This window comes from Arthrobacter sp. P4_F11 (genome assembly GCF_056401395.1).
Window position 1 is genome coordinate 55,289 of record NZ_JBFUJK010000018.1, and the last position, 43,003, is coordinate 98,291.

The window sequence follows — 43,003 nt, forward strand, 5'->3', positions numbered from 1 at the left end:
GGGGCGAGAGCAGCACAGCCCCCTCGATTTCCGAGGCGACGGGCTCGGTGGCGCCGTACATCAGGGCCAGCTCGGTGCCGAAGGACCAGCCGACCAGCCACCGGTTTGGCAGGCCGCGGTCCACGGCGAACTGCACCGCGGCCTCGACGTCGAGACGCTCGCCGACGCCTTCCTCGAAGGCTCCCCCGCTGGTTCCCCGCGGCGATGAGGTGCCGCGTGTGTTGAAGCGCAGGACGGCGATTCCCGCGAGGGCGGGCAGCCGGTAGGAGGCCTTGCGGTAGACGTGCGAATCCATGAAGCCGCCGTGCGTCGGCAGCGGGTGCAGCGTGATGAGTGTTGCCTTGATTCCGCCGGTTTCCGGGACGGCGAGCTCGCCCACCAGCCGGTGCCCGTCCGACGTGCGGAGTTCGACGTTCTCGCGGCGGGCCGGCAGGACCGTGGAGGCGCGGATGGCAGTGGGAGCAGAGGGCTGGGTGAAGACGTACGACGCGGGATCAAAGCTCATGCTGACCAGCTTAGCGATACCGGTAGCTCCGCGAAGTCCAGCAGTTGCTGTGCCAGTGGCGCCGCTCGGCGAGACCCGCGGCAGCGCCAAAGAGGTGGTCCTCGGACCAGACCACCAGGTGGGCGATTCCCGGCAGCACGGCGGTGGAGCAGCCCGGGCAGATGTAGGTCTTCTCGGCGCGGCCCGCGGTGATGGGGCGGACCATCCATTCGCCGTCCGGTGCGCTCTCCCGGCGGGCGAAACCCGAGCGGGCGCGCTCCAGATCAAGTTCCGGTGCCGGTCCGTGCTTGGCTCCGGCGGCTTTGCTCTTTCCGGGCGCTGTGCCCTTGCCGGAGCCTGTCTTCGCAGAACCGGCGCGGCGGGGTCGGTTGGAACGGGGCATGCCTCCATTCTGCCCCAGTCCGGCTGCCGCCCGTTGTCGCCCCGCCAAGCCGCCGCCCGCGCAGGCGGTAGAGTTGACCGGGTGCGTTTAGTCATAGCCCGCTGCTCCGTTGATTACGTCGGCCGCCTCAAAGCCCACCTGCCGCTGGCCACCAGGCTGCTGCTGGTCAAGGCCGACGGTTCGGTCCTGGTCCATTCCGACGGCGGGTCCTACAAGCCGCTGAACTGGATGAGCCCTCCTGCGTCCCTGCGGGTCTCCACACCCGATGAGGTCGACGTCGAAGTCGGCGTCGTCGAACAGTGGACGGTCCAGTCGGCCAAGACCGATGACCGGCTCATCATCAACATCCACGAGCAGCTTCACGATACCTCCCACGAACTGGGCCAGGACCCCGGCCTGATCAAGGACGGCGTCGAAGCGGACCTGCAGCGGCTCCTGGCCGCCCAGATCGAACTGCTGGGCACCGGGTTCTCGCTGATCCGCCGGGAGTACTTCACCGCGATCGGCCCCGTGGACATCCTTGCCCGGGACGCGGATGGCGCCACCGTGGCCATTGAGCTCAAGCGCCGGGGGGACATCGACGGCGTCGAGCAGCTCACCCGGTACCTGGAACTGCTGAACCGGGACCCGCTGCTGGCCCCGGTCCGGGGAATCTTCGCAGCCCAGCAGATCAAACCGCAGGCCAAGGTCCTCGCCAAGGACCGCGGAATCGACTGCGTGACCCTGGACTACGACGCCATGCGCGGCGTTGACGACAGCGAATCCCGGCTCTTTTAAGCACCCTGCGGCAGGCTTTCCGTGGCGGCGATTCGCGTTAAGACGTTCTTTGCACAATTTTTATGCAATTCTTCCGTTCGCCCGTTGACCTGACGCAAGTGTCATGAAATTCTTATACGAGTCTTTGTGTAGGTGTTTTTCATGCTCGCAAGACATGTTGCGAGCGTGAAGCTCCTGCCGCCACGGTCCGTGAATCCGGTTCCGTTGCCATAGGTTCTTCTCGCAGAGTGACCAAGTCCGGTGCGAAGTGCGCCGGATTTATTCAAGATCCACAATGAGGAGAAACAAATGGCTCAGGGAACCGTCAAGTGGTTCAACGCAGAAAAGGGCTTCGGCTTCATCACCCCGGATGACTCCGATGGCGATGTCTTCGTTCACTACTCCGAGATCCAGACCGGTGGCTTCAAGACCCTCGACGAGAACCAGCGTGTTCAGTTCGAGATCGGCCAGGGCGCCAAGGGCCCCCAGGCCACCGGCGTAACGCTGGTCTAGTCTGCCGCCGGGAAGTGCTTTAGGGCATTTCCGGCACCAGGAATGATCCCCGGCATTAGTGCCGGGGATCATTTTTTTGTGCATTCTTGGGCGCGGTGTTTCAGGTCGTCCGCAGTGGCCCGGTGCATTCTTCAGCCGAATTCCGCACTAACGCCGGGCACTAACCCGCAGGGCCCTGCCTAACGCACCAAAGTGCGCAGCAGCCGGGCACTTTGCCGGACGGACAACCCGGGAAGGTACGCGCGGCTCAGGGCCCGGCCCATCGCCGGCAATTGCAACGGATCCTGGTAGTAGAGGTACAGCGTGCGGTAGTCCGGCTTGAAACGCGACTTGAAGGTTGCCAGCGAGCGGAAGCCGTAGACGGGTTCCAGGGCCCTGCCCACCACGTCCAGGATCCCGGCCAGCCCCTCCGGCCCGGCGTCGCTGCCGCCGGAATCGCTGCCGGCGTCGCTGTTCCCGGAGTCGCTGCCCGAGTCGCTGGCGCCGGCAATGTCTCCGTCACGGTCCTTCGCCAGCGGCGATCCGGACAAGGAGATCACCTCAACCGTGCGCTTGAGTTCCAGCACGGCGGACGCAATGAGGAACTCCATGACACCAGGGAACGCGTCGCCGCGCCGGCGCATGAAGTCCAGGGTCCAGCTCACGAGCTGTCCGTGCTCGTACACCGGCAGCCAGCTCGTAACGCCCTGCACGCGTCCGGAGGCGTCCACCGCCAGGCAGCACAGCACCCCGTCGTCGTCGAGCTCGTCGATGCTGCCGAGCGTGAAGCCCATCTCCGGCACGTGCTTTTGCGCCGCCCATTCTTCGGAGACCTCGCTGAGCTGGGTCCGCAGCGGGGCAGGGAATTCGCTGTAGCGCCCCCATACGGCCTGGACACCGGTCTTCGCCGCACGGTTCAGGGCGGTGCGGACGTTTTGCCATTCCTTGCCCTTGAACTCGAGTTCGCGCACGGCGAGCCTGGTTTCCTGGGCCACGGCCACGCGGCGGAATCCGCGGGCCCGGAGCATCGGCCAGAGTTCGGCGGTGCAGGAGTAGAAACACGGGATCAGGGCGTGTTCGGCGCAGTAGCGCATGAAACCCGCTGCGGTCTCCTCGCGGAGGGCAGCGGATCCGAACGGGCCCGCCAGCGTCAGGGCCACGTTGCCGTGCTGCTGATAGGCCACGCCGCCGCGCCGGTCCGGCGTAAACCAGTATTTGTTCGGTTCCCAGAGCGCCATCCAGGACAGTGAGTCCCCGCCTTGGCGGATCAGGTCTCGGGCCGTGTCCCGGTCCCCGAAGCCGACGTCGGTACTGTGTCCGGTACCGTGCAGCCGCCGCCGCAGCACCAGCCAGACCGCCGCCAGGGCCACGCCCCAGAAGATGATGCCGGCATAGGCGAACAGAAATGACTCGACGGCGTTGCGGTTCTGGAACAACCGGCTGTAGGCGCCCGGAATGGGCAGCGGCAGGTACTGCCGGGCGAGTTCCGCCCCGAGGCCCAGCACTCCCCCGTCGCGGTCCATTCCGCCGGCGGCGAGCCAGGCCACCGAATAGGCCCCGGCGAGCACCAGCCACGTGCCCCCGACTACGATGCCCAGGATCCGCCTGGCCCGCGGAGCAGTCTCCACCCTGAACTGCCGGCGGTTAAGCCAGAGCAGCACAACGAGCAGCAACGGAACGGCCACGAGCGGCAGGACGCGGACGAAGCCGGAGCCCATCACGGCCGTGTGCGGCTGGCTGGCGTAATGCGGAATCCGGGCGAACAGGGCCAGGTACACGGCGGCCAGGGCTGTCACGCCGAGCTGGACGATGATCGCGATCCGCAGGGCCAGGCGGCGGCCCTGCCGCATGCCGTCCGCACAGATCAGCAGCAGGACCACCGGGACGACCGCCAGCGCGAGGCCCAGCGGACCGGCGAGTCCGGCGCGGCCGGCCTCCAGGCAGCTGACGTCCACCGTGCCGCCGCAGTTTTCCTCCAGCTGGCCCAGTGTGGGCAGCGGGTTCAGCACGACGTCGCGCAACAGGGCCAGGGGCCCGGTGGGGCTGCTGACGGCGGCAGTGAGGATCGGCCCCACCGCGAAGATCGCGACCGTGAGCGCCAGCAGGTTGCGTGTCTCGCGTCCGGTTGAACGGTGCCGGTGCAGGGTCCCCCGGTCGCCCTGGATCCACCAGCCCGCGGCCAGGCCGGCAAGGGCACCGGCGAGCCCAACCACTGTCTCCGGATGCCCGACGTAGAGCACCAGCAGCAGGGACGCGGACAGGCCGGCGGTCCGCAGCCTGCGTTGCCACAGCGTGGGAAGCAGGCCGCTGGCGGCCAGGGCCACGGCCAGGACGGCGGCGTAGGGGCCGATCAGCCGGGCGTTGACCATGAGCCCCAGCCAGCCGTCGCCGATGTACCGGGCCAGCTGGGTGACCAGCAGGAACACCGTCACCGCAGCGAACTGGCCTACAAAGAAGAATACGGCCGTCCGCCGGGTCCCCAGATGCCGTTCAGCGAGTCCCAGCAGCAGGAGGATCATCAGTGATGCGGTCAGGTAGGCCAGCAGGTTGGTGGCGAAGAACAGCGAGGTGAACAAGGACCACCAATGCCCCGCCTTCAGCCCCGAAGCGTTGACGGACGCTACGGGCAACAGGGCGTCGGGCGGGCCCGACAGGAAGCTGCCCGTCACGGCCCCGACACCGAGGAAGGCTGCGAGGACCGCCAGCGTGAAGGGCACGGCACGGAAGTGCGCCAGCGTCCGGCGCAGGCCCTGGCGCCAGACACCCTGCAGCGGCGGGATCTCCGGCCCCGGACCCGCCGCAGTCCGGTTACTGCCGGTCTTGGACTGGCTCATGGCGTGATCCCCCAGCGTCGGGCCAGGAAGTCCAGGCCGCCGGGAAGGCCGCCGGATGCCACGTCCCAGGAGTGCCCCGCGTTGGCGATCCGGTGTGTTTCGACGCTGAACCCGGCCCGGCGTGCCGCCTCGGAGAGCGCGTCCATGTGGCCGGTGAACTGCGGGTCGCGGTCTCCGGCGGCGAAATACACGCCGTGGCCGTCGAAGCGGTGTTCTGCCATGACGCGCAGCGGGGTCAGCTGGTCGAAGGCCGCGGCGTCGGCGCCGAAGGAGGCCTCAATGGTCTTGGCCCGCACCTTCGCGAGGGCCGGCTCCTCCTCGCTGGAGAAGGCCAGCGCGGCGCTGTAGACGTCGGGATGCCTCGTGACCATTTGCATGGCGCACGTGCCGCCGAAGGAGAAGCCGCCTGCGGCCCACTGGCGGGGATCCGGGTCGACGTCGAGCGTGCGTTTGATCCAGTCCGGCACGTCCCGCGCCAGGAAGGTGTCCGCCTGGGCAATCCGGCTGTCCATGCACAGCGTGTTTCCCGACGCCGAGCCGTTGGGATCGACCACCACCGTTACGGGCGCCACACCGGCGTGCTCCGCGGCGAACCGGTCGAGCCGGCTCCGGAGTGCGCCGCCGGTCAGCCAGTCGGCAGGACCGCCCGGCTGGCCGGAAAACAGGACCAGCACCGGCAGCGCAGGCCGGGGGGACCCCAGGTAGGCCGGAGGGAGATAGACGTAAGCGTCCCGGCTCTGGAAGCCGGAGACGGTGCCCGGGATGACCGCCTTGCGGATGACGCCGTGGGGAAGGTGGGCGGGCGCCTGCCAGTGGGCGAGCCCGGTGGCGGCAGGGGCGCCGGCGGCGCGCGTCAGGCCGGCCTCGAGCGGCTGGATCCGGGCTGCGGCCGCTCCGGTGAGGTCGCCGACAGTGTGGTTCAGGCCGAAGTAGATGTTGATCTGGACGGCGGACAGCGCGACGACGGCCAGGAAAGCCGCCGTGGCTGCTGCGCTTGAACGCCCGCGACGGCTACGGCTCGGATTAGTGCCGGTCGGATTGGTGCCGGTCCGTCCGCGGCCCCAGAGCCCAAGCAGGCGCATGAGCCACAGCAGCAGGGCGAGGACGCCGGAAACGGACCAGGCGAGGGTCTCTCCCGGCAGTTCGGCAGGGAAGACGGTGACGGCGTAGAGCAGGAACCAGTGCACGGCAGCGACGAGCGCCGCGGCGAGCAGGGTCATGGCAGCCGCGACGGCCACGGCCGCGCCGGGCTCGCGGCGGCCGGTGCGCCCAAATCCCGTGCGCGCAAAACCCGTGTGCCGGAGGGCAACGTGGGTCAGGAGGTAGGCCAGGCCCGCCGCGGCGGCTGCCCACACGAGCCACACCACCGGGCCGTCGACCAGGCTCAGGCCATCGAGGTAGTCCACCGGGGCTAGCGCCAGGTGCCGACGCCGATGACGGGTCCGGCCTCAAGCCAGGATGACAACCCTGTGTAGGCATCGAAGCGCATGGCCAGGAGGACCTGCTGGCCCTCGTAGCGGAGTTCCACGATAACGGCGTCGGGCTGGACCTTGAGGAGCTCGGATTCGGTCGGCTTGCGCCGGCCAAGCAGCTCCAGTGAGCTGCGCCGGAAGGTGTGCTTGGGGCGGACGCTGAGTGAGACCAGGCGGAACCATTCGAGGTCGTTGTCCTGATAACGACAAACCCCCATCTGCCAGCTGTTTCCAGCCGTGCAAATGGAGGCGTCCACCGTACCCAGGGCGCGCCGCAGATTGAAGCGGCGCACCCCCGAAAGGCACAGTGCAAATACCAGCAACGCAAACGCAGTTGCCAGGACGATGAACGGCAAACCAATATCGTTCATCAAGGTCGTGCTAGCGGATCCCCGCAGTAGCCGCTTCGCCCATTTGGGCGTTGTCAGCAACAATGACCACCCTGTTGTTGTCGACAGAGAAGAATCCCCCGTCAACGACTACAGCGATGCGGTCACCGGATACCGGCTCGATTGCCAGCTCACCTTCGGCCAGAATCGCCAGCAGGGGCGAGTGGCCGGGCAGGATTCCGATTTCACCATCGCTGGTGCGGGCCTTGACCATCTTGGCCGCTCCGGACCACACAAAGTGGTCCGCTGCGACAATCTCAACCTCAAGCTCAGCCATATTACTTGGTCTGTTCCTGGATCTTGGCCCACTGGCGCTCGACGTCGTCCAGGCCGCCGACGTTGAAGAACGCCTGCTCTGCAACGTGGTCAAGGTCGCCGTCGCAGATAGCGGTGAAGCCTTCAACAGTGTCCTTGATGGACACGGTAGAGCCCTCGACGCCGGTGAACTGCTTGGCGGTGTAGGTGTTCTGCGAGAGGAACTGCTGGATGCGGCGTGCACGCGACACGACGATCTTGTCTTCTTCAGAGAGTTCGTCAACGCCCAGGATGGCGATGATGTCCTGAAGTTCCTTGTTCTTCTGCAGGATCTGCTTGACGCGGACGGCCGTGTTGTAGTGGTCGTGGCCGATGTACTGCGGATCCAGAATGCGGGAGGTCGACGTCAGCGGGTCAACGGCCGGGTACAGACCACGGGAAGCGATTTCACGGGAAAGTTCCGTGGTCGCGTCGAGGTGTGCGAAGGTCGTGGCCGGAGCCGGGTCGGTGTAGTCATCTGCGGGAACGTAGATGGCCTGCATCGAGGTGATGGAGTGGCCCTTGGTGGACGTGATGCGCTCCTGGAGGAGGCCCATCTCGTCAGCCAGGTTGGGCTGGTAGCCCACGGCCGACGGCATGCGGCCGAGGAGGGTGGACACCTCGGAGCCTGCCTGGGTGAAGCGGAAGATGTTGTCGATGAAGAGCAGCACGTCCTGGTTCTGCACATCGCGGAAGTACTCCGCCATGGTCAGTGCGGACAGTGCAACGCGCAGACGCGTTCCCGGCGGCTCGTCCATCTGGCCGAACACAAGGGCGGTGTCCTTGAGGACGCCGGCCTCTTCCATTTCGACCCAGAGGTCGTTACCTTCACGGGTACGCTCGCCGACACCGGCGAACACCGAGGTGCCGCCGAAGTTGCGGGCTACACGGGTGATCATTTCCTGGATCAGCACGGTCTTGCCGACGCCGGCACCACCGAACAGGCCGATCTTGCCACCCTTGATGTACGGGGTGAGGAGGTCGATCACCTTGATGCCGGTTTCCAGCATTTCGGTGGAGCCTTCCAGTGTCGCGAAGGCCGGAGCCTTGCGGTGGATAGGCCAGCGTTCGCTGATCTGGAGTTCGGACTCGGCAACGTCGAGGGGCTGGCCCAGCACGTTGAAGATGTGGCCCTTGACGCCGTCGCCCACGGGCACGGAGATCGGGGCACCGGTGTCCACCACGTTGGTACCGCGGACAAGTCCGTCGGTGGCCTGGAGGGAGATGGCACGGATCAGGTTGTCACCCAGGTGCAGGGCAACCTCGAACGTGATGGTTCGGGTCTCACCGTTGAGAGTGATCTCGGTGGTGAGTGCGTTGTAAATCGAGGGGATTGCGTCAGCCGGGAATTCGACGTCGACAACCGGGCCAATAACACGTGCAATACGACCGGTAGCACCGGACGTTGCGGCTACGTGATCGGTAGCAGTGGCAGTCATCTCTCTCACTTCACTCAGTAGATGGCGTGGGGTTAAGTTTATCTTTTGGTGCAGGTACAGCTGGATCCGGGCTCGTGCCGGCTAGGACGCGGACAACGCGTCGGCACCGGCAACGATTTCGGAAAGCTCCTGCGTAATTTCAGCCTGACGGGCAGTGTTGCGCAGACGCGTGTACTTCTTGATGAGATCCGTCGCGTTGTCGCCGGCGGACTTCATCGCACGCTGGCGGGCTGCGAGCTCGGAAGCTGCTGCCTGCAACATGGCGGCGAAGATACGTGATTCGATGTAGCGCGGCAGCAGGGCATCGAGAACCTGCTCCGTTTCCGGCTCGAATTCGTAGAGGGGCAGCAGGTCCGATTCGGACGCGGCTTTCTCTTCGACAACCTCGAGCGGCAGCAGACGGACAACCGTCGGCTCCTGGGTCACCATCGACTTGAAGCGGGTGTAGACGACGTGGATTTCGTCGACGCCGCCCTCTTCGTAGGCGTTGGCGAATTCGGCCAGCAGTGCTTCACTGACTTCGCGCGCGGTCGCAAACTCCGGTGCATCCGTGTTGCCGGTCCATACGCGGGCGTATTCACGGTTCCGGAAGTCGAAGTACGCCTGCGCCTTGCGGCCGACCAGGAGCGTCTTGACTTCCTTGCCTTCCCCGTGGAGCAGCTCGTTGAGGCCTTCGGCCTGCTTGAGGACACTCGCCGAGTAAGATCCCGCGAGGCCACGGTCCGAGGTGATGACCAGGACGGCGGCCCGGCGGATCTGCGCCGGCTCGGTGACCAGGGGGTGGTCGATTTCGCTCTGGCTTGCGACAGCAGAAACGGCACGCGTGATCGCGTTCGCGTAAGGCAGTGAAGCTGCTACGCGTGCGCGGGCCTTGCCGATGCGCGAGGTAGCGATCAGTTCCATCGCCTTGAAGATCTTGCGCATCGACGTCGTCGAGCTGATCTTCTGGCGGTAGACCCGGATCTGGGCTCCCATACTTATCCTTTCCTAAGATCCCGATGGCCGGGACTGCCGGAACCCGTGCGGGTCCCGGCAGTCCCTGCCAGCGAAACTAGCGCTTCTGCTTGACGATTTTTTCCTGGTCGACCTGATCCTCGCCGATGGGGGCGTGCTCCTCGTGCCCCGCACCGACCAGGAGGTTGTCTCCCTCGCCGAAGAAGCCCTTCTTGAAGTCCACGATTGCGGTCTTCAGTGCTTCAGCGGTGTCATCGTCCATGACGTTGGTCTGGGCCAGCGTCGTCAGGATGGAGGACTTGTGCTTGAGGTGCTCCAGGAACTCGGTCTCGAAGCGGTTGATGTCTTCAACCGGAACCTCGTCCAGGTGGCCGTTGGTGCCGGCCCAGATGGAGACGACCTGGTTCTCGACCGGGAACGGCGAGTACTGGCCCTGCTTGAGCAGTTCCATCAGGCGTGCACCGCGGGTCAGCTGCTGGCGCGATGCGGCGTCCAGGTCCGAGGCAAACATGGCGAAGGCCTGCATGTCGCGGTACTGGGCCAGTTCCAGCTTCAAGGTACCGGAGACCTTCTTCATGGACTTGACCTGGGCGGCGCCACCAACACGGGAGACGGACACACCGACGTCGACAGCGGGGCGCTGGTTGGCGTTGAAGAGGTCCGACTGCAGGAAGATCTGGCCATCGGTGATGGAGATCACGTTGGTCGGGATGTAGGCGGAAACGTCGTTCGCCTTGGTCTCGATCAGCGGCAGACCGGTCATCGAGCCTGCACCGAGCTCGTCGGAGAGCTTGGCACAACGCTCCAGCAGACGGGAGTGCAAGTAGAAGACGTCGCCCGGGTAGGCTTCGCGTCCCGGCGGGCGGCGGAGCAGCAGCGACACTGCACGGTAGGCCTCGGCCTGCTTCGACAGGTCATCGAACACGATGAGGACGTGCTTGCCGCCGTACATCCAGTGCTGGCCGATGGCCGAGCCGGCGTACGGTGCCAGGTACTTGAAGCCTGCGGGGTCGGACGCCGGGGAAGCCACGATCGTGGTGTATTCCAGGGCGCCGTTGTCCTCGAGGGTCTGGCGGACGGCTGCGATCGTGGATGCCTTCTGGCCGATCGCCACGTAGATGCAGCGCACCTGCTTCGTCACGTCGCCGGAAGCCCAGTTGGCCTTCTGGTTGATGATCGTGTCGATGGCAATGGCGGACTTGCCGGTCTGGCGGTCACCGATGATCAGCTGGCGCTGGCCGCGGCCGATCGGGATCATGGCGTCGATAGCCTTGAGCCCGGTCTGCATCGGCTCGTGGACCGACTTACGCTGGGTCACGCCGGGTGCCTGGAGTTCCAGGGCACGGGTGGTCTCGGCCTTGATCTCGCCGAGGTCATCGATGGGCTGGCCCAGCGGGTCAACCACGCGGCCGAGGAAGGCGTCGCCAACCGGCACGGACAGAACCTGCCCGGTGCGGTGGACTTCCTGGCCTTCTTCGATTCCGGTGAAGTCACCGAGGATGATGACGCCGATCTCGCGGACGTCGAGGTTCTGGGCCAGGCCCAGCGTGCCGTCTTCGAAGCGAAGCAGCTCGTTCGCCATGACCGAGGGAAGGCCCTCAACACGGGCGATGCCGTCACCTGCGGTTGTTACACGGCCGACCTCTACGCGCTCTGCGTTTCCGGGTTCGTAGGACGCCGCGAACTCGTTCAACGCATTACGGACGTCGTCGGCGTTGATGGTCAATTCGGCCATCTGCAGTCCCTGCTCTCCTGTTTTCGTGATCATCGTTGCTCACGATGACCGGGGTTTCTTGTCGTTAGGTTGTGCTTGTCCGGCTAGCCGGCAAGCTGACGCTGGAGCTGGCCCAGGCGGCCGGCGACCGAAGCGTCAACCACTTCGTCACCTACCTGGATCCGGATGCCACCGATCAGTGCCGGGTCAACGTTCATGTTGATCTTGAGCTCGCGCCCGTAAAGGGCGTTCAGCCCCGCCTGCAGGCGGCTGATCTGCGTCTCCGTCAGCGGACGGGTGACGTCGACCGTTGCAATCCAGCGCTGCTGGCGCTTGGCGGCAAGCTCGGCGAAACGGCGGACCAGCCTGGTGACCTTAAGCCCGCGCGGAGCCGTGACGGCCTGCCCGATCAGGACTTTCGCTTCCTCGCTCGCACCGGGTACGAGCTTGTCGGCGAGGGACACCTTGGCGGCCGGGCTGGCCTGCGGCTCGGACAGAGCACGCTGGACCTCGTGGCTGGACTCGACGGCCTGGTTGAAGGAGAACAGATCGTTCTCCAGCGATTCCAGTCCGCTGAGCCCGGAGGCAGAGACGGCCGACTTGTTCTCGGCAACAGCGATGACCACCGAAGCGGCAAGAGTCTCGAGTGCATCGCCGATATCCCGTGCCGATGCCCAGCGGGAGCTGGCCAGTCCGGCTGCGATTTCAACAGCGTCAGCGGATACTTTCCCGCCGAAGAGCTGCTTGACCAGCGCCGACTTTTCGTCACCGCTGCGGGACGGGTCAGTCAAAGCACGGCGCAAGCCGGCTGAGCTGTCCACGGTTCCCAGGATTCCGAAGAGTTCCTTTGCCAACTGCAGCGACGCGGTGGGAAGCTTGGCCTCCAGTGCCGCCAGCGCAGCGGCCAGCGATTCGCTCGATACACCTGCCATTACTTAGCTACACCCGCGTTCTGGTTCTCCAGATCTGCCAGGAAGCGGTCCACCACTCGGGCCGACCGTGCATCGTCGCTCAGTGCCTCGCCGACGATGCGGCTCGCCAGAGTCGTGGCCAGCGTGCCGACCTCCGCGCGGAGCGACACAACGGCCGCCTGGCGCTCGGATTCGATCTGCGTGTGGGCCTGCGCTGTGATGCGGGCAGACTCGGCAGCCGCCTTCTCCTTCAGCTCTGCAAGGATCTGGGCACCTTCGGCGCGTGCTTCCTCGCGGATGCGGTTGGCTTCGGTGCGGGCTTCCGTGAGCTGCTGCTTGTACTCTTCGAGTGCTGCGGAGGCCTCGGCCTGGGCCTTTTCGGCCTTGGCGATGCCACCCTCGATGGCTTCGGCCCGCTCTGCGAAGGTCTTCTCGAACATCGGGACAACGTACTTGACCACGATGAACATGAGGAGCGCAAAGCCGGCGAAGACGACAAGCATTTCCCAAGGATTGGGAACGAGGGGGTTAGTACCGCCTTCGGTGGCGGCTGAGATGATCGCTTGATTCATATTTCACCCGTCCTTATCTACTCGGTTCTGGATGTTCGGTTGTTCTGTTTACTTGAGAACGAACGCGAAGACCAGGCCGAGGATGGCGAGGGCTTCAGTCAGCGCGAGGCCGAGGAATGCGATCGGCTGCAGGACGCGCTGGGCTTCCGGCTGACGTGCCACGCCGTTGATGTAGGCAGCGAACACGAGACCCACACCGATACCACCGCCGATGGCGGAGAGGCCGTAGCCGACGAGGTTGAGGGAGCCGTTGATGGAGCCTTCCATTTTTTTGTTCCTTTCAAGATGCCACCCATGTGGCAGGTTGTTTGGTTTGCTTCATCCCCTAGAGGGGAAGACTATGTTGTGCCGTCTGGCCTTCTGCCGTCTGGCGCTGGGCCTAGTGGCTGTCGGCGTGGAGCGCGCCTTCGATGTAGATCGCGGTCAGCAGTGTGAAAACGTAGGCCTGCAGCACCATGATCAGCGCTTCGAGCATGTACATGGCGATCGCACCGCCAAGGACGAGTACGGACGCGCCCTTGAGGAGGACGTTTTCCTGCATCACGAGGAATTCGATGCCCGCACCGGAGATCATCACGATCAAGTGGCCGGCCAGCATGGTGGCGAACAGACGGAGGCTGTGCGTGACCGGGCGGACCAGGAAGTTGGAGATGATCTCGATCGGGACGACGATCGGGAGGATGTAGAACGGGACACCGGAAGGAACTGTTGCCAGCTTGAAGTACTTCAGGCCGTTCCTCTTGATGCCGATGGCGATCCAGGTGACGTAAACGATCGCCGCCATCACGTAGGCTCCGCCGACATGGGAGAAGGTCGGAAGCTGGATCAGCGGGATTGCACCGTAGATGTTGTTCACGAGGATGAAGAAGAACAGGCTGAACAGCAGCGGGACATACTTCATGAAGTCCCGGCCGCCGATAATGTCCTTGGCGATGCCGTTGCGGACGAAGCTGTAGGCAGCCTCGCCTGCGAACTGCAGCTTGCCGGGAACCAGCTGCTGCTTCCGCGCAGCGATCACAAAAAATGTAGCGATAATGACAACCGACAGGATTACCAGCAGCATCTGCTTGGAAAATCCTTCGGCCGCACCCCAGGGGATGATAGCCGGCAGGTGAAGTTCTTCAATTCCAGGAGGCGTGAAGGTTCCTGAATCTTGGGCCGGGAGCGCAAGCGCGATCAACGCGTTTCCTCTCTGCAGTGTCCATCATTGGGCGTTGGGCGGGGACCGGCGACATTGGTGCCCGCCTCTCCCCCTGTAAAATTATTTGGCATTACTGTTCCTCGTCCTGGGACGGGCCACGTGCAGCATCGCCGTCACCAGCAGAAGTTCTGTTACTGGTGAGGCCGTGCATATGAGAAAGATAGAACCCTCCCGCAGCTCCAAGCAGAGCGCCTGCGAGCACAATCCAGCGGGTTCCCCACAGATTATCCAGTCCCCACCCTATCAAACTCCAGACGATGATTCCGCCAACAATGTAGCTGAAGACGGCGATTCCGGCGTTGTATCCGCCGTCGCTTCCGTCGGTCGATACACCGGGGGCACCGGGCGTGGTTTTGGGTGATTTGGCTGGCTGGTTTTCTGGTCCGGTACGTGGTCCGCCAACTGGCCTGCGGCCGGATTTGCGGCTAAACATCGGTGCCGCCTTTTCGCGTTTCGGGATCGTTGTAAATCTGAAGCCTGGCCTTGCTGAAACCGTAAATTTCGGCTGCCTGCCAGAACACGACGGTGACGACGGCGCCGATCAGGAACCAGCGGTCGTGCAGCCAGGCCGGGGCGCCGATGACGAAGAGGACCACGGCGAAGCCGACAACCTTGACGAAGTACGTCGCGACGAACACTCCGATCGCTCCGGAGGGGTTGTTGCGGCCGACGAAGTGGCCCCCCGCGAGGCTGATGGCAAAGAAGGCCATCACCAGCGCGCCCCCGAACAGGGCGGACCAGAACCCCACGGCGCCGTTAAAGATGAAGGCGGCTGTGCCGGTCAAGACCAGTGCTGCGGCCGAAGCCGCGGAACTGATGGCCAGCAGCCTGAGCCACAGGGATTTTGTGGGGCCGGAGACGCCAACGGGTCCGTTGCCGGAAGCGGGTTCCGGTTCGGCGTTGGAGGTCATCAGATCCCAATCGTCGCTGGCGTATTGCTGGTCAAGGCAGGCGGCGAAGTACCGCCCCTGAATTCTACATTAGATAGAAATTATTCGGAAAAGCGCGTCGGAGCCGGTTCCCAGGGCATGCCGGTCAGGCTATTCGGGAGCGCGGGCCATCTGCCGCGGCCCGCGCTGGCGCAGGTACGGCCAGGCAGTCGCCACGGCCATGATTGCCGCGGCGGCCAGATCGATGGCGAGGACTATGTGCCAGGGGAAGATCGCGAAAGCGAGGCCGCCGAAGGCAAGGATGCAGGTCCACAAGTACATCAGCACCACGGCGCCGCGGTGCGAGTAGCCGATGTCCAGGAGTTTGTGGTGCAGGTGTCCGCGGTCCGCCGACCACGGCGACCGGCCCAGCGCTGTCCGCCGCACCACCGCCAGGCACAGGTCCAGCAGCGGCAGGAACAGCACCGCGAACGGCAACAGGATCGGGATGATCGTGGGGATGCCGTTGGCCCGGTCGTAGAGGCCCGAGCTGATCTGGCCGGTCGAGACGACGCCGGCCGAGGCCATCAGCAGGCCAATCAGCATGGCCCCGGAATCGCCCATGAAGATTTTGGAGGGGAACCAGTTGTGCGGCAGGAAGCCGACGCAGCTGCCGACCACGACGGCGGTCAGCAGGGTGGCTAGGTCCGAACGGTCCAGCAGGACGGCCGTGCGGTGGACCCAGTAGGCCGTGAGGAAGAACGCCGCTCCGCCGATGATCGCCACGCCCGCGGCGAGCCCGTCCAGTCCGTCGATGAAATTGAACGCATTCATGGTGGTGACGATCAGCCCGGCCGTCAGCACAATGCTCACGGCCTCGTTCTGGATCACGATCGGTTCGGGGATGAACGGGATGATTGTCATCCGGACCCCCCACGTGGCCACGACCAGTGCCGCGGCGCTTTGGCCGATCAGCTTGACCCACCACCGCAGATCCAGCAGGTCATCCGCCACGCCGACAACGACGATCACGGCGGCCCCGGCCAGGATTCCCCATGGCGCCGTGTTGTTCCGGAAGATGTCCTTGACGAAGAACGAATTGCTCGCCGTGACCAGGGCAACCAGCACGCCCGCGAAGATGCCGAGGCCGCCGAGCCGGGAGATCGGGGTGGAATGCATGTCGCGGCTGCGGATCGGGGAATACAGCTCCAGCTTGTTGCCCGCGAGCCGGGCGCCCCATGTCGCCGCGTAGGTCACGATCGCTGCCGTCAGCATCATGAGCAGGTACATGATCACGGGACGACCACCAGCCATACGCCGTTAGTGCCGTCAGCACGGTCAGCACAGGCACCGCACGCCGGCACGTCCCGCAGCACCGGACGCGCCGGTGAGCTGCGGAAATGGGGTGGATTCGATTGCGGTGGAACTGTCTTTCGAAAAATGAAACTTCTCCGTCGCCGTGCGCAGGGCAGGCAGTGCGTAGTGCCTGACAGGGCTGTATTACAGTGGACTCTAGTCAAGATACTAATGCCAACGGCCACCTGTCTTCGCGTCACACGGCCCTCTGCCGGCGGGAAAACCACTGACGGTCGTGCTGAAAGGACCCCGCGATGACCCCCTCGGTTGCAGTCGCTGCCGTGACGTTTGACCGTCCCAGGGAGCTGGCGGTCCTGATGGACGCCATCAACAACCAGACCGCTCCAGTGCAGTCCATTTGCCTCGTCGACAGCGGCACCGTGCCGTCGACGGACGTTGCCGGCCAGCACGCCAACGTGGACTATGTCCGGTCCGAGGCGAACCTTGGCGGCGCCGGCGGATTCTCGTTGGCCATCCTCAAGGCCGTGGCCAGCGGGGCTGACTGGATCTGGATGATGGACGACGACGCCGAACCGGCAGATCCCGGCTGCCTTGCCACGTTGCTCCGTGAGGCCCAGGAACGTGATCTGGACGCCGTCGTGCCCCTCGTGGTGGCCCCCGGCCACCCGGACCAGCTGTCCTTTTTCTTCCGGCTGGGCGGCAAGGTCACGCATGAGCGCGCTGAGGTGGAAAAGGTCGGATTCCTGCCCGACGACGGACACTTCTTCAACGGCGCCCTGATCCGTTCCGATGTCTTCTTCAAAGTCGGCCTGCCGGACATGCGCCTTTTCATCCGTGGCGACGAGGTGGACTTCACGCTCAGGCTCAGGAAGGCCGGGATCCGCTTCGGCACGGTGACCACCGCGGCCATCACGCACCCGCATGCCTTCGCTGAAACCAAGCACGTCTTCGGTGCGCGGTGGCACGTGATCGTTCCGGATTCCGCCTTCAAGCGCTACTTCTACTACCGGAACCGCGGGTACATGATCCGCCGCCACTTCCGGGTCAAGTCCTTCATCGCGGATGTGGGCGGCTACCTCGGCTACTTCCTGCGCAGCGGCGACTTCCGCGGGCTCGCTGACTGGTTCCGCGCTTTTTCGGCCGGTCTCCGCGGCAAGGGCTTCGGCCCGCTGGAGGACCAGAAGTTCTGACGTGCTCCCCCGCTGGCAGTCCCGCCGGCAGCCTAGGGCTGCCGGCGCAGGCGCAGGCGCCGGCGGAGCAGCAGGCCCAGCAGCACCCAGGGTTCGCCGAACACCCGGTAGGCCACCCGGTGCGGGTGGAGCATGAGCCGCCAGGCCCATTCGAGTCCGAGCCGGCCGATCCAGCGCGGCGCCAGTTTCTGCACACCGGCAATCTGTTCGATGGCGCCGCCGACGGCGCAATAGACCGCAGGCGGAAGCGCGGCAAGCCGGCGGGCCATGACCTGCTCCTGCAGCGGCATCCCGAGGCCCAGCAGCACAAGTTGCGGGCGCAGCCGGTTCAGCCATTCGACCGCGGCTTCCTCAACTTCCTTGTTCCAGCCTTCGCCGGGCATGCCGTCGACCCGCGCCGCGGGGACGATCTCCCGCAGCTTGGCCACGGCGCCGGCGTTGGCCACGGCGCCTGCACCGATGATCGCAATGCGCTCCAGTCCCGCGACATTGCCGAGCGCGGGAATCCAGTCGGTCGACCCCAGCCGGTAGTCCATCACCGGTTCCCTGCCGTCGGCCTCTTCGCTGGTCTTCGCCCAGAGCCAGAGCACCGGTGCGCCGTCGATCAGGACCACGTCGCTGCGCTCGTAGAACGAGCGGAAGGCAGGATCGGAGTGCAGCAGCGTCACGCTGTGCAGGTTGTGCCCCACCACGATCCGGGTACGGCCCTCGGCCATGAAGGCGCTGAGGACCGCAGTCAGCTCGGACACCGTCACGGGGGTCGCTTCGACGTCGAGGAAAGGGACGCGCTGACGCTCCAGCGTCATGCGGAACCGGGCTCCGGCGCAGCGCCCGCCGCAGCGGCGGACTCTGCAGCGGCGGACTCTGCAGCGGCGGGCTCCGCAGCGGGCTCCGGAGCACCGGCGGCGTTGCCGTCGATGTCCAGGACGCCGGGCACCACGCCGCGCAGGCGGTCGAGGCTGATGGCTCCCTGCCGGACGACGCGCAAGGGCAGCGCCGTCGCGTCGACGATGGTCGAGGCGAGGGCGTCGGCGCCGTCGGCGGGCCGGGGTCCGCCCTCCAGGTAGACCTCCACGGATTCCGCCAGCTGGGCTTCGGCGTCCGCGGCGGTCTGCGCCGCGGCGTGCCCGGTGCGGTTCGCGGAGGACACCGCGAGGGGTCCGGTAAGCGTCAGCAGGTCCTGGGCGATCTCGTCGGCCGGGATCCGCAGGGCGACCGTGCCCTTGGTCTCGCCGAGATCCCAGTCCAACGACGGCTGGGCATGCAGGATCAGGGTCAGGCCGCCGGGCCAGAACGCCTCGGCCAGCCGCCGCGCCTCGGCCGGAACGTCCGTGGCCAGGCCATCGAGGGCGTTCAGCCTCGGGATCAGCACGGGCGGCGGCATCTTCCGGCTCCGGCCCTTGGAGGCGAGCAGCAGGGTCACGGCAAGGGGTGAAAAGGCGTCGGCGGCAATCCCGTAGACCGTGTCCGTGGGAAAGACCACGCACTTGTTCTCCCGGATGGCCCGCTGGGCGTGCTCAAGTCCCGCAGCGCGCTGCCCGGCCGCCGTGCAATCGTAGCTAGTCGTCACTGGCCTATTCTTTCATCACTTGTCACACGATTATTCGCAGGCGTCGGCCCTGACGGTGCCAGGACGGCGCTGGTGGCGCGGTCCTTGCCGTTGAGGTCACGGTGCGTTGTCACCTCGGCGAACACCGCGGCGCGGTTGAGCATCGCGGCGATCCATTTCGACTGGACCTCGGCGTGCTCCATCACGAAGTAGCCGCCGGGGACCAGCAGGCGGGCAGCCGAGGCGGCCGCCGCCGTCGGAAGTTCCATCCCGTCCGCTCCCCCGCCGTAGAGCGCCTCGGGCGGGTCGTGCAGCGCCACTTCGGGTTCGTTCGGGATCGCTTCGGCGGGGATGTAGGGCGGGTTGGAGACGACGACGTCGAACGTGCCGTTGTGTTCGGCCAGCGCGTCGCGCAGGTCGCCACGGAGGAGGTGGACGCCCAGGGGAGCCAAGTTTTTCGCCGCCCACGCGTGCGCGAATTCGCTGAACTCGACCGCGTGGACTTCCGCGCCGGGAACCTCATGGGCGATCGAGCCTGCAATGGCACCGGACCCGGTGCCCAGGTCAACGACCTTGGGGCGCGCCAGGCCGTGCAGCCGTTTCCTATCGCTGAGCCAGTCCAGGACCAGCTGCACCACGGATTCGGTCTCCGGCCGCGGGATGAACACACCGGGACCGACGGCGAGTTCGAGGTAGCGGAAGTGCGCTACGCCCGTGATGTGCTGCAGCGGGATCCGCTGCGCCCGTTCGGCGACGAGGTCGGCGTAGCCTTCCGGCGCCGGCGAGTCCCCGAGCATCAGCGCGCGCAACCGGCCCAGTCCGACGCCGAGCAGGTGCCCGGCCAGGAGCTCGGCGTCCACGCGCGGGCTGGGCACGCCGGCCTCCGCGAGGACCGCCGTCGCCTCGCTGACGGCCTCCGCGAGGCTCGGACCATCACCTGCAGTCATCACCAGTGACCCGCGCCTATTCGCCGATGGCGTCGAGCCGGGACTGCTCGTCCAATTCAATGGCCGACTGGATCACCGGTTCCAGGTCGCCGTTCATGACCTGGTCCAGGTTGTAGGCCTTGTAACCGGTGCGGTGGTCCGCAATCCGGTTTTCCGGGTAGTTATAGGTACGGATGCGCTCGGAGCGGTCCATGGTGCGGATCTGCGACTTGCGCTGCGCCGAGTTTTCGGCGTCGATCAGCTCCTGCTGGTGCGCCAGGATGCGGGCACGCAGCACGCGCATGCCGGCCTCACGGTTCTGCAGCTGCGACTTCTCGTTCTGCATGGCGACGACGATTCCGGTGGGAAGGTGCGTGATGCGCACCGCGGAGTCGGTGGTGTTGACCGACTGCCCGCCGGGACCGGAGGAGCGGTAGACGTCGATCTTGAGATCGTTCTGGTTGATCTCGAGCTCCTCGGGCTCGTCCACTTCGGGCAGCACCAGCACGCCGGCGGCCGAAGTGTGGATGCGGCCCTGGGATTCGGTGACGGGGACACGCTGGACCCGGTGCACGCCGCCTTCGAACTTGAGCCGGGCGTACACGCCTTCGGCCGGATCGTTCGAGCTGCCCTTGACGGCCATCTGGACGTCCTTGTACCCGCCGAGGTCCGATTCGGTGGCAGAGATGATCTCGGTCTTCCAGCCGCGGGATTCCGCGTAACGGCTGTACATCCGCAGCAGGTCCGCGGCGAACAGGGCTGCCTCGTCGCCGCCTTCGCCGCCCTTGACCTCGAGGATCACGTTGCGGGAGTCGTCCGGGTCGCGCGGGATCAGCAGCCGGCGCAGCTTGGCCGCCGCCAGCTCCAGTGCGGCCTCCAGCTCGGGCACCTCGGCCGCAAACTCGGGGTCCTCGTCCGCCATTTCCTTGGCAGCGGCCAGGTCATCGCGGATGCCTTCCCAGCGGTGGTAGGCCTCCACAATGCCGTTCAACTGGGCGGAACGCCGCCCCAGCTTCCGGGCCAGGCGCTGGTCAGCGTAGACAGCAGGATCCCCCAGCTGAGCCTGGATAGAGTCATGCTCATCCAACAGGCCCTGTACGGACTCAAACATTTTCAAACCTCTTTCGACTTGAAACCAAGTCTAGTTACGACAACAAAAACTGGACCGCGGCTGGCGACTTAACGACGAAGCCGCACGGATTTTTCCGCCCCGGGAGTGGCTTCGGGCCTGCCGACGCCGGGTGGCTTGCGATCGTAGATCGTAAGCCACCCGGCGGAGGGGCGGGGGCGGAAAATCCGTGCGGCGTTAGCGCGCGGGACCGCCAGAATCTAGCGGTTGGAGCAGCTATTTGTCGTTATCGGACTTCGCACCAAGCGTCGTCTTCTGCACCTGCATGAGGAACTCGACGTTGCTCTGGGTCTCCCGGATCTTGTTGGTCAGCAGCTCAAGGCTCTGCTGCGTTTCGAGTCCGGACAGGACGCGGCGCAGCTTCCACATGATCTTGACTTCCTCGGGGGAAAGCAGGTTTTCCTCGCGGCGGGTACCGGACGCGTTGACGTCCACGGCCGGGAAGATGCGCTTGTCCGCGAGCTGGCGGGACAGGCGCAGTTCCATGTTGCCGGTGCCCTTGAACTCTTCGAAGATGACCTCGTCCATCTTGGAACCGGTCTCGACGAGCGCGGTGGCCAGGATGGTCAGCGAGCCGCCGTTTTCGATGTTGCGGGCTGCACCGAAGAAGCGCTTCGGCGGGTACAGCGCGGCGGAGTCCACACCACCGGACAGGATGCGGCCGGAGGCCGGTGCTGCCAGGTTGTAGGCGCGGCCCAGGCGGGTCATGGAGTCCAGAAGCACCACAACGTCCATGCCCATTTCCACGAGGCGCTTGGCACGCTCGATGGAAAGCTCGGCCACGGTGGTGTGGTCGTCGGCGGGACGGTCGAAGGTGGAGGCAATGACCTCACCCTTGACGGTGCGCTGCATGTCCGTGACTTCTTCGGGACGTTCGTCAACGAGCACCATCATGAGGTGGACCTCAGGATTGTTGGTGGTGATGGCGTTGGCGATGGACTGCAGGATGAGCGTCTTGCCGGCCTTCGGCGGCGAAACGATCAGACCGCGCTGGCCCTTGCCGATCGGGGCCACGAGGTCGATGACGCGCGGGCCGATCTTCTTCGGGTCCGTCTCGAGGCGCAGGCGCTCGGAGGGGTACAGCGGGACGAGCTTCGCGAATTCGACGCGGTCCTTGAGCTCTTCCGGCGTCTTGCCGTTCACCGAGGTGACGCGGACCAGGGCGTTGAACTTCTGGCGGGCGGACTGCTGCTGGCTCCCCTGCTGGGCTTCGCCTTCGCGCGGTGCACGGATGGCGCCGACGACGGCGTCGCCCTTGCGCAGGTTGTACTTTTTGACCTGGGCGAGCGAGACGTAGACGTCGTTCGGGCCCGGCAGGTAACCGGACGTGCGGATGAACGCGTAGTTCTCGAGCACGTCGAGGATACCGGCGACCGGCAGCAGGACATCGTCCTCGGTGACCTCGACGTCGTCGACGTCGGGTCCCTGCTGACGTCCGCGGCGGCGGTCGTTGCGGTCGCGGAAGCGATCGTTGCGCGAGGAGTTGTCGCGGCTGTCCTGCTGGCCCTGGCGGTCACCGCGGTCGTTGCGGTCACGACGGTTGCGGCGGTTCCGGCGGCTTCCGCCGTCAGAATCATCGCTGTCGCGGGTGTTTTCGCGGGTGCCGGCCGAGTCGTCGCGGCCGCCACGGGTGCGGGTGTCACGGCGCTGGCCGTCTTCGCTGCCGGGCTCGCGCTGTTCGGTGCGCTGTTCACGCTGTTCGGTGCGCTGATCGCGCTGTTCACGCTGCTCGGTGCGCTGTTCAGCGGCGGGCTGTTCGGCCGGGGCCTCGACGGCGTTCTGGCCGGCATCCGTAGTCTGGGCTGCGGCTTCGCCGCGGCGGCGGTTGCGGGTGCGCGGCTGCCTCGTGCGGTCGCCGGATTCCGTTCCGGAAACGGCGGCGCCGGATTCTGCAGTGGCGGATTCCCGGGCGCCGGACTCGGTGGAAACCGCGGGGGCTTCAGCCGGGGCGGCGGCGGGTGCCTCAACGGCGGGAGCCGTGACGACTCCGTCGCTGCCTGCACGGCGGCTGCGGCCACGGCGGGCGCGGGGGCTTTCCTGGGCGGTGTTTTCCCTTGCCAGGGACTCGTCCTCGGCGGCGGGCGCCGTTGCGGGCGCAGCTGCCGGGGCCGCTGCGTGGGACACAGTGCCGTTGTCGCTCGCCTTTTCGGCAGCGCGGGCCGGAGCCTTGCTTACCGGGGTGCCTGCGCGGTGGGCGGAAATGGCCGTGACCAGATCACCCTTGCGCATGCGGGAACCGCCGGAAATGCCCAGCTGGCTGGCGAGGGCCTGGAGCTGGGCGAGCTTAAGGCCTGCAAGGCCGCTGCTCTTGGCGGGTGCTGTCGTTGATTCGGCAGCAGAAGATGTATCCACAGCCGGAGACAGCTCAGTGGTTTCGGTCACGAAGGATCCTTCCCCCTCGACGGCGTCCAGGCTAAGAGCTGGACGCGGTGATTTGATCTGGGCTGCAGTTCAGATCTGCAGCCGGGATTTCGGCCTTGCCGGATGGATATCGGCCAGCAGGGCCGGATATAGCTTCACCATGCACGATCCGAGAAATGAGGAACGGCGGGCTGAGTTTCAGGGGGCAGATCAATTCTGCTGATTCCTGCGTCAGACCGAAAGCAGGTGGCACCGGAAAATATTGCGCAGTGAAAGATGAGAGAGGCTACGTGGCCAACATCGCGGTCTTACAACGGTTATAAATTTACCGCCTGCGTATTTACCGCCGGTGCACTTCCACTTTAGCACCTTCAACGTCCACGGCCAGCTTCATCACGCGCCAGCCCACTTCCGGCGTGTTGCCCGCGGTGTGGGCGCCGATGAAGTCCACAACTTCACGGGCTTCCGCTTCGCCGTTGGCCAGGACCAGCACGGTGGGTCCGGCGCCGGATACGACGGCGGCGTGCCCTGCCCGGCGCAGCGCGCCGATCAGTTCCGCGCTGGGCCGCATGGCCTCGGCGCGGTAGCTCTGGTGCAGGTAGTCCTCGGTGCCGGGCAGCAGGAATTCCGGGTTCGTGGTCAGGGCATGGATCAGCAGGGCGGCGCGGCCGGAGTTCATGGCCGCGGCATGGTGGCCCACCGAGGCCGGCAAGAGGGCCCGGGCGGCCTCAGTGGAGAGCTCGTAGTCGGGCACGGCGACCACGGGGATCACAGAGGCGGCCACGGACGCGCACGTGCTGCTGTACTGGTCACTGTCCTGCCATGACAGCGCCAGTCCGCCGAAAATGGCGGGTGCAACGTTGTCCGGGTGGCCTTCCATTTCGCTTGTGAGCTGCAGGATCCAGTCGCGGCCACGCCGGGAGGCCTCCGGAACCAGGGCATTGGCGGCGCTGACGGCCGCCACCACGGCCGAGGCCGAGGAGCCCAGGCCCCGTCCGTGCGGGTTGACGTTGTCCGCCGTGATCCGCAGGCCTTCGTGCCGGAACCCCAGGCGGTGCAGTGCCTCGGTCAAGGCCTTGACCACGAGGTGCGTCGCATCGCGGGGCAGGGACTCGGCACCCTCGCCGCTGAGCTCGAATTCAAGTTCACCGCTGGCCAGGGTTTCCACGGTCAGCGTGTCATGCAGCGAGAGGGCCAGGCCGAGGCTGTCGTACCCGGGGCCCAGGTTGGCGCTCGTGGCCGGGACACGCACGGTGACCAGCTGGCCCGCCGGAACGGCCGGGGAGCCGGCAGCTGATTCGGCCGGGACGGTGAGGGTTGTTTCCAACGTTATCTTTCTTCCAGTCCCAGTGCTGCGGCGACGGTGACGACGTCGTTGGAGACCTTGACTGGCTGCACGTCGCTGCCGTCCTCGGTGCGCAGGGCCCACTGCGGGTCCTTGAGGCCGTGACCGGTCACCGTGATTACGATCGTCTTGCCTGCCGGCACTTCCCCGGCCGCGTGCTTCTTGATCAGCCCGGCGACGCCGGCAGCGGAGCCGGGCTCCACGAAAACGCCTTCCCGGGCGGAGAGCCACCGGTGCGCGGACAGGATTTCCTCGTCCGTGACTGCCTCGATCACGCCGCCGGATTCATCCCGGGCCGCCACGGCGGTGTCCCAGGAGGCCGGGTTGCCGATCCGGATGGCGGTGGCAATGGTGTCGGGCTCGGTGATGGGGTGGCCGGCCACGAAGGGCGCCGCCCCTGCGGCCTGGAAGCCCCACATGACGGGTGTCTTCGTGGACACTGCGGGCAGCGACCCGGCGGTGGGCGACTCGAACGCCGCAGCGTATTCCTTGTAGCCCTTCCAGTACGCGCTGATGTTGCCGGCGTTGCCCACCGGGAGCACGTGGAAGTCGGGGGCGTCGCCGAGCGAATCCACCACTTCGAAGGCTCCGGTCTTCTGGCCTTCGATCCGGGCCGGGTTGACGGAGTTGACCAGGAACACCGGGTAGGACTCGCCGAGCTTGCGGGCGATGTCGAGGCAGTCGTCGAAGTTGCCGTCCACCTGCAGCAGCGTGGCTCCGTGCGCGACTGCCTGGCTGAGCTTGCCCATGGAGATCTTGCCCTCCGGGACCAGCACCGCGCACTGCAGCCCGGCCGCCGTCGCGTAGGCCGCGGCGGAGGCGGAGGTGTTGCCGGTGGAGGCGCAGACCACGGCCTTGGCGCCGGCGGCCACCGCTGCCGTCATGGCCATGGTCATGCCGCGGTCCTTGAAGGAACCGGTCGGGTTCATGCCTTCGACCTTGAGGTAGACGGTGCTGCCGGTCAGCTCAGAGAGGTGGCGGGCATGCACGAGCGGGGTGCCGCCCTCGCCCAGGCTGATGACCTTGGTCGCTTCCGTGACAGGAAGACGGTCGGCGTATTCGCGGATGACACCGCGCCATTGGTGAGCCACTTAGACTCCTTCTACCCGGAGTACGGATGTGACGGAATTGATGACGTCCAGGCGCCTGACGGCCTCGACGGTTGCTGCAAGTGCGGCTTCGCGTGCACGGTGTGTGACGATCCGCAGCTCGGCCGATTCCACGTTGGAGTCGGCGTCGCGGTGAATGGTCTGCCGCATGATTTCGATGGACACGCCGTGCTCGGCGAAGAGCTGCGCGATCCTGGCCAGGACGCCGGGCTGGTCCGCGACGTCGAGTCCGATGTAGTAGCTGGTGACGGCCGCGTCGATGGGCAGCGATGGCACGTGTCCCGTGGTGGTTTCGGTGCGGCCGGGGCCGCCCAGGACAATGCGGCGGGCCGCGGAGACGAGGTCGCCCAGCACGGCGGACGCCGTCGGGGTGCCGCCGGCACCCTGGCCGTAGAACATGAGCTCGCCGGCGTTCTCGGCTTCGATGAAGACGGCGTTGAATGCACCGCGGACAGCGGCGAGCGGGTGCTCGCGGGGCAGGAGCGTGGGGTGGACACGGACCGAGACGCCGGTTTTGCCGTCCTCGTCAACCAGTTTCTCGGCAATGGCCAGCAGCTTGATGACAAAGCCGGCTTCCTTGGCCGCGGCGATGTCAGCCGCGGTGACCGACGTGATGCCCTCGCAGGAGACGTCTTCCAGGGCGAACCGCGTGTGGAAGGACAGCGAGGCGAGGATCGCGGCCTTGGCGGCGGCGTCGTAGCCTTCGATGTCGGCTGTGGGGTCGGCTTCCGCGTAGCCCAGGCGCTGGGCCTCGGCCAGCGCGTCGGCGAACTGCGCGCCGGTCGAGTCCATCTGGTCGAGGATGAAGTTGGTGGTGCCGTTGACAATCCCGAGCACCCGGGTGATCCGGTCGCCGGACAGGCTGTCACGGATGGGCCGCAGGATGGGGATGGCGCCGGCCACGGCGGCCTCGTAGGACAGCTGCACCCCGGCCTTGTCCGCTTCCTCGTACAGTGTTGGGCCGTCCTGGGCAAGGAGCGCCTTGTTGCCGCTGACAACACAGGCACCGTGCCGCATGGCGGTAAGGATCAGGGTCCGGGCCGGCTCAATGCCGCCCATGAGTTCAATGACGACGTCGGCGTCCTTGACGAGGACTTCGGCGTCAGTGGTGAACAGCTCCTGCGGCAGCTCGACGTCGCGCTTGGCATCGAGGTTGCGCACCGCGATGCCCTGCAGTTCCAGCCGGGCGCCGGTGCGCGCGGCGAGGGCGTCGGCGTCGTCAATGAGAATCCGCGCAACCTGGGCCCCAACGTTGCCACAGCCCAGCAGGGCCACTTTCAGGGTTCGCAATTCAGACATTCAGACTCCCATGTCGCGGTTGAGCAAATCTTCTTCGGTTTCCCCGCGGACAATGAGCCGGGCAGATCCGTCGCTGACAGCGATAACGCCCGGCCGGGCCAGATAGTTGTAGTTGCTTGACAGGGCCCAGCAGTAGGCGCCGGTCCCCGGTACAGCAAGCAAATCACCGGCTGCCACGTCCTCGGGCAGATATACATCTCTAACAACTATGTCGCCGCTCTCGCAATGTTTGCCCACCACTCGGGACAGCTGCGCCGCCGCGGCGGAGCTCCGCGAGGCGAGAATCGCCGAATAATCCGCGTCGTACAGCACCGGCCGGGGGTTGTCGCTCATCCCGCCGTCCACCGACACATAGCGGCGGGGGTGCGTAACGTCCCCGGCTCCGTCGTGGCCGGCCGCGGCACCAGCAGAGGCCGGGGAGTCCACCCGGACGGTCTTGAGCGTGCCGACCTCATACAGCGTAAAGGTGGTGCTTCCGACGATCGCGCGGCCCGGTTCGATCGAAATCCGGGGGGCGGTTATGCCGAGGGCAGCGCATTTGGAACGGACGACGGCGGCCATCGCCTGCGCGATTTCGGCGGCCGGGCGCGGGGTGTCCACGGGCGTGTAGGCGATGCCGTAGCCGCCGCCGAGGTCAAGCTCGGGCAGCACGATGGAGTACTTCGACTGCATCGCCGCCAGGAAGTCCAGCAGCCTCTCGGCGGCGAGGGCGAAGCCGTCCGGTTCGAAGATCTGCGAGCCGATGTGGCAGTGCAGGCCCAGCAGTTCGATGCTGGCGTGCCCCGTGGCCGTGGCCACGGCTTCCTCTGCGGCGGACAGTCCGGCCTGGTCCGTGGAGTCCCCGGCCATGGACAGGCCGAATTTCTGGTCCTCGTGGGCCGTGGCGATGAATTCGTGGGTGTGGGCGTGCACTCCGGGGGTCAGCCGCAGCATCACCCTGGCCGTGTCGCCCCGGTTGGCGGCGATCGCCGCGACGCGTTCGAGCTCGTCGAGGCTGTCCACCACGATCCGTCCCAGCTGCATGTCCAGCGCCCGGTGGATTTCGCCGTCGGACTTGTTGTTCCCATGCAGGGCGACGTCGGCGCCGGGGATGCCGGCGCGGAAGGCCACGGCGAGTTCGCCGCCGGACGCCGTGTCCAGGCGCAGCCCCTCTTCCTCGACCCAGCGGACCACGGAGGTGCAGAGGAAGGACTTGCCGGCGTAGTAGACGTCCACTCCCCCGCAAATATCGGCGAAGGCGTCGTTGAAGGCGTCGCTGAACGCCCGGGCCCGGGCCCGGAAGTCGGTCTCGCTCAGCACGAACAGCGGCGTGCCGTACTGGCGCTGCAGCTCACTGACCGTCAGCCCCTCGATGGTGAGCTCGCCGTCGTCGTTGCGTGCAACACCGCCCGCCCACAGCGGTTCGTGGAGGGCATTGAGGTCGGCGGGGACCTCGAGCCAGTCCGGGGCGAGCGGGGACTGTCCTGAATTCGCGGTCATGGCGGTTACATCCGTTCCGGCGCCGAGACGCCCAGCAGTTCCAGTCCGTTGGCCAGCACCTGGCTGGTGGCGTCGTTGAGCCACAGCCTGGTGCGGTTGGTGTCGGTGATGGGTTCCTCGCCCTGGGGCGCCACGCGGCAGGCGTCATACCAGCGGTGGTAGGCGCCGGCGATCACTTCGAGGTGGCGGGCCACGCGGTGCGGCTCGCGCAGCTCGGCGGCCTTGGCCACGATCGAGGGATAGCTGCCCAGGTGCGAGAGCAGCTCGTTTTCGGTGGGGTGGTCCAGCAGGGCGGCGTTGAAGCTGTCTATGCCGTCCACACGGCGCTCCACGCCGGCGGCCACTGCGTTGCGGGCGGCGCCGCGGGAGCGGGCGTGGGCGTACTGGACGTAGAACACCGGGTTTTCGTTGCTGTGCTTCTTCAGCAGCTCCGGGTCCAGCGTCAGCGGCGAATCGGCGGGGAACCGGGCCAGCGAGTACCGGACGGCGTCCTTGCCGAGCCAGGAGATGAGGTCCTTGAGCTCGATGATGTTGCCGGCTCGCTTGGACAGTTTGGCGCCGTTGACGGAGACCAGCTGGCCGATCAGGACCTCGATGTTGACCTCGGGGTCGTCCCCGGCGGCTGCCGCGATGGCCTTGAGCCGGTTGATGTAGCCGTGGTGGTCGGCGCCGAGGAGGTAGATCTTCTCGGTGTAGCCGCGGTCCTTCTTGGACAGATAGTAGGCGGCGTCGGCGGCGAAGTACGTGGGTTCACCGTTTGCGCGGACCATCACGCGGTCCTTGTCATCGCCGAAGTCGGTGGTGCGCAGCCAGACCGCGCCGCCGTCGTCGAACACGTGGCCCTGTTCGCGCAGGCGGGCGACGGCGTCCTCGATCGCGCCGGCGTCGTGGAGCTCCTGCTCGGAGAAGTAGACATCGAAGTCGACGCCAAACTCGGCCAGCGTCTGCTTGATATCATGCATCTGCGCCTTGTAGGCGGCGCCCCGGATCACCGGGAGGGCCGCCACTTCGGTGAGTTCGCGGATGTCCGGGTGTTCTGTGAGCACCTCGTGGCCGAGGTCCGCGATGTACTGGCCCGGGTAGCCGCCCTGAGGCACGTCCCGGCCGTGCAGCCTCGCGAACACTGAGTTCGCGAACACGTTCATCTGGGAACCGGCGTCGTTGATGTAGTACTCGGCAGTGACGTCGGCACCGGAGGCCCGGAGGACGCGGGCGATCGCGTCGCCGAGGGCGGCCCAGCGGGTGTGGCCGATGTGCAGCGGGCCGGTGGGGTTGGCCGAGACGAATTCCATGTTGACGGTGTGCCCGGCGAGCGCGGTGTTGGTGCCGTAGGCCGCACCGGCCTCGACGATCGCCTTGGCGAGGGCACCGGCGGCAGCGGCGTCCACGGTGATGTTCAGGAAGCCGGGGCCGGCGATGTCCACCGCGGACACGCCGTCGATCGTTTTGAGCCGGGCGCTCAGGACGGACGCGAACTCCCGCGGGTTGGTGCCCGCCGTTTTGGCCAGCTGGAGGGCGACGTTGGTGGCCCAGTCCCCGTGGTCCCTGTTCTTGGGGCGCTCCACGCGCACCTCATCCGGGATGTCGGCCGCGGAGAGGGCTATGTCACCGGCGGCGACGGCGTCCTTCAGGCAGGCGGATATGGCGAGGGAGAGTTCTTCTGGGGTCACACTTCTAGCCTACCGGTGGGCCCGGAGTGCGGCGGAATCTTGCGCCCGGCATGACGGCGGGGCCGGTTACGGGAATACCCAAGGTCATCAAGGCCTCGCGCCCAGGGTGAACCGTTACCCTGAATTCAACGTCTGCAACCCTGTCATGCCTCCACACTGTTCGCTGTCCGATCCCCGCAAAGAATCGAGTCCCGCATGAATACCGCCTTCCGCAAAAGCGTCCTCGTCGGCATTGCCGGCCTCTCCGTGGCCGGAACAGCGGCTGGCTGCGCCCCGTCTGCCCAGGCCCCGGCCGCACAGGGCGCGCCCCCGGCATCCGAGTCCGCTGCCGGTACCGGCTCTTACAAGGACGGCACGTACAGCGCCGACGGGAACTACACCTCCCCCAACGGCACTGAGACCGTGGGCGTGGAGCTGACGCTGGCCGGCGGTGCCGTGTCCGACGTGAAGATCACGCAGCACCCCTCGAATCCGAACACCCGAAAGTTCCAGGGCGAGTTCGCCGGCGGCATCCAGTCCCAGGTTGTTGGCAAGAAGCTCGACGAGATCAAGGTTTCCAAAGTGGCCGGATCCTCGCTGACCAGCGGTGGCTTCAACCAGGCCGTGGCGAAGATCAAGTCACAGGCCCAATAGCGCAGCAAGGGACAGAGGAATCGTGGCGCATCCGGGCTGGACACACTTCAGCTTTGACGGGATCGGGACCCGCTGGGAGATTTCCACCCCGTCCCGGCTCTCCGGCGAGCTCCGCCGGGGCCTGCTCGCCACAGTGGAGGAGTACGACGCCGCGTGGTCCCGGTTCCGCCCCGATTCTCTCATTGCCGACGCAGCCCGGACGCCTGGCCGCATTGAGCTGCCCGCCGAAGGGGCCGCCCTGGGCGAGCTGTACGGCACCCTGTACCGGCTGACCGAGGGTGCGATGACCCCGCTCATCGGCGGGAGCCTGGAGCGCCTGGGCTACGACGCCACCTACACCCTGCGCCCGGGCGGTGCGCCGCTTCCCGCGCCCCGGTGGGAGGATGCGCTGGACTGGCAGGGCACCGCGCTGACCACCACGGTTCCGGTGGTGATCGACGTCGGCGCGGCCGGAAAGGGCCAGCTGGCCGATCTGCTCTCCGCCCAGCTCCGGGACGGCGGCTGCGGCGGGCATTTCATCGATGCCAGCGGGGACCTGCTGAATCCGGGGCCGGATCCGGCGGTGGTTGCCCTCGAGCACCCCTACGATCCCACCCGGGCAATCGGCACCGTCCAGCTGGGGGCAGGCGCCCTTTGCGCTTCCGCCGCCAACCGGCGCGCCTGGGGCGACGGGCTCCATCATGTCCTGGACGGCACCACGGGAGCTCCGGTGCGTACCGTTGTCGCCAGCTGGGCCATGGCCGGGACCGCGATGGTGGCCGATGCGCTGGCCACCGCATTGTTCTTTGTCGACGGTCCGCGGCTGGAGCAGGAGTTCGATTGCGCCTGGCTCACGGTGTATGCGGACGGGCACGCGGAATATTCAGCCGACTTCGAAGGGGCCCTGTTCTCATGACTGCCATCGCCACCACCGCCCTTGGCTCGAGGCTGGACACCGCCTTGGGCCGGCTCACGATGTACCGGCTGGTGCTGTGGGTCCTGGCCGTCCTGGCCGGCTACAGCCTGCTGCTCAATGTGCTGGGCTGGCTGACGTTCGGGCTGCCGGAAATGCTGGCCCACCTTGCCCTGTGCCTTGGCCTGACGTACGCCTCCAGCCAGGGGCTGGCCGCACTGTTCCATGTGCGGCCGCACACGGAATCCTCACTCATCACCGGCCTGCTGCTGTACTTCCTTTTCTGGCCCAGCGAGCTTTTCTGGCCCAGCCAGCCGGCCCAGGGCCTCCAGCTGGCAGAGATCGCCGGCGTCGCCCTCGCCTGCATCCTGGCCTCGGCCTCGAAGTATGCGCTGGCCTGGCGCGGCCGGCACATCTTCAATCCGGCCGTGGCCGGCGCGTTTCTGGCCGGGCTGACCGGGCTCAACATTGCCACCTGGTGGGCCGCGACGCCGGCCATGCTCTGGCTGGTGCTGCCAGGGGTGCTGCTGGTGCTCTACCGGACCCGGAAGTTCGCCGTGGCCGCCGTCTTCACCGTGGTTGCCGTGTCCATCGTGGCCGCGGATCTACTCCAGGCCGGGATGGATCTCCCCGAGGCCCTGTGGCAGACGCTCGCGCAGCGGCCGGTGCTGTTCTTCGTCGGGTTCATGCTCACCGAGCCGCTCACCGTGCCCCCGCGGCGCTGGCAGCAACTGGCGCTGGCCGCCGTCGTCGGGGCCCTTTTTGCCGTCCCCTACAACCTGGGGTTTGTGGCCAACTCCCCCGAGCTGGCGCTGCTCGCAGGCAACGCGCTTGCCTTCGCCGTCGGACAGCGGGGCGGGGTCCGGTTGGCGTTCGTCGCGAGCCGTCCGCTGACGCCGACGACGACGGAATTCAGCTTCCGCCCGGAACGTCCGGTGCGCTTCGCTCCCGGACAGGCCCTGGAGCTGCACCTGCCCCCGGACACGACCGGCGGGAAGGGTGACGGGAAGGGTGACGGCAAGGGTGACGGGAAGGGAATCCGGCGCGTGTTCAGCCTGACCAGCGCGCCCGACGCCTCCCTGCTGACGATCGGGGTGGGGACGGCGGAGCCGGTGTCGTCAGCCAAGCGCTCGCTGCTGGCCCTTGAAGCGGGCGACGGGCTCACCGCAACCACGGTGAACGGCGACTTCCTCCTGCCGCGGAACCCGGCCACCCCCGTGCTGCTCATCGCGGCCGGAATCGGCATCACCCCCTACATGGCCCAACTGGCCGCGGCGTCAGCCGGAACCCCGTCCGGGGACCGCGACGTTGTCCTCCTGTACCTGGCAAAGAATGCCGCCGAGCTGGGCTACGCCGAGGAGCTGCAGCGCTCCGGGGCGCGCGTCCTGGCGCGGATTGCGGACGGTTCGGCGCCGCCGGCGTTCATGCAGGACGCAGGTTCAAGAAGGATCGATGCGGCGGCCCTCAAGGAGCTGGTCCCCGACATCAGCGGCCGGGTGGTCTTCGTCTCCGGCTCGCCCGCCAGTGTGCGATCGCTGCGGGCCGCGGCACGTGGCGCGGGCGCCCGGCGGGTCCATGTGGATACGTTCACCGGCTACTGAGCCGCGTACGGAGCCGCCGGCCAATTCGCGGGACTTGCCACGCACCTAGGACACGTTTGACCGCCGCTTGACTCCACTTGACTCTATAAATGAACGACTGTTTTCCATGATAAATGAACGACTGTTTTCCATGGTTTTCCGTTGGAGGCCAACTTCCTGCTAAGCTCTAGGACGTCCCGCCGGTAACGGCAGGACCCCTGGATGCCCTCGTAGCTCAGGGGATAGAGCGTCTGCCTCCGGAGCAGAAGGTCGTTGGTTCGATTCCAATCGAGGGCACGAACAAAACCCCGCCGTTTGAAACGGCGGGGTTTTTTGTGCCCTGAATCCCGCCAAAAGACCGCGGAAATCCAGCGGCATTGCCCCTGCCGATTGTCGGTGCTCCCTCGTAGGCTGTTTTCATCGGTGGCGGGCTACCCTGCCCGCTCCGAAGCGTGAAGGGGGTCTCACATGTTCTATCCAACTCCGTCCTGTTCTATCGTTCCGCCCTATTTGCTCCGCAGACTGGCCGCACAGCAAAAGCCGGAGCTCTCCAGGGCCGCCCACGGGGCAAAGCAGGCCCTGCAACACGTCCCGAGCTTCCAGGCCTCCCGCACAGTGCCAGGGCCCGGCAGCCGTCCGGGCCTGCGGGAGCTCAAGCCGTCCCCGCCGGAACGGACGGTCTACGACGCCAAGTCCACCGAGAAGCTGCCCGGCAGCGTGGTCCGCAAAGAAGGCGAACCGCCCACCGGCGACCCCGCCGCCGATGAGGCCTATGACGGGCTGGGGCATACCCACCGCCTCTACGCCGAAGCCTTCGGACGCAATTCGATCGACGGCAAAGGCCTGCACCTTGATGCCACGGTCCACTATGGCCGCCTGTACGACAACGCTTTCTGGGACGGCCAGCAAATGGTCTTCGGCGACGGTGACGGCCAGGTCTTCGAGCGGTTCACGAAATCCTTGAGCGTCATCGGGCACGAGCTCACCCACGGCGTGACCCAGTACTCGGCCGGGCTGGTCTACCGCAACCAGGCCGGCGCCCTGAACGAATCGATGTCCGACGTCTTCGGGGCCCTCGTTGAGCAGTATGTGCGGAAGCAGTCGACGGCGGAGGCCAGCTGGCTGATCGGCGAAGGCCTCTTCACCGACCAGGTGCAGGGGGCCGCCTTGCGTTCCATGAAGGCTCCGGGAACGGCATACGACGACGACGTGCTCGGCAAGGACCCGCAGCCGGACTCGATGGACGGCTACGTGCGCACCAGCGCGGACAACGGTGGCGTGCACATCAACTCCGGTATCCCCAACCGTGCGTTCTGTCTGGTGGCCACTGCCCTGGGCGGCAATGCCTGGGACGCGCCGGCACAGATCTGGTACGAGACGCTGACGGGCGGCACGCTGTCCCCCACCGCCACGTTCGGCGCCTTCGCCAAGGCCACCACCGCCTCTGCCAAGGAGCTGTTCGGGGACGATTCCAAGGAACATGACGCCGTGCGCTCCGCGTGGGAAACTGTGAAAGTAAAGTTCCCGGGGGCCCGGCGATAAGCCAAGCCCCGCAAATCGAGTCCAATTGAGATCCGAGTCCGATGAAGATAACTGTCCAGCGCAGTGGCGGCGTGGCCGGAATGAAGAGGACGTGGACCGTCCGGCCCGAGCCGCCGGAAGACACCGACCGGTGGCAGCCGCTGATCGAGGCCTGCCCGTGGGACGACGTCGCCGGGATGAGCGGGACATCCGGCCAGCCGGACCGGTTCATGTACAGCATCCGGGCCGATCAGCGCCGGGCGGTCCTGCCGGAGCGTGCGCTGACGGGTCCGTGGCGCGACCTCGTCGAATGCGCCCGGGCCGCCGCTGAGGGGTCGGCGCCGCCGGGCTTTGGCTAGCTGTTGCTGCCGGGCTTTGGCTCGCCGCTGCTGCCGGGCCGAGGCCCGCTATGCCGTGGCCAGGTGCCCGCGGAACGTGCGCCGGTAGGACTGCGGGCTGGTGTCCAGCGCCTTGGCAAAGTGGTGCCGCAACAGGACCGAATGCCCGAACCCGGACTCCCTTGCGATTTCGTCGATATTGAGCTCCGTGCTCTCCAGCAGCTCCTGGGCGCGCAGCACCCGCTGGGAATTAAGCCAGGCCGCGGGGGTGGCTCCCGTTTCCGCGCGGAAGCGCCGCGCGAACGTCCGCGGCGACATATGGACCCGGGCCGCCAGTTCGTTGACCGCGTGTTCCTCGTCCAGGTGCCGGACCATCCACTGCAGCAGCTGCTCCATGGGCTCCGAGCCGCACGTCGGAATGGGCCGGTCGATGTATTGGGCCTGGCCGCCGTCCCGGTGCGGAGGGACCACCATGTCCCGGGCGATGGCGGCGGCCACCTTGGCGCCGAACTCCACGCGGACCAGGTGCAGGCAGGCATCGATCCCTGCGGCCGTGCCGGCACTGGTAATGATCCGGCCGTCTTCGACGTAGAGGACGTTTTCATCCACCAGGACAGCGGGGTACCGGGTGGCCAGTTCCTGGGAGTAATGCCAGTGCGTGGTGCAGCGGCGGCCATCGAGCAGGCCCGCCCGAGCCAGGGCAAACGCACCGGAACAAATGGACATCACCCACGCACCGCGCGCGTGGGCGGCCCGCAGCGCCTCCAGGACGGAGTCGGGAACGTCCTCGTCCCGGCCGTACGGCGCCATCACCACCAGGTCGGCGTCCGCAGTTGCTTCCAGCCCGAGACCGACGTGCATGGATAGGCCGGACTTGAGCGGGACGTCGCCCGGCTCGGGCGCGCAGACGCGGAAATCGAACGCGGGCACGCCGTTTCCGCGGTCCGAGCGGTCGATGCCGAAGACCTCGAAAGCCGTCGCGAACTCGAAGATCGAGAAGTTGGGAACCACGATCATTGCCACTGATTTGATCATGATTCCATCCTGACAGAACAGTGGCAGAAATTATAGCTTTTTGGGCATTTCTGCCACTTTTTTAAGGGCCCGAACCGGAGAACCATAGAGGTATGGAACTCCTCGGAATAGCCCTCATCATCCTGGTTCTTGCCGGCGTCACCGCCACGATCTCCGCCCTCCGCAAGGATGGCCTCGGCCACACTCCGCCCGTCCGCTCGGAAGAATACTGGATGGCCCGGGACCTGCCGAGCATCAACTACACGATGCGGAACATCTAAGTCCGCGCACGCTTAGTCCACACGCCCATCGGGCCCGGTCATCCAGCCGGGCCCTCAACATGCGCCGAGGCTGAAGCAGCAACGGAACAGCCCGGCTGCAGCAGCCGGACCTGATAGCAGCACTGCACAGCCGCCGTCGCCACCCAGCGGACAGTCCACCCCAGTAGACTGTCTCCAGCCATGACATTGCATATTTCCTACCCCGCCGAGCTGCCGGTCTCCGAGCGCCGCGAAGATCTGATGGCCGCCATCGCGGCCAACCAGGTGACCATCATCGCCGGCGAGACTGGCTCGGGTAAGACCACACAGATCCCCAAGATGTGCCTTGAGCTCGGCCTGGGCGAGAACGGGCTGATCGGCCACACCCAGCCCCGCCGGCTCGCGGCCCGCACCGTGGCCGAGCGCATCGCGGAGGAACTCGGCGTCGAAATCGGCCAGGAAGTCGGTTTCCAGGTCCGCTTCACCGGCGAGGTCAGCCGGTCCACCAAGGTCAAGCTCATGACCGACGGCATCCTGCTGGCGGAAATCCAGCGCGACAGGCTGCTGCGCAAGTACAACGCCATCATCATTGACGAGGCGCACGAGCGCAGCCTCAACATCGACTTCATCCTCGGCTACCTCAAGCGCATCCTGCCGCAGCGCCCGGACCTGAAGATCATCATCACCTCGGCCACCATCGATCCGGAGCGCTTCGCCAAGCACTTCGGCAGCGACGAGGACCCCTCCCCCATCATCGAGGTATCGGGCCGGACCTTCCCGGTGGAAATCCGCTACCGGCCGCTTTCCCAGCCGGCCGGCGGCACCGGCGCCAGCGCCGAAGATGGAGCCGGAGAAGGTGCCGCCGCGGACGACGAACTCGAGGAGGACCGCGACCCGCTCGACGCGGTGTGCGACGCCGTCGACGAACTCGCCCTGGAAGCCCACGGCGATATCCTGATCTTCTTCTCCGGCGAGCGCGAAATCCGCGACGCGGCGGAGGCCCTCAACGCCCGCATCCAGTCCAACCGGCGCCTCGCGGGCACCGAGGTCCTTCCCCTCTTCGCCCGGTTGAGCCTGCAGGAGCAGCACAAGGTCTTCCATCCCGGCAGCAAGCGGCGGATCGTACTTGCGACCAACGTCGCCGAAACCTCGCTGACGGTTCCCGGCATCAAGTACGTGATCGACACCGGCACGGCCCGGATCTCGCGCTACTCGCACCGGACCAAGGTCCAGCGCCTGCCGATTGAGCGCGTCTCCCAGGCTTCGGCCAACCAGCGCTCGGGCCGCTGCGGCCGCGTTTCCGACGGTATCGCGATCCGGCTGTACTCCGAGAAGGACTTCGAGTCGCGGCCGCTGTTCACGGATCCGGAGATCCTGCGCACCAACCTCGCGGCCGTCATCCTGCAGATGACCGCCATGGGCGTGGCCCGCGGACCGAAGGACGTGGAGAACTTCCCGTTCGTCGAGCCGCCGGATTCGCGCGCCATCAACGACGGCGTCAGCCTCCTGCGCGAGCTCGGCGCCCTGACCGCCGCGCGGCAGGAGCCAACGGACGACGGCGGGCAGCGCGACGGCGGGCAGCGCCGCGGTTCCGGCCGTCCCGGAAGCGGGCTCACCGCCGTCGGGCAGCAGCTGGCCCAGCTGCCGGTGGACCCACGGCTCGGCCGGATGATCGTGGAGTCCGGAAAGCGGGGCTGCGTCCGCGAGGTCATGATCCTGGCCGCAGCGCTCACCATCCAGGACCCGCGCGAGCGTCCAACAGACAAGCAGCAGCTCGCCGCAGAGAAGCACGCCCGCTTCCGGGACGAGAACTCGGATTTCACCGGCTACCTGAACCTGTGGAACTACCTGCAGGAGAAGCAGCAGGAACTGTCCTCCACGGCGTTCCGCCGGCTTTGCCGCAACGAATTCATCAACTACCTGCGGGTCAGGGAGTGGCAGGACCTGTTCGCCCAGCTCCGCCAGCTGGCCCGGCCGCTGGGCATCAGCCTGGACAACAAGCGCCTTGCCGATCCGGTGGGCAACCACGACGGCATCCACATCAGCCTGCTCTCGGGGCTGCTGAGCCACGTCGGCATCCTCGACGAGCGCAAGCGCGAGTACGCCGGCGCCCGCGGCAGCCGCTTCGCGATCTTCCCGGGTTCGGCACTGTTCAAGAAGTCACCCACGTTCGTGATGGCCGCCGAACTCGTGGAGACGAGCCGGCTCTGGGCCCGCGTCGCGGCGAAGTTCGATCCGCTCTGGGCCGAACAGGTGGCCCCCGACCTGGTCAAGCGCAGCTACAGCGAGCCGCACTGGTCCAAGAAGATGGGCGCGGTGATGGCCCACGAAAAGGTCACGCTGTACGGCGTGCCCATCATCCCAAGCCGGCGGATCAACTACGGCAAGGTGGATCCGGAGCTCTGCCGCGAGCTCTTCATTCGCCATGCCCTGGTTGAAGGCGACTGGCAGACCCACCACAAGTTCTTCCACCGGAACCGCGCGCTGCTGCACGAAGTCGAGGAGCTCGAGGCCCGGATGCGGCGCCGCGACATTCTGGTGGACGACGAGACACTGTTCGAGTTCTACGACGCCAGGATCGGCGCGGAGGTCGTCTCGGAGCGGCACTTCGACAAGTGGTGGAAGGACGCACGGCAGCAGGATCCCGCCCTGCTCGACTTCGACCAGTCCCTGCTGATCAGCGAGGACGCCGCGGCCCTGGACGATTCGGCCTATCCCAAGACTTTGTTGCACAAGGGCTTCGAGCTGCCGCTGAGCTACGAGTTCCATCCAGTGGCGCCCGGTTCGCCGCCAAATCCATCCGACGGCGTCACCGCCGAGGTGCCGGTGCTGTTCCTGAACCAGCTCGACGACGCCGCGTTCCGCTGGCTGATCCCCGGGCAGCGCGTGGAACTCGTCACGGCGCTCATCAAGTCGCTGCCCAAGCAGATCCGCAAGAACTTCGTTCCTGCCCCGGACGTGGCCCGCCAGGCCGTCGCGGCGTTGGAGGCGGACTTCGATCCCGCCACGGACGAGCTTGAACCGTCGCTGGAACTGGTGCTGCGCCGGATCCGCGGACAGGTCATTCCGCCGGGCTCCTGGAACTGGGACGCCGTGCCATCGCATTTGCGGGTCAGCTTCCGCGTGGTGGATTTCCGCGGCAAGTTGCTGGATGAGGGCAAGGACCTGAGCGCGCTGCAGGAGCGGCTGGCCCCAGCCACCCGCCGGGCCATCGCGGAATCCCTCGGTGCCACCCCGGGCACCACGGCACCCCAATCCAAGGGAAATGCCACAGCAAAGGCGAAAGCCGGCGCGAACGGCAAGGATGGCGCGCGTTCATCACAGGCCGGCACGTCCCCGTCGGCCGCCCTGGCCGCTGCCGCGGCGCCGGGCGGGTTCACCGAAATGTCCGGGCTCAAGGACTGGACGTTTGGAACCGTCCAGCGCCAGGTCCAGGGAACCGTTGGCGGGCACACCGTCACCGGCTATCCGGCCCTGGTGGACGAGGGAACGTCCGTGGCGCTGCGGCTGTTCCAGACGCCGTCGGAACAGCAGGAAGCCATGCGCGGTGGGGTCATCCGGCTCCTGGCCCTGAAGGTCCCGCCGCCGGACCGCTATGTCCTGGAGCACCTGAACAATACCGAGAAACTGACGTTCAGCCAGAACCCGCACGGTTCCGTGGCGGCGCTGATCGCTGACTGCGCCCTGGCCGCCATCGACAAGCTCACGCCGGCCCCGCTGCCGTGGGACGAGGCCTCGTTCAAGGCGCTCTACGAGAGCGTCCGGGCGGAGCTGATCGACACCGTCTTTACTGTCACCGCCGTCGTCGAACGCATCCTGGCCAGCACCCGCCGGATCGAAAAGCAGCTCAAGGGCACCACGAGCCTGGCCCTGATCAGCGCGCTCAACGACGTCAAGAGCCAGCTCGAGCAGCTGGTGTATCCGGGTTTCGTGGCACGCACGGGCTACGCCCAGCTCAGCCAGCTGCCCCGCTACCTCGCGGCGATCGAAAAGCGCCTCGAGAAGCTGCCGGGCAACGTCCAGCGGGACGCCCAGCACATGGCCGCGGTCCAGGCCCTGGAGGACGACTACGACGACGCCGTGTCCGCGCTGCTGCCCGGCCGGCGGGCGGGCGCGGAGTTAACCCACGTGCGCTGGATGATCGAGGAACTGCGGGTGAGCCTCTTCGCCGTCGAACTCGGGACCGCCTATTCGGTGTCTGAAAAGCGTATCCGGGCCGCGCTTAACAAGGTGCTGGCGCCGGCGTAGACCCCTGAGGGTGCTGCGCCGGCGCCAGCACTGGCGGCCGGGAATGTCCGGGCGGGACCTAGGCGGCCGGGACGTGCTCCGCGTGGCCGGCCGTGCGGAGGCCTTCGCGGAGCTTCTCCGCGTTGGCGTCCAGCCTGGCCGGATCCGGGTGCTGGTCCACGGAACCGAAATCAAAGTCCGCCATTGAGTTCGATGGCCACACGTGGACGTGCATGTGGTTGATTTCGTAGCCGGCCACGATCAGCCCGGCCCTGGCGGCGTCGAACACCTCCACCTGGACGGCGCCGATCTTGCGGGCAACCTCCATGACCCGGCCGAGGACATCCGGCGAGGCATCCGTCCAGCGGTCCACTTCTTCGGTGGGCACCACGAGGGTGTGGCCGTCGGCCAGCGGGCCCATGGTCAGGAACGCCACGACGTCGTGCTCGCGCCAGACGAAGCGGCCCGGGATCTCGCCGTTGATGATTTTGGTGAAGAGAGTGCTCATGCGTCCGCCTTTTCTGCCGGGGACCCCAGGGTACTGACGTCCAGGACAAAACGGTACTTGACGTCGCCTGCCACCATGCGGTCGTAGGCTTCGTTGAGCTGGTCTGCGCCGACCACCTCAACGTTGGACACCACGCCGTGCTCGGCGCAGAAGTCCAGCATCTCCTGCGTCTCGGCGATGCCGCCGATCAGCGAACCCGCATACGCGATCCTGCGCCGGATCAGCACCCCTGGGTTGACGGGCGGCATTGCTTCGGCGGGCAGGCCCAGCTGGAACAGCACGCCGTCCAGGCCCAGCGTGCGGAAGTAGGGGTTGAGGTCGTGGGGTGCGGCGACGGTGTCGATGATGACGTCGATACTGCGGTTCGCGGCTTCCATCGCGGCCGGGTCGGTGGAGAGGATGACGTCGTCGGCGCCCAGCTCGCGCGCTGCGGCGAACTTGTTCTCCGACGTCGTGAAGACCTTGACCTCGGCGCCCATGGCCTTGGCGATCTTGACGGCCATATGGCCGAGGCCGCCCAGTCCGACGACGCCGACGACGTCGCCTTCCTCGACCTCGAAGTGGTTCAGGGGCGAATATGTGGTGATGCCGGCGCACAGCAGGGGCGCCGCGGCGGCGGGGTCCAGTGCTTCCGGCACCCGCAGGACATAGTGACGGTCCACCACGATCGACGTCGCGTACCCGCCCTGGGTGATGGCGCCGTCGTTGCGGGCATCCTTCGCCCCGTAGGTTCCCACCGCGGCGTTTTCGCAGTACTGCTCGAGGCCGTCCAGGCAGCTCTCGCACTCGCGGCAGGAGTCCACGATGCAGCCCACGCCTACGCGCTCACCCACCGTGAAGTCGTCGACGGCGGAACCGAGCCGGGTGACCCGGCCGACGATCTCGTGGCCCGGGATCAACGGGTAGGTGTCGCCGCCCCATTCGCCCCGGGTGGCGTGCACGTCCGAGTGGCACAGTCCGCAGAACTCAACGGCGATCTCGACGTCGTCCGCCTTCGGCGCCCGTCGGGACACTGTCAAGGGAACAAGCCCGCTGTCCGGTGAGGTGGCACCGTACGCAGCAGCGAGTGTGGGGCCGGCGGTCGGCGCGGTGCTGTCCGCGGTGGCGGATTTGGTGTCTGTGATGCCCAAATCCGGCAGCGGCTTGGCAAGGGGCGGGGGTACGGGACGTCCAGGTGTCATACGTTGACGCTACCCCCGGTCCCGGGATGTATTCCACTTTGGGGTGGCTCGCTGACACCCCCTCGTCGTTCAGGTCGGGCACGTTGCCCAACTTGTCGTGCGTCAACGAGCCGGGGGGCACCCGGGGACGCCGTCCGAGCAACTGGCCGTAAGGCCGGATACTCAACTGCATTCAAGACTTCCGCACCGACAGCCGCCATCATTCGCCAACGAATTGGCCGCCGCCGGGCAGTTGGCACCCGGAGCGGACCCCTGCGGCCATTATTGTCGGGGGTCCCTGAAACACTGGATTCATGGACGGCAATCAGGGGCCCGAAGTGGTTCAAGCAGGATACGGCGACGGCGGCCTGAGTCGCGCCCGATCCTTCGCCGCCGCAGCGGGACTAAGTTCTGCCGTCCGCTCAGCGACCGGCAGTGCCCAAATCATTGACCGGATCCGGGAACTGGAGGACTGGAAGTCCGCCGCGTCGGCGGAACAGGCCCGGCTCGCCGTGGCCTTCGACCTGCTCCAGCGCGGCGAACAAGCCCGGCTCGGGGTCCCGGCCGAGAAGCTCGGCGCCGGGATCGGCGCGCAGATCGCCCTGGCCCGGCGCGAATCCCCGGCCAGGGGCGGCCGGCTCCTCGGCCTGGCCAACGCCCTGATCACCGAGATGCCGCACACGCTCGCCGCCCTGCAGACCGGTCAGCTCAA

39 protein-coding genes, 1 tRNA gene and 1 pseudogene (1 of these 41 only partly in view) are annotated in these 43,003 nt (G+C 66.7%); 12 read left to right on the top strand and 29 right to left on the bottom strand.

What is annotated here, in order from left to right; genetic code table 11:
- Together AC1DRO_RS18110 and AC1DRO_RS18115 are read right to left on the bottom strand one after the other, a co-directional pair.
- A protein-coding gene (locus AC1DRO_RS18110) for an alpha/beta hydrolase (RefSeq protein WP_028276057.1) crosses the window boundary here: on the bottom strand, nt 1–505 show its 5' portion. 308 nt of this gene lie to the left of the window's left edge; 505 of the gene's 813 nt are visible here — the first part of the coding sequence; its start codon is at nt 503–505; its stop codon lies off the left edge, out of view.
- Between the two features lie 10 nt (nt 506–515).
- Nucleotides 516–887, bottom strand: coding sequence for a hypothetical protein (locus AC1DRO_RS18115; protein ID WP_028276058.1), 372 nt, complete (start codon nt 885–887; stop codon nt 516–518).
- Between the two features lie 81 nt (nt 888–968).
- Here AC1DRO_RS18115 and nucS point away from each other — a divergent pair, with 81 nt between their 5' ends.
- Together nucS and AC1DRO_RS18125 are read left to right on the top strand one after the other, a co-directional pair.
- Complete coding sequence (gene nucS / locus AC1DRO_RS18120; RefSeq protein WP_026266819.1) at nt 969–1,664, top strand: endonuclease NucS; 696 nt, start codon at nt 969–971, stop codon at nt 1,662–1,664.
- 288 nt (nt 1,665–1,952) lie between these two features.
- Nucleotides 1,953–2,156, top strand: coding sequence for a cold-shock protein (locus AC1DRO_RS18125; RefSeq protein ID WP_011692441.1), 204 nt, complete (start codon nt 1,953–1,955; stop codon nt 2,154–2,156).
- Nucleotides 2,157–2,335: 179 nt separating this feature from the next.
- Here AC1DRO_RS18125 and AC1DRO_RS18130 read toward each other — a convergent pair whose 3' ends face one another.
- From AC1DRO_RS18130 to AC1DRO_RS18195, 14 genes are all read right to left on the bottom strand, one after another.
- The gene (locus tag AC1DRO_RS18130) at nt 2,336–4,969 is read right to left on the bottom strand and encodes a bifunctional lysylphosphatidylglycerol flippase/synthetase MprF (protein ID WP_476951898.1); all 2,634 of its coding nucleotides are present in this window, start codon (nt 4,967–4,969) and stop codon (nt 2,336–2,338) included.
- Entirely contained in the window at nt 4,966–6,375 is a 1,410-nt protein-coding gene (locus AC1DRO_RS18135; protein WP_476951899.1) for an alpha/beta hydrolase, read from the bottom strand. The genes AC1DRO_RS18130 and AC1DRO_RS18135 overlap by 4 nt, the downstream gene beginning before the upstream one ends.
- Before the next feature lie 5 nt (nt 6,376–6,380).
- Complete coding sequence (locus tag AC1DRO_RS18140) at nt 6,381–6,812, bottom strand: DUF2550 domain-containing protein (RefSeq protein ID WP_028276062.1); 432 nt, start codon at nt 6,810–6,812, stop codon at nt 6,381–6,383.
- A 10-nt stretch (nt 6,813–6,822) separates the two neighbouring features.
- A complete protein-coding gene (locus AC1DRO_RS18145; RefSeq protein ID WP_018775711.1) occupies nt 6,823–7,107 on the bottom strand; it encodes a F0F1 ATP synthase subunit epsilon in 285 nt (94 codons plus the stop codon).
- A 1-nt stretch (nt 7,108) separates the two neighbouring features.
- Nucleotides 7,109–8,563, bottom strand: coding sequence for a F0F1 ATP synthase subunit beta (gene atpD, locus AC1DRO_RS18150; protein WP_018775710.1), 1,455 nt, complete (start codon nt 8,561–8,563; stop codon nt 7,109–7,111).
- A gap of 81 nt (nt 8,564–8,644) precedes the next feature.
- Nucleotides 8,645–9,538 (bottom strand): F0F1 ATP synthase subunit gamma, encoded by an 894-nt coding sequence (locus tag AC1DRO_RS18155; RefSeq protein WP_476951900.1) that lies wholly within the window; start codon nt 9,536–9,538, stop codon nt 8,645–8,647.
- A gap of 76 nt (nt 9,539–9,614) precedes the next feature.
- Complete coding sequence (gene atpA / locus AC1DRO_RS18160; protein WP_028276064.1) at nt 9,615–11,252, bottom strand: F0F1 ATP synthase subunit alpha; 1,638 nt, start codon at nt 11,250–11,252, stop codon at nt 9,615–9,617.
- An 83-nt stretch (nt 11,253–11,335) separates the two neighbouring features.
- Nucleotides 11,336–12,163: a F0F1 ATP synthase subunit delta gene (locus AC1DRO_RS18165; protein WP_223916019.1), complete on the bottom strand. Its 828-nt coding sequence runs from the start codon at nt 12,161–12,163 to the stop codon at nt 11,336–11,338.
- On the bottom strand, nt 12,163–12,714 hold the full coding sequence (locus AC1DRO_RS18170) for a F0F1 ATP synthase subunit B (RefSeq protein WP_028276066.1): 552 nt from the start codon (nt 12,712–12,714) through the stop codon (nt 12,163–12,165). Before AC1DRO_RS18170 ends, AC1DRO_RS18165 begins: the two co-directional genes overlap by 1 nt.
- 48 nt (nt 12,715–12,762) lie before the next feature.
- The gene (gene atpE, locus AC1DRO_RS18175) at nt 12,763–12,981 is read right to left on the bottom strand and encodes an ATP synthase F0 subunit C (protein ID WP_028276067.1); all 219 of its coding nucleotides are present in this window, start codon (nt 12,979–12,981) and stop codon (nt 12,763–12,765) included.
- A 112-nt stretch (nt 12,982–13,093) separates the two neighbouring features.
- Complete coding sequence (atpB, locus tag AC1DRO_RS18180; RefSeq protein WP_028276068.1) at nt 13,094–13,894, bottom strand: F0F1 ATP synthase subunit A; 801 nt, start codon at nt 13,892–13,894, stop codon at nt 13,094–13,096.
- Between the two features lie 91 nt (nt 13,895–13,985).
- Nucleotides 13,986–14,348, bottom strand: a complete 363-nt coding sequence (locus AC1DRO_RS18185; RefSeq protein WP_476951901.1) for a hypothetical protein — start codon at nt 14,346–14,348, stop codon at nt 13,986–13,988.
- Nucleotides 14,341–14,826: a hypothetical protein gene (locus AC1DRO_RS18190; protein WP_476951902.1), complete on the bottom strand. Its 486-nt coding sequence runs from the start codon at nt 14,824–14,826 to the stop codon at nt 14,341–14,343. The genes AC1DRO_RS18185 and AC1DRO_RS18190 overlap by 8 nt, the downstream gene beginning before the upstream one ends.
- A gap of 129 nt (nt 14,827–14,955) precedes the next feature.
- Nucleotides 14,956–16,080 (bottom strand): MraY family glycosyltransferase, encoded by a 1,125-nt coding sequence (locus AC1DRO_RS18195; RefSeq protein WP_476951920.1) that lies wholly within the window; start codon nt 16,078–16,080, stop codon nt 14,956–14,958.
- A gap of 314 nt (nt 16,081–16,394) precedes the next feature.
- Here AC1DRO_RS18195 and AC1DRO_RS18200 point away from each other — a divergent pair, with 314 nt between their 5' ends.
- Nucleotides 16,395–17,291: a glycosyltransferase gene (locus tag AC1DRO_RS18200; RefSeq protein WP_459385198.1), complete on the top strand. Its 897-nt coding sequence runs from the start codon at nt 16,395–16,397 to the stop codon at nt 17,289–17,291.
- A gap of 32 nt (nt 17,292–17,323) precedes the next feature.
- On the opposite strand, the gene AC1DRO_RS18205 is transcribed toward AC1DRO_RS18200, so the two are convergent.
- The 10 genes from AC1DRO_RS18205 to argS all read right to left on the bottom strand — a co-directional run bounded on the left by AC1DRO_RS18205 (nt 17,324) and on the right by argS (nt 30,158).
- The gene (locus AC1DRO_RS18205; protein ID WP_476951903.1) at nt 17,324–18,097 is read right to left on the bottom strand and encodes a WecB/TagA/CpsF family glycosyltransferase; all 774 of its coding nucleotides are present in this window, start codon (nt 18,095–18,097) and stop codon (nt 17,324–17,326) included.
- Nucleotides 18,094–18,861, bottom strand: coding sequence for an L-threonylcarbamoyladenylate synthase (locus AC1DRO_RS18210; protein WP_476951904.1), 768 nt, complete (start codon nt 18,859–18,861; stop codon nt 18,094–18,096). Before AC1DRO_RS18210 ends, AC1DRO_RS18205 begins: the two co-directional genes overlap by 4 nt.
- Nucleotides 18,858–19,787 carry a peptide chain release factor N(5)-glutamine methyltransferase gene (gene prmC / locus AC1DRO_RS18215; protein WP_476951905.1) on the bottom strand — a complete coding sequence of 310 codons (930 nt, stop codon included), beginning with the start codon at nt 19,785–19,787 and terminating at the stop codon, nt 18,858–18,860. Before prmC ends, AC1DRO_RS18210 begins: the two co-directional genes overlap by 4 nt.
- Before the next feature lie 16 nt (nt 19,788–19,803).
- Nucleotides 19,804–20,877 carry a peptide chain release factor 1 gene (gene prfA / locus AC1DRO_RS18220; protein ID WP_079554478.1) on the bottom strand — a complete coding sequence of 358 codons (1,074 nt, stop codon included), beginning with the start codon at nt 20,875–20,877 and terminating at the stop codon, nt 19,804–19,806.
- A gap of 234 nt (nt 20,878–21,111) precedes the next feature.
- Complete coding sequence (gene rho / locus AC1DRO_RS18225; protein WP_476951906.1) at nt 21,112–23,277, bottom strand: transcription termination factor Rho; 2,166 nt, start codon at nt 23,275–23,277, stop codon at nt 21,112–21,114.
- A 319-nt stretch (nt 23,278–23,596) separates the two neighbouring features.
- Nucleotides 23,597–24,583, bottom strand: a complete 987-nt coding sequence (gene thrB / locus AC1DRO_RS18230) for a homoserine kinase (protein WP_476848841.1) — start codon at nt 24,581–24,583, stop codon at nt 23,597–23,599.
- A gap of 2 nt (nt 24,584–24,585) precedes the next feature.
- Nucleotides 24,586–25,692 carry a threonine synthase gene (gene thrC / locus AC1DRO_RS18235; RefSeq protein WP_476951907.1) on the bottom strand — a complete coding sequence of 369 codons (1,107 nt, stop codon included), beginning with the start codon at nt 25,690–25,692 and terminating at the stop codon, nt 24,586–24,588.
- A complete protein-coding gene (locus AC1DRO_RS18240) occupies nt 25,693–27,009 on the bottom strand; it encodes a homoserine dehydrogenase (RefSeq protein WP_028276076.1) in 1,317 nt (438 codons plus the stop codon).
- Nucleotides 27,010–28,488 carry a diaminopimelate decarboxylase gene (lysA, locus tag AC1DRO_RS18245; RefSeq protein WP_476951908.1) on the bottom strand — a complete coding sequence of 493 codons (1,479 nt, stop codon included), beginning with the start codon at nt 28,486–28,488 and terminating at the stop codon, nt 27,010–27,012. It abuts the gene before it with no gap.
- Nucleotides 28,489–28,493: 5 nt separating this feature from the next.
- Nucleotides 28,494–30,158 (bottom strand): arginine--tRNA ligase, encoded by a 1,665-nt coding sequence (gene argS / locus AC1DRO_RS18250; protein ID WP_476951909.1) that lies wholly within the window; start codon nt 30,156–30,158, stop codon nt 28,494–28,496.
- A gap of 195 nt (nt 30,159–30,353) precedes the next feature.
- On the opposite strand from argS, the gene AC1DRO_RS18255 reads away from it, so the two are divergent.
- From AC1DRO_RS18255 to AC1DRO_RS18280, 6 genes are all read left to right on the top strand, one after another.
- Nucleotides 30,354–30,791, top strand: a complete 438-nt coding sequence (locus AC1DRO_RS18255) for an FMN-binding protein (RefSeq protein ID WP_018775690.1) — start codon at nt 30,354–30,356, stop codon at nt 30,789–30,791.
- Nucleotides 30,792–30,813: 22 nt separating this feature from the next.
- Complete coding sequence (locus tag AC1DRO_RS18260; protein WP_476951910.1) at nt 30,814–31,686, top strand: FAD:protein FMN transferase; 873 nt, start codon at nt 30,814–30,816, stop codon at nt 31,684–31,686.
- Nucleotides 31,683–33,284 carry an FAD-dependent oxidoreductase gene (locus AC1DRO_RS18265; RefSeq protein WP_476951911.1) on the top strand — a complete coding sequence of 534 codons (1,602 nt, stop codon included), beginning with the start codon at nt 31,683–31,685 and terminating at the stop codon, nt 33,282–33,284. Before AC1DRO_RS18260 ends, AC1DRO_RS18265 begins: the two co-directional genes overlap by 4 nt.
- A gap of 203 nt (nt 33,285–33,487) precedes the next feature.
- Nucleotides 33,488–33,560, top strand: a tRNA-Arg gene (locus tag AC1DRO_RS18270).
- Nucleotides 33,561–33,731: 171 nt separating this feature from the next.
- On the top strand, nt 33,732–34,805 hold the full coding sequence (locus tag AC1DRO_RS18275; protein ID WP_476951912.1) for a M4 family metallopeptidase: 1,074 nt from the start codon (nt 33,732–33,734) through the stop codon (nt 34,803–34,805).
- 41 nt (nt 34,806–34,846) lie between these two features.
- Nucleotides 34,847–35,143: a protealysin inhibitor emfourin gene (locus tag AC1DRO_RS18280; protein WP_476951913.1), complete on the top strand. Its 297-nt coding sequence runs from the start codon at nt 34,847–34,849 to the stop codon at nt 35,141–35,143.
- Between the two features lie 48 nt (nt 35,144–35,191).
- Here AC1DRO_RS18280 and AC1DRO_RS18285 read toward each other — a convergent pair whose 3' ends face one another.
- Entirely contained in the window at nt 35,192–36,157 is a 966-nt protein-coding gene (locus AC1DRO_RS18285; protein WP_028276082.1) for a GlxA family transcriptional regulator, read from the bottom strand.
- A gap of 92 nt (nt 36,158–36,249) precedes the next feature.
- Here AC1DRO_RS18285 and AC1DRO_RS18290 point away from each other — a divergent pair, with 92 nt between their 5' ends.
- A complete protein-coding gene (locus AC1DRO_RS18290) occupies nt 36,250–36,417 on the top strand; it encodes a hypothetical protein (protein ID WP_164468553.1) in 168 nt (55 codons plus the stop codon).
- A 180-nt stretch (nt 36,418–36,597) separates the two neighbouring features.
- Nucleotides 36,598–40,644: an ATP-dependent RNA helicase HrpA gene (hrpA, locus tag AC1DRO_RS18295; RefSeq protein WP_476951914.1), complete on the top strand. Its 4,047-nt coding sequence runs from the start codon at nt 36,598–36,600 to the stop codon at nt 40,642–40,644.
- Nucleotides 40,645–40,702: 58 nt separating this feature from the next.
- Here the strand turns inward: hrpA and AC1DRO_RS18300 are convergent, their stop codons facing one another.
- Both AC1DRO_RS18300 and AC1DRO_RS18305 read right to left on the bottom strand, forming a co-directional pair.
- On the bottom strand, nt 40,703–41,131 hold the full coding sequence (locus tag AC1DRO_RS18300) for an HIT family protein (protein ID WP_476951915.1): 429 nt from the start codon (nt 41,129–41,131) through the stop codon (nt 40,703–40,705).
- Entirely contained in the window at nt 41,128–42,312 is a 1,185-nt protein-coding gene (locus AC1DRO_RS18305; protein WP_476951916.1) for an NAD(P)-dependent alcohol dehydrogenase, read from the bottom strand. Before AC1DRO_RS18305 ends, AC1DRO_RS18300 begins: the two co-directional genes overlap by 4 nt.
- A gap of 293 nt (nt 42,313–42,605) precedes the next feature.
- Here AC1DRO_RS18305 and AC1DRO_RS18310 point away from each other — a divergent pair.
- Nucleotides 42,606–43,003, top strand: a pseudogene (locus tag AC1DRO_RS18310) (HNH endonuclease); the annotation flags it as partial.

What these genes read in the sequence shown, in the direction of transcription:
- AC1DRO_RS18145 (WP_018775711.1), bottom strand. Translation starts at nt 7,107, where the DNA reads ATGGCTGAGCTTGAGGTTGAGATTGTCGCAGCGGACCACTTTGTGTGG.
- AC1DRO_RS18140 (WP_028276062.1), bottom strand. Translation starts at nt 6,812, where the DNA reads ATGAACGATATTGGTTTGCCGTTCATCGTCCTGGCAACTGCGTTTGCG.
- atpA (WP_028276064.1), bottom strand. Translation starts at nt 11,252, where the DNA reads ATGGCCGAATTGACCATCAACGCCGACGACGTCCGTAATGCGTTGAAC.
- AC1DRO_RS18290 (WP_164468553.1), top strand. Translation starts at nt 36,250, where the DNA reads ATGGAACTCCTCGGAATAGCCCTCATCATCCTGGTTCTTGCCGGCGTC.
- AC1DRO_RS18280 (WP_476951913.1), top strand. Translation starts at nt 34,847, where the DNA reads ATGAAGATAACTGTCCAGCGCAGTGGCGGCGTGGCCGGAATGAAGAGG.
- AC1DRO_RS18275 (WP_476951912.1), top strand. Translation starts at nt 33,732, where the DNA reads ATGTTCTATCCAACTCCGTCCTGTTCTATCGTTCCGCCCTATTTGCTC.
- AC1DRO_RS18265 (WP_476951911.1), top strand. Translation starts at nt 31,683, where the DNA reads ATGACTGCCATCGCCACCACCGCCCTTGGCTCGAGGCTGGACACCGCC.
- AC1DRO_RS18155 (WP_476951900.1), bottom strand. Translation starts at nt 9,538, where the DNA reads ATGGGAGCCCAGATCCGGGTCTACCGCCAGAAGATCAGCTCGACGACG.
- hrpA (WP_476951914.1), top strand. Translation starts at nt 36,598, where the DNA reads ATGACATTGCATATTTCCTACCCCGCCGAGCTGCCGGTCTCCGAGCGC.
- AC1DRO_RS18240 (WP_028276076.1), bottom strand. Translation starts at nt 27,009, where the DNA reads ATGTCTGAATTGCGAACCCTGAAAGTGGCCCTGCTGGGCTGTGGCAAC.
- AC1DRO_RS18170 (WP_028276066.1), bottom strand. Translation starts at nt 12,714, where the DNA reads ATGAATCAAGCGATCATCTCAGCCGCCACCGAAGGCGGTACTAACCCC.
- atpE (WP_028276067.1), bottom strand. Translation starts at nt 12,981, where the DNA reads ATGGAAGGCTCCATCAACGGCTCCCTCAACCTCGTCGGCTACGGCCTC.
- AC1DRO_RS18115 (WP_028276058.1), bottom strand. Translation starts at nt 887, where the DNA reads ATGCCCCGTTCCAACCGACCCCGCCGCGCCGGTTCTGCGAAGACAGGC.
- prmC (WP_476951905.1), bottom strand. Translation starts at nt 19,787, where the DNA reads ATGACTGCAGGTGATGGTCCGAGCCTCGCGGAGGCCGTCAGCGAGGCG.
- lysA (WP_476951908.1), bottom strand. Translation starts at nt 28,488, where the DNA reads ATGACCGCGAATTCAGGACAGTCCCCGCTCGCCCCGGACTGGCTCGAG.
- AC1DRO_RS18130 (WP_476951898.1), bottom strand. Translation starts at nt 4,969, where the DNA reads ATGAGCCAGTCCAAGACCGGCAGTAACCGGACTGCGGCGGGTCCGGGG.
- AC1DRO_RS18165 (WP_223916019.1), bottom strand. Translation starts at nt 12,163, where the DNA reads ATGGCAGGTGTATCGAGCGAATCGCTGGCCGCTGCGCTGGCGGCACTG.
- AC1DRO_RS18190 (WP_476951902.1), bottom strand. Translation starts at nt 14,826, where the DNA reads ATGACCTCCAACGCCGAACCGGAACCCGCTTCCGGCAACGGACCCGTT.
- AC1DRO_RS18185 (WP_476951901.1), bottom strand. Translation starts at nt 14,348, where the DNA reads ATGTTTAGCCGCAAATCCGGCCGCAGGCCAGTTGGCGGACCACGTACC.
- AC1DRO_RS18255 (WP_018775690.1), top strand. Translation starts at nt 30,354, where the DNA reads ATGAATACCGCCTTCCGCAAAAGCGTCCTCGTCGGCATTGCCGGCCTC.
- AC1DRO_RS18125 (WP_011692441.1), top strand. Translation starts at nt 1,953, where the DNA reads ATGGCTCAGGGAACCGTCAAGTGGTTCAACGCAGAAAAGGGCTTCGGC.
- AC1DRO_RS18205 (WP_476951903.1), bottom strand. Translation starts at nt 18,097, where the DNA reads ATGACGCTGGAGCGTCAGCGCGTCCCTTTCCTCGACGTCGAAGCGACC.
- AC1DRO_RS18200 (WP_459385198.1), top strand. Translation starts at nt 16,395, where the DNA reads ATGACCCCCTCGGTTGCAGTCGCTGCCGTGACGTTTGACCGTCCCAGG.
- prfA (WP_079554478.1), bottom strand. Translation starts at nt 20,877, where the DNA reads ATGTTTGAGTCCGTACAGGGCCTGTTGGATGAGCATGACTCTATCCAG.
- atpD (WP_018775710.1), bottom strand. Translation starts at nt 8,563, where the DNA reads ATGACTGCCACTGCTACCGATCACGTAGCCGCAACGTCCGGTGCTACC.
- AC1DRO_RS18300 (WP_476951915.1), bottom strand. Translation starts at nt 41,131, where the DNA reads ATGAGCACTCTCTTCACCAAAATCATCAACGGCGAGATCCCGGGCCGC.
- AC1DRO_RS18285 (WP_028276082.1), bottom strand. Translation starts at nt 36,157, where the DNA reads ATGATCAAATCAGTGGCAATGATCGTGGTTCCCAACTTCTCGATCTTC.
- AC1DRO_RS18305 (WP_476951916.1), bottom strand. Translation starts at nt 42,312, where the DNA reads ATGACACCTGGACGTCCCGTACCCCCGCCCCTTGCCAAGCCGCTGCCG.